Here is a 44,600-nt window from a genome sequence, read left to right on the forward strand (position 1 = left end):
TATGTTTATTAATATTTTTGAAGGTATGGATGACGAATATATGCGGGAACGAGGGGCGGATATTAGGGATGTAGGGCAGCGGCTCATGTCTAATCTTTTAGGAAAAGAGCAGGTTTCCTTAGACTCTCTTGTTGAAAATGTAATTTTGGTTGCCCATGATATTACGCCATCAGATACAGCCCAAATGAACCCCAATAGGGTTTTAGGTTTCTTGACTGATATTGGAGGAAGAACATCCCACAGTGCTATTATGGCTAGGACGATGGAGATTCCAGCTGTTGTTGGATTGGGAGATATTACAGACCAGGTTAAAACTGGAGATATGCTTGTTCTTGACGGAAGCCAAGGAAAGGTGTTTGTTAACCCAGATGAGGAAATCATTAAAGCCTATCTAGAAACTCAAAGAAAAGAGCAGGAAGAAAAAGAAGAATTAAGAGCATTAATAGACAGCGAAACCATTACTAAAGATGGTAAAAAAGTAGAATTAGGTTGTAATATAGGAAATCCTAAAGATGCTAAAAAAGCAAGTGAGAAGGGTGCAGAGGGAATCGGTTTATATAGAACAGAGTTTCTTTATATGGATAGAGACACCCTTCCTAATGAAGAAGAGCAATTTAATGCCTATAAGGAAGTTTTAGAGATTATGGGAACTTCGCCAGTAGTGATAAGAACCCTAGATATTGGGGGAGATAAAGAACTACCCTATCTAAAACTGCCTAAGGAAATGAATCCTTTCTTGGGTTATCGAGCCATTAGAATCTGTTTAGATAAAAAAGATATTTTTAAGACCCAGTTACGGGCCCTATTAAGAGCAAGTATCTATGGAAACTTAAAAATTATGTATCCTATGATTTCTTCAGTAGAGGAAGTAAGGGAGGCTAATGATATATTAGAAGAAGTAAAAGCTCAACTTTCTCGAGAAGGAATCGAAATTTCTCCAAGTATTGAGATCGGAATCATGATTGAAATACCATCTGCAGCTGTGATCTCAGACCTATTGGCGAAGGAAGTAGATTTTTTTAGTATAGGCACCAATGACTTAATTCAGTATACCACTGCAGTTGATCGAATGAATGAAAAAATCTCGTATTTATATAATCCCTTTAACCCTGCTGTATTGAGACTAATTAAGAGTGTCATAGATAATGGACACAGGGAAGGGATCTGGGTAGGTATGTGTGGTGAGGTTGCGGGAGACCCGAGGTTAATCCCAATATTAATAGGGATGGGGCTAGATGAATTTAGTATGAGTGCTGGGGCTTTATTAGCTGCACGAAAACAGATTAGAACATTATCCTACCAAGAAGGTCATGAATTAGCACAAGGGGTATTAAAATTAAGTACAGCTGTAGAAATTGAACAATATATAGAAAATTATTATCAATGATAATGGAGTAATGGCATCATTAGTATTAGAATGAAGAAAATACATCATTAACTTGAAGATTATATTTCCATAAAACCCAAATAAGTTATGGCTTATGTTATATGCATTTTTCTCAAATGATAAGGAAAAAAAAAGGACCTGTTATTTTAGTCTAAAATGAGCCTATGGCAAGGGCACTTTAGACTATAACAGGCCTTTTTTTATAACGAATAGGAAAGCTCTACTTTAATTATTATTAAAATAAGAGAACTTTACGTAATGAGTTTCAAGATAAGCAGATAACCAATTTAATGGATTAAATTGTGTAAGTCGCTTAGTTTTTTCACCTAAATTCATCCTATAAATCTTATGAAGGATGAATTTGTTATGAAATTTAGATATTGCAAGATTACACTAACTTTACTTGATGGAAGCCCTTTTTACCTTTTTTGATCATTAAAGAACCGTCTGTGAAGCTCTCAGGTGTAATAAGATGACCTATATCATTGATCTTTACATCATCAATGGTAATGCCCCCTTGCTGCACTAGACGACGCCCTTCACCTCTAGATGCAACTAATTCTGTCTTTACCAATAAACCTAAAATGTCCATGCCATCAAGGTCTGATACAGTCACTTCTGTAGTTGGAACAGATCCAGCTAATGGGCCTTTACTAAACAAAGATCTTGCTGCTTCTTGAGCTTTGGTTGCTTCCTCTTCTCCATGAACTAGCTTTGTTACTTCAAAAGCAAGTACTTCCTTTGCATGATTAATTTCAGCCCCTTCTAATGAACCTAATCTTCTTACTTCATCCATAGGAAGGAAAGTTAATAGAGCTAGGCACTTTTCAACATCCTTGTCGTCAACATTTCTCCAATATTGGTAGAACTCAAATGGAGAAGTCTTCTCTGGGTTTAACCATATTGCTCCAGACTCAGTTTTACCCATTTTTTTACCTTCACTTGTTGTAAGGAGGGTAAAGGTCATACCATAGGCAGCTTCACCCTCAACACGGCGAATTAAATCTGCTCCTGCAATGATATTAGACCATTGGTCGTCTCCACCTAATTGAAGACGGCAACCGTGTCTTCTGTATAATTCAAGGAAATCATACCCTTGCATAATCATATAGTTAAATTCTAAGAAGGATAACCCTTTTTCCATACGGCTTTTAAAGCATTCTGCAGTTAACATTCTGTTGACGGAAAAATGTCTTCCTACTTCCCTTATGAAGGGAATGTATTGTAGGTTTAATAACCAATCTGCATTATTCGCCATAATAGCGTTACCTTCTGAAAAATCAAGAAAACCCTTTGTTTGATCTAAAAAGCAGTTGGCGTTATGTTGGATAGTTTCTGGTGTAAGCATTTTTCTCATATCAGTTTTACCGCTTGGGTCTCCAATCATCGCTGTTCCGCCGCCAATTAAGAAAATTGGTCTATGTCCAGCCTTTTGTAAATGGGACATTGCAATAACTTGTAAAAAGTGTCCAACATGAAGGCTGTCGGCAGTAGGGTCAAAGCCAATATAGAAGGTAACTGATTCCTTACCAAATAACTCTCTAATTTCATCTTCGTGGGTTGCTTGTTGAATAAAACCCCTTTCCTTTAATACATCAAAAACATTAGACATATTAAATACCTCCTTTAGTTTAATAAAACATAATTTGATAAAAAAATTATAATAAAAAAATTATAATAAAAAAATAAAGGGCCTACTCGTCTTTGATAAAGGACGAGGAGACCCGTGGTACCACCTTAATTTACATTTTGAAAATGCCTTAGACCATGATAACGGATGGGGACCGTCGAAGCTTTTAACTTCGAAACTCCAAAGGGTAATTCATCTTACCTTGTGCTATAGGTTTTTCACCAGCCAACCTATTCTCTACTTTTGTAACCAAGGGGACTACTAATCTTCTTCATTGTTTTTCCATAAGTATTTTACATATCTTAACACAGAAATAAAATCCATTCAATAGTTTAAAGTAAATTTTTTTCGAAATATTGTTAAATTAATGACCTTAAAACAAGTGTCTCCTAGAATGAAAAAAATATAACAATAAATTAGAAAATTTTACTTATGTAAACTTACGGCTAGATTAGGTATAATGACTATATGACTAGTTCGGGAAGTAAAAACAGAGAGGGTTTGAGTTATGAAAAAATTTGAATTATTTGTACGTAAGAATAAATTCCTATCGATAGGTATTATATTGACGATAAGTCTTTTAGCTACATATTTTACTTTTATCCAGAGGACAGACATAAAGTTTTTTATAGGTGAAGTGAATGCATCTCCTCTAGATAAAAATCCTAGTGATTTTGAAGATGATTTGCTTTCAGAAGAAGATACTTTAGAGGATTCTGAATCAACAATTACTGAAGGCGCTGAAGAATCATTAATTGAAGATGAAGGAATTGTTGATGAAGAGGAAGGTTTAGAAGAAGAGGTAAAAAAAGAGATAATACAAGAAGAAAATAAGACAGAAACTGAACCTATTAAGCAGGAGGAAGGCAAAAAAGAACTTGAATATAGTTTGAGGGATCCACTAACGCCAAGTAACCCAGAGGATGATGGAGAATCGAATGAGCCAGAATCTGTTGGTGAAATCAACGAAGGTATATTAAAGCGAGATTTAAATTCTTATGTTTTAGATGTTATCAAGACCTATCCCGTAGGAAAATTACCATATCTTTTAAATAATGATTATGCTAACTACAATGGTGTTACTGTTAATCTAAACTATCAAGACCGTCTACTACTTAAGGCTCACCCTAGTGGTAATCGTGCCAGCCATTGTTCGGGAATCACCTTCGAAGTATTTTTTAAAGCAATGCAACAAAGGAATAGGGAAGCAGGTCTATCTATTGATGATTTCAACGGTATGAGCTATGAAGAACTTTTTGATTTTGTCTTAATTTGGTATGTGGCAAATAGTCACAAACCAACCAACAATATTGCCGTTGCTATGGAGAAATATGGAATAGGCACACGTGTTACAAACTTTGAAAATGCAAAGGCAGGAGATTTTCTTGACTTTAGTAGAGAAAACAATACAGGTCATACGGTTGTTTTCTTAAACTGGATTCGAGATAATGGGAAAATTGTAGGGTTAAGATATTGGTCTAGCCAAAGTTCTACTAATGGCATCAATTATCGGGAAGAATATTTTAATGTAAGGCGAAGTGATGGAACAAAATATGGAAATATTATTATTGATGAAGTATATATAGGTAGAGTAGGTTCTATTAATAACTATCGTTAATAAATAAGGAAAACATAACAACGAAGAAAACAAAACTTAACTAACCTAAACTTAACTAACCTAAACTAAACATTGAAGGAGATTAGCATTTTGAGCTAATCTCTTTTAGTTTAGTCTTGTAGGATCTCTTCTGCACCTGACTGTTCCATCATTTCTCTAACACGATTGGTATTATGTTTAGAAGTTTCAACAGCTACAATAACCCCTGTATCACCTTGAAGTCCTTTAATTCCACTGGAAAAGGACTGATATTCCCTTAAACTATCTCTTTCTGTTTTAATAAAAGCAATACTTTCAAAAGCTTCACCATAGTTTTTCCATCCTTCATCTGCAAGATTACTAACAATCATATCCTTTCGATCAAATCCAGTATTTCTTAAACTATCAATTAGAGCACTGGCATCTCTTTCATCAGAAAATCTAGCAACTAGCCTCAATTAAATCACCTCCAAACTTAGTATTACCCTACATTGGATTGTTTATTTATGAGATAGGAATCCAGTATTCATTTAAGTAATTACCTAATTCCATAACTTAGAATGGATACTTCTTTCATGTAAAGTCTAAAAAAAACAAAAGAAATAGAAAAATTGGATAAAAATACAAAAAAATAACATTTATTTGGTATAATAGTATTAATTATGTAGTATTGGGGTACTAATAGAATGTTATGTAAAAAATGTTATGGTAGCTTAAACCCCCTGTAAAGCATCTTAGTATGATATAATAAGAATTAGTTAGCCATAAATAGGTAAATTACAGCCATTATTTGAATAATTCAAATTACATGAAGGGGATTTAAAACCTTTGTGGAATATAAGTATGTTAAGGAAAAAAGTTTTTTGTAGAATTCATAGACATTCTGTACTTTTAATCGTATATATGACTAGTAGTATTTTAGGATGTTTGAAGGAGGAACCAAAATACTATGGGGGATGTAAGCTTTCATAAACTTGCCATCAATACAATAAATTGCAAAGCAAAGAATATTTTTGAAGATATTCTAGTGTTACCAAAGGATCGTCGAGGTTTTGCCTATAATAATCAGTTTATGGTTATGCCCACTTATTTTTATAGAATTATTGGATTGGAGGAAGAAGCAACCTACGAGGATCATTTGATTCAACTCCACGAAAAATTTAAAGAACTTGGTCCGCTTTATCTTAAAATTGATAAAAGTCTAGATCGTTTTATTCCAAATGATTTTATTCAAAGAGTCAACCAACTATGGAATCAGGTTGCTAAGATAAACCAACCTACTGCAGAAGCAATTATAGAGCTAACTTTAAAGCCAGGAATTTTGACTGCTATTGATCCAATTAAAAATAAGCTAATAAAAGACAAGCTTAAAATTCTTTTAAACATCTTTATGATGAACCAAAAGAACCTAAATATCGTTAAGAACTATTATATAAAGTTATTGTATTGGATTGAGAAATATGCAATACCCCTATTAAAGGGATACAAGTATGGGGAAATGAATCCAAAGATAATATTCTATGGAGAAATTCAACGGGATGAAATTTTCTTTTTAATCCTTCTATCTCTAATGAGTTTTGACGTGTTGTATTTCAATACCCAAGATGGGGAACGCTTTGGCGATGTCCCTAAAATAGAGGTATATTCAAACCTAATAGAATATTCTCAACGTAGCCCCCTTAAACCCTTTCCAGTTTCCACAGGGATTAAGCGGCAAGAGACAGTAGCCTATAGGGCTTCTGTGGAGATAGATCAGGTTCTTCACACAGAAGATAGTGGTGTTTATCGGCCATGGCAGTTCGAGAACTATGAGGTAATTGCAAATACCTTAAAGACCACCTACGACGAATTATTTATTCTTTGGAGAGAAGATGCAAGGTTTAGGGAAGGATTTAAGGCAGAGGGGAATAAAATCTATATCCCTAATATATTTGCCAAGGTAAGTGGGACATTAACAGACCTAAATCTCTATTGGAGCCACTTTAATTCTTTGCTAGAAAAAAGAGAATCAGCTATTTTTATAGATAAAATACCCTTTACTGCAACAAGAAACTACTTAACCAATAGAAGTGTTTTTAATACTGATGGAAGTCTGAATATAGAGAAGGTTAAGCAGTTACCTGAATATAAATTTCATTACTTAAAAACGCCAGTACAGAAGTTGATTCTAGATAAAATGAATCACTTAGTGACAAGTGAAAATTTATTTATGGAACATCTAAGTCCAGAGTTTAAAACAAAGATTTTGTATACAATCTTAGCCTTGGATAAGTCCTACTTAGATCTAATTCAGAAATTTGATTATCCCTATGGCATCCCTAAAGTCATCGTTTTTGACAGAGATGAAAATACTTTTACAAAGGAAGATGTTATAATTCTAACATTTTTACACTTTGTTGGGTTTGACATTGGAATTTTTACACCAACTGGCTACAACAATATAGAAAATGGCATCCATCAATCCTATTATGATGTGCATAAATTAGAAGCATTGAATTTTGATCTGCATCCACCCGGTGCTGAACAACAAGATAAAAAGGGATTCTTTCAAAAGGGCTTCAAATGGTTTTTTCAATAACAATGATTAATTTAAATAAGAATTACATCACTCATTTAAATTGACGAAATTTCATGGATAACTAAATTTATATCTAATCAATAGCAATATGCTTATTTACAATTGCCTCATATAACAGGGTTAAGACATGAAACTTCAATAAATATGATAATGAAGGCTTGTAATTCTCAAAATATAAGATGTATTTATTAAAGGAGGGGCTCAATATGAATGAAATGTTAGATGTACAGGAAGTAGATCTTGATAAAAAAGTAAACGAAGTAGCATTAAAAGCTAAATCGTCACCAGAATTACAAAAAATTGCTTCACAATTAGACATAAGAAATGCCCAATCTATCATGTCCTTTGGACAGGATACAGCTGTTGAAATTTCTAAATTTAGTGATAGGATTTTATCCTCCATTAGTAATTCTTCAGTAGAAGATAGTGGTAAGATGCTACAACAATTAACTTCCATCATGTCAAAGTTTGATTCTAAAGATTTTGTTGAAAAGAAACAAGGAGTTCTAGAAAGACTTTTTAATAAAGTTAAAGATGATATCAATAAGCTTTTAGCGAAATATCAAACGATGGATAAAGAAATTTCAAAAATTTATGTTGAAATAAAACAATATGAAAATGAGATTAAACAAACAAATGCAACGCTAGAAGAAATGTTTGAAAAAAATCTACAATACTATGAAAACCTAGAGAAATATATTCAAGCTGGTTACATGATAATTAATAATGTGCAAAACAACATGATTCCCCAGTTAGAGCAAAAAGCAGCTACATCAGGAGAACAAATAGATCAAATTAACCTTCAAAACGCTCAGCAGGCACTAGAAATGATAGACCAAAGGGTACAAGATCTAGAAATGGCTAAAATGGTTTCATTACAAACTGCTCCACAAATTAAGTTAATCCAAAGAGGTAACTATAACTTACTAAGAAAAATTGGAAGCGCCTTTGTCATCACCTTACCAGTATTTAAATCTGGACTAATTCAAGCCATTGCCATTAAACGACAAAAGATTCAGGCGGATGCCATGAAGGCTTTAGATGAAAAAACCAATGAAATGCTACTAAGAAATGCTCAAAGTATAGCAAACCAGTCGGTGGATATTGCAAGACTAACCTCTGGTTCTAGTATTAAAGTTGAAACGTTAGAGCAAACCTTTGAAACAATTATGAGGGGAATTGACGAAACGAAGCAAATTGAAGAAGAAAATAAACATAACCGTGAAGAAGGTAGAAAGCGTTTATTAGAGCTTCAAGGTCAAATGGAGAAAAAAAATTTTTAGATGAAGTCTCAACTCACCGTTAAAATAATGTTTTAATTACGAATCTAAATAAAGATAGAAGGGAAGCGGTCTGTATGGCAATTAGTTTAAGTAAAGGTCAAAAAGTAGATTTAACTAAGGGCAACCCGGGTTTAACTAAAATTATGGTAGGTCTAGGTTGGGATGTAAATAGATATGACGGAACAGCACAATTTGATTTAGACGCAGCAGCTTTTTTATTAGGAGAAACAGGTACTGTTGGTAGTGATGCAGATTTTATTTTTTATAATAATTTAAGTCATTCATCGGGTTCTGTTCTTCATATGGGGGACAACTTAACAGGTGAAGGTGATGGAGATGACGAGCAAATTAAGGTGGATTTAGGCTTAGTGCCTCAAAACATTAATCGTATCGCCTTTACAGTAACGATTCATGATGCAGTTCAAAGGCTACAAAATTTTGGACAAGTTTCAAATGCTTATATAAGAGTATTTAATGAAGTTACAGGAGAAGAATTAATTCGTTATGACTTAGGAGAAGATTTTAGTATTGAGACAGCCCTAGTGGTAGGAGAATTATATCGTCACGGAGCAGAATGGAAATTTAATGCTATTGGTAGTGGTTTCCAAGGTGGGTTAGGTTCCCTTTGCCAGAATTTCGGTGTAAACTTAGCTTAAGCGGTGAATTGGTCTCTTAAAAGGGGGATTTAAAATGGAATATAAAGTATTGTATGATCAAGCATTTCCTATTGTAGAAATTAAGCTACAAAAAGGAGAAAGTGTTAAGGCAGAATCTGATGCAATGGTGTCTATGGCAAGTACGATAGATTTAGACGGGAAATTAGAGGGGGGCCTTCTTAAGGGGCTTGGAAGGATGTTGGCAGGAGAGAAGTTTTTTTTCCAAACCCTTCAGGCTAATCGAGGTCCTGGTGAAGTTCTATTGGCTCCATCGATCCCAGGTACTGTTACTGATGTAACCCTTGATGGAAGTTATAGTCTTTGTGTACAGAAGGATGGTTTTCTAGCGGCGACTGAAGGCATTGAAGTGTCTACTCAAATGCAAAACTTAACCAAGGGGATGTTTTCTGGAGAAGGCTTCTTTATTCTTAAAATTAGTGGTAGAGGAACAACCTTTATCAGTTCCTATGGGGCAATCCATCCGATTAATTTAGAAGCTGGAGAAGAAGTGATAATTGATAATAGTCATTTAGTTGCTTGGCCAGATTATATGAACTACAAGATTGAAAAGGCTTCAAAGGGATGGATTTCAAGTTTTACTTCTGGTGAAGGGTTAGTTTGTCGTTTCAGGGGTCCTGGAACTGTATTAATTCAAACTAGAAACCCTAGAGGTTTTGGAGCATGGATTAGACAATTCATACCAAGTACCAACAAGTAACCATCGCTAAAAGTAGTAAATGATATACAAATATTAAAGGGGTGAAAAGCTATGGCAATTAATTTGCAAAAAGGACAAAAAATTGATTTAACAAAGGGTAATGCTGGGCTATCTGAGATTATGGTAGGTCTAGGTTGGGACCCTGTTACTCAGAGCAATACTGGTTTTTTCGGTAAGCTCTTTGGTGGAGGTGCTGCAGATATTGACTGCGATGCTTCGGTTCTGATGTTAAATGATAAAGACAAACTAGGAAATAAATCTAATTTAATATACTTTGGAAATTTAAAAAGCACATGTGGTAGCGTAAGACATACTGGTGATAACTTAACAGGAGATGGAGACGGAGATGATGAAGAAATCATCGTTAAGTTGAAGAGTGTACCGCCTTCAATTCAAAAATTAGTTTTCGTAGTTAATATTTACGACTGTATTAGCAGAAAACAAAACTTTGGGATGATTCAAAATGCTTACATTAGAATTGTAGATCAAGCAAATCGAAAAGAACTTGTTAGATTCAATTTAACAGAAGATTATTCTGGAAAAACTGCCCTTGTTGTAGGTGAAATCTATAGACAAGAAAACGAGTGGAAATTTGCAGCTATCGGACAAGGAACACAAGATGCATCCTTAAGTGAGATAATTAGAAAATATTAGTGTAGCTAGAACAAGAAAGGCTGTATCTGCAGCTAAATATATAAATAGGAAGGGGATTAATTAGGTATGACGATTAATTTATCAAAGGGACAAAAAATTGACTTAACAAAAGGAAGTCCTAACCTTAGCAAAATTATTGTAGGATTAGGATGGGATACAAATAAGTATTCAGGTGGATATGATTTCGACCTAGATGCATCTGCCTTCATTGTAAGAGAAAATGGTAAAGCATTAAATGAGGATGATTTTGTTTTCTACAACAACCTGCAAGGGGCAGGGGGTTCTGTAATCCACACCGGTGATAATTTAACTGGAGAAGGTGAAGGGGACGACGAAGAAGTCAAAATTGACTTCTCTAAAGTACCATCTTACGTAGATCGTATTGCAATTACTGTAACGATCCATGATGCGATACAAAGAGCCCAGAATTTTGGACAAGTTTCAAATGCTTATGTAAGGGTAGTTAACGAGGAAACTAATCAAGAAATATTAAGATATGATCTTGCTGAAGAATTTTCCATCGAAACTGCACTAGTAGTTTGTGAGATTTACCGTTATAATAATGAGTGGAGGTTTAGTGCAATAGGTAGTGGTTTCCAAGGTGGATTAGCTGCCCTTTGTAATAATTATGGACTTCAGGTAGGTTAGTTATTAGTCTATTTATAATCAATTAATGATTTAGCAATAAAGACAAAGGCGGATTGCATTATGCAAAACACCTTTGTCTTAGCTTATTCTTTCAGAATTGATTAAACTAAGGAGATGAATATATGAAATATGATATTAATGGCTTAGATACCATAGTCGTTAAAAAATCAAGAGAAGAACATGGTTCAAATCGTCTTACACCTCAAGAAATTGAGACTTTTTGGGATAAGTTTAAAGGAAACTTTGAAGACCCAATTATTAAAATTTTAATTGTTGCACTAATTGTTAATGTCATTTTTATGTTTTTCGGAAAAACAGAATGGTATGAGTCAGTAGGGATTGCTGTAGCTGTGGTATTGGCAACAATGATAGCAACATGGTCTGAATATAGTAATGAAGAATCTTTCCAGAAGCTACAAGATGACGCTTCAAAAATCGTATGTAAGGTTTTTAGAGATGGAAAAATTCAGGAGATTGCAATTGATGATATTGTTGTAGGTGACTTTATTTTACTACAAACAGGAGATAAAGTGCCAGCAGATGGTAAATTGCTTCATGGTGCATTGAATATTAATCAAGCCTCCTTAACTGGTGAGTCAAAAGAAATTAAAAAGCAAAGTATCCCAGAAAATTATCCAAGGGATAAAGAAAACACAGATTTAAGTAACCCTTATGATATTTATAGAGGAACATTAGTTGTATCAGGTGAAGCTGTTATGTTGGTTGAAACTGTTGGAGATAACACCTTCTACGGTAAATTAGCCCAAGAGATGCAGACCGATGACAGAGAGTCTCCATTAAAGGTAAAACTTAATGTTTTAGCTGAAGGGATTAGTAAGTTTGGTTATATTGGTGGTACACTTATTGCCCTATCCTTTATGTTTAAAAAAGTAGTGCTAGATCATGGGTTTAATTGGGACCAAATTTCAGTTTATTTATCAAACTGGCAAAATCCTGTAAATGATTTAGTTACAGCTGTAATCCTTGCAATTATTATTATCGTAGTGGCTGTACCGGAAGGATTACCAATGATGATTGCAATGGTGCTTTCCCTAAATATGAAAAAGCTTCTAAAGGATAACATTCTTGTAAGGAAGTTAATCGGGATCGAAACAGCAGGAAGCTTAAACATCCTTTTCTCAGATAAAACTGGGACAATAACAAAAGGGAAGTTAGAAGCAGTAACCTTTGTAAATGGTGATGACAATGCTTTCGCTAGTTGTGAAGAGATTCCTAAAGCATTAGGAGAGCTATTAAATTTATCTTTAAGAAAAAATACTAATGCCATTATTGAAGAAACGAGAGATGGTGACTACCAAGTAATCGGTGGAAACGCAACAGAGAGGGCATTACTTCAGTTTGTTTCTTGTACAAAGCTAGAAGATGTATCTTTAGAAACGGTTAAGACGATTCCCTTCTGTAGCGATAAAAAATATTCAGCTACCCAAGTTAAAGGGGATTATAATTTATCCTTAATTAAGGGAGCACCAGAAAAAATCATAGATCAATGTGATTTCTATTATAATGAAAAGGGTGAAGTTGTGCCCTATAAAAACAAGGGTAAACTAGAAGCTACAATTGAAGAATTGGCAGCAAAGTCAATTCGTGTTATTGCAATTGCCACTTCTCAAGAAGTTCTACAAGAAGATGAGAAGTTTACGAAATTAACTTTAGTTGGGATCATTGGAATACGTGATGACTTAAGAGCAGAATCTATAGAAGCTATTGCAGAGGCAAAGGCAGCAGGAATCCAAGTTGTAATGATAACAGGGGACCGTAAAGAAACAGCTGTAGCCATTGCTAAAGATGCAGGCTTATTAGAAAGTGAAAGAGACGTTGTTTTAACATCCCAAGAGATTCAGGAACTATCAGATGATGAACTTAAGGCATTACTGCCAAATATTCGAGTAATTGCAAGAGCACTACCAACAGACAAGTCTAGGTTAGTAAAAATTGCTCAAGAATTAGATCTAGTAATCGGGATGACAGGTGATGGTGTAAATGATGCACCCGCATTAAAACGAGCAGATGTTGGATTTGCAATGGGTAGTGGTACAGAGGTTGCAAAGGAAGCTGGGGATATTGTTGTATTAGATGATAACTTCCTATCTATAACCAAATCTGTATTATATGGTAGAACCATCTTTAATAGTATTCGTAAGTTTATTGTATATCAGTTGACAGTTAATATGGCGGCCATCTTAATTGCCTTTATAGGACCATTTATTGGGGTTGACCTACCCCTTTCAATGACTCAAATGTTGTGGGTAAACCTTGTAATGGATACTTTAGCAGCCCTTGCATTGGGTGGAGAAATGGCTCTACGTAAGTACATGCAAGAGCCTCCTAAAAGAAGAGCCGAATCAATTATTAATAAAGATATGCGGAGTTCTATATTACTAAATGGTTCTTTTATTGCGGCAATGAGTATTTTCTTCTTAAAATCCTCTTTTATCCGTGACGCCTTTAGAATTGGAGCAACAGGAAAAGAAGATATTTATATCTTAACAGGATTCTTTGCCTTCTTTATCTTTATTAATGGCTTTAATACCTTTAATGCCCGTACTGTAGATTTAAATTTATTTAATAAAATTACAGGTAATCGTGGTTTCTTAAAGGTAGTAACCTTAATCTTCTCTGTACAAATTGTTTTAACTTATGTAGGTGGAGAGGTATTAAGAACAAGTGGACTAAACTTAGTAGAATGGGGTTATGTAGTTCTGTTATCAGCCCTGATCATACCTTTAGACTTAGCAAGAAAGCTGATCAGAAATACCTTTTTCCCTACTAAAAACACAGTATCTCATCTTCAACAAGAAGATCTACAAATGGTAAGTGAAGATAAGGTAGCATAGTCGAAAGAATTATAACAGGTTAGTAGAATATTTCTTCTGCTAACCTGTTTTTTTATGGTAAAATATTTCTATATATTTGGATAAACTAACTATTTTAGGAAGGATCTATTTTTTATTAGTTGAGGAAATTGCAATTAATATAAATTTAATATATATTTTATATTAATGTTAATGGTAATAATATGTTACTTATTGTACAATTAACAACGAAATTATTTAGCATTAATAATTAATATTAATCTAGAATTAATGATGGATTTTTCTCAATCAATTTATTAAAAACAAATAACCTAGATTTAGGAGACGTGGGAATAATGAGATACTTTAATCATATGGACTTAGGAAAATTAGACCTGTTTTATAGATTACCTCAACCCTTTCAAAGAAGAGGCCCGAAAGAAATATTAGCCTATGGGTTGGGGGCCACCCTGTACATGCCAGCCACAAGAAAAAATATATTAGCTGATCTATTATCCGATAAGCTTAGGGGTTTGAAATCAGTGGTGATTTGTCTTGAGGATGCAGTAGGTGACCAAGAGATTAAAGAAGCTGAAAATAACTTAATATTACAGTTTAAGGAGATTATTAGGGCTAAAGAAGAAGGACAACTAGACTATGATGAAATACCTCTCATTTTTGTTCGAGTGAGAGGAGTTGATCAAATTTATATGATTGCAGATGTACTTAAAGGAGATCAACTATTAAATGGCTTTGTTTTTCCTAAGTTTAATTTAGATAATGGCAGTAGATATTTAAAGGCATTGAAGGAAGTAAATCGAGAATATCAGCAAAATCTTTATGGCATGCCAGTGCTAGAAGACAGAAATGTTCTTTATAAAGAAAACCGTATAGAGAATCTGCAGCAACTTAAAAGGCTACTTGATGAACACAAAGACTTAATATTAAATATTCGTATTGGCGCAACGGACTTTTCTAGTATTTTTGCCTTAAGGAGAAGTGTAGATACATTAATTTATGATATAGCAGTTGTCCGTGACTGTATTGGAGACATTATTAATATTTTTGGTAGAGAAGAAACAGATTATGTTTTATCGGGGGCTGTTTGGGAATATTACAGTAATGAAGAAGGTTATGACTTAACAAAGAAGGCCTTGTCTGGCTTAGTAAAGGAAGTATTGTTAGATAAAGAGAATGGTTTAGTCGGAAAAACCACGATCCATCCCAGTCAAATTTTACCCATCCAAAGCTTGTATGTTGTCACCCATGAAGAATATCTTGATGCTACTAAAATATTAGACTTAAAGGATCATGGTAATGGGGTTATAAAAAGCCAATATGGAAATAAAATGAATGAAGTAAAACCCCACTATAATTGGGCAAAGAAAATTCTAATTCGCTCAAAAATCTATGGGGTTTTAAAGGAGGGCATAAATTTTGAGCAACTACTTAAATAACAATCATCAACTTAGTTCTAATACTTATCATTTAATTAATGGCTTAACGATGGAACTATTTATAAAGAAAAACCCTTATAACCTTCCTTTAGAATCTTTGTTTTCTCTAGCAACTAGAAAAAACCCTAAAAGAAGCTTTCTGTTTGTAAGTAAGCTGTTGGGTAAGCATATTCCTGTTAACCCTGCCATCTACCAGCTAGGGGGTAGAGCATTGGCTTTAAGAATGGTTGAAGAAATGTATGCTAAGCTTAAAGCTGAAGAAGTTGAAGAAATCATTCATCTGCTGAAAAACCATGAAGGATGCAGTAATAATCACCTTAGCCTTTTAAGTCACCCATTACCTTTACAAGAAAAAGCAACCTTTATAGGATTTGCAGAAACAGCAACGGCTTTAGGACAAGGGATGTTTGATAGTTTTTTAGGAGATCATTGTTACATCCATACAACTAGAGAAGAAATTCCTCAGTATAAAGGTAAAATTGAATTTAAAGAAGAACATTCCCATGCAACCAGTCATTATTTGTACAATATGAATGATAGTACCTTTAGTAAGGATCGAATGATTGTGTTGGTGGATGACGAACTAACTACAGGGAAAACAGCCCTAAATATAATAGAAGCCCTACATAATAAATACCCAAGAGAGAAATATGTTGTGGCATCAATTTTAGATTGGCGTTCTGAAGCAGATCGGCATGCTTTTAAAGAAAAGGAGAGAAAGCTTAACATCACCATCGAAGTAATTTCTTTAATTGAAGGAGAATATCAGATATCTAATAGAGAACAAGATACTGAAATAATGATCTCTTTAATAGCTTCTGAGGTGACAAAGGAATTAAAAGATTCCCAAATCAATTATTATAGATTGGACGAAGTGCTTAAGAAAAAAGTCTCCTTTGGCGATATTCCTTATCTAGTAGAAACAGGTCGTTTTGGAATACATAGTGATTCAAAGTTAGGATTACATCAAAAATTAAGGGAGACAGGGGAGTCTTTAAAGGCAATTAGAAAAGGAAGTAATACCCTATGTCTAGGAACAGGTGAGTTTATCTATTTACCAATGGTAATATCAGCTTGGATGGGGACTGGTATTAAGTTTCATTCCACTACTAGAAGCCCCATTTATCCTTTTCATGAAGAAAGCTATGCTATTAACAGTGGCATTAATTTTAAAAGTCCTGAGGATGAAGAAGTAGTTAATTACCTTTATAATATCCCTTCAAATTATTATGATGAAGTATTTATATTTCTTGAAAGGGAGAGAACTGAAGAGCAATTAAAAAGCTTACTAGAAGGAGTAAAGTCTAGGGGTATTCCTTATATTAACATCATCACCTGCATAGGGAAGGATGAAAAACCAAAGCTTGGTAGTTATCCAAAGGAGGATGTAACCTTTCTTTTAAAGGAACTAGGGGAAAATCTTCAAGAGAAGGATACACAGGTTAGAGAAAAGGAAATCCAAGGGGGAACCCATTATTCAGAAATGCTCCCAGTAGAGTATAGGCCCTCTCAAGAATATATTGATTTATTTCATCAATCTCTAAAGGATTCTGGAGAAAAATTAGCAGTAGCAGTTGGGGTTGTAGCAGAAAAAATAGTAAAGACAAGAGGGAAGAATTTAGTATTAGTATCCTTAGCTCGGGCAGGAACCCCTATAGGCATCCTGATTAGACGCTATTTAAAATATCGTTATGGGATGGATTTAAACCACTATAGCATTTCAATTATTCGAGGAAAGGGTTTTGATCTAAATGCTTTGAGACATATCATTAAATTTCACCCCGGTAAAGAGATACAATTTATTGATGGGTGGACAGGCAAGGGAGCAATAGCCAGTGTTTTATCCCAGTCCTGTGACCATGTAAGGGAAGTAATGGGAATTAATCTTGACGACAGTTTAGCTGTATTAGCTGACCCAGGCCATTGTTCAAGGATTTTTGGCTCAAGGGAAGACTTTCTTATTCCTAGTGCATGTTTAAATGCAACGGTTTCTGGTTTAATTAGTAGAACTGTTCATCGTACAGACTTAATTGCTGAAGGAGATTTCCATGGGGTAAAATTCTATAAAAGTCTGATAGATGAAGACCTTTCTAATCATTTTGTTGATCATATATCCGCCTACTTTCCTAAAGTTATTAAAGCAGTAGAAGAGGAATTAGAAGTAGAATTAAAGAAAGGAAAAATCTCTTCTGAAGTTACCTGGAGAGGACTAAAGGATATCGAGACAATTCAGAAAGAATTTAATATAGAAGACATTAATTTAATCAAGCCAGGAATTGGCGAAACCACAAGAGTATTATTGCGGAGGGTGCCGTGGAAGGTGTTGGTTAAAGATGTTAACCATGAAAACCTTAAACACATTTTAGTACTGGCCCAAGAAAAGGGGGTAGAGGTGGAGGTTTATCAAAATATGACCTATCAATGCTGTGGACTAATAAAACCTTTAGGGAGGAAAAAATAATGTTATTTGCCTCGGATTTAGATGGCACATTAATTTTTAGTAGGCGTTATCTAGAAAGCATGGGGAAAAGTAAAATAAAGCGTATTAGGTCTATAGAAGAAATTGATGGAAAAGAAACCTCCTATATTTCCCAGACAGTTATAGAGAAGTTAAAATTTCTAAATAATAAAGCTTTCTTTGTTCCAGTAACCACTAGAAGTCTTCATCAATACAATAGGATTACCCTTTTTAAAAATGAAATTAAACCTCATTATGCAATCATTAGTAATGGCGGTATCATATTAGAAAAGGGTGTTCCTATGATGGAATGGCAATTGAAAATACAAGATAGACTTAGTAAACAATTGATTAATAGGGATGTCGTTTTAAGGAAATTTGAAGAGACGAAGGCTAGTAAATGGGTTACATCAATGAAGGAAGTCGATGGATTATTTGTCTATTTTTTATTAGATCGTGAAAAAATACAGAGAGAAGAGTTAAATCCTTTTCTAAAGTGGTTAAAAAAGAAAGCGTGGACGGGATCTCTACAGGGGAGAAAATTATACTTAATTCCTAATTGCATCAATAAAAGGGACCCAGTTCTATTTCTAATGAAAAAAATAGGTCAAAATCACTTCGCTTCGGCAGGAGATTCTTTTTTAGATTTACCGATGCTGATGGCTGCCGACTATAAAATAATACCTAGTCATGGGGAGCTAGTAGAATGTTTAGGGGAAAGTCTAAAGAAGGAAGGGATAAAATATACATGTAGAAGGGGAATTGATGCCAGCGAAGAAATTGTAGACTTTGGAATTAGTCTACTAGAGGATCATCATTCCTAAGGGATAAAGATAGTTTGTATTATCCTAAGAGAAAGTCTTAGCCTACCATATTCGTTATTCTAGAAAGGAGATTTCTGCCATGGAAGAAAAAAAACCTAAAGTTAGCAAGATTAACATTGTAAAGGGAATTACTGCTACTCCATACAGAGATATATTTCTACCAACTAAAGATCGTGACGGCTATTTTGAAGGGGAAGGAGAAATATCAATACCTGTATATTTTTATAGGATTATTGGAATTGACGAAACCCATAGCTACGAAGACGATCTCTTCAACTTACATCAGGGTTTATTGGAATTAGACCATTTATACCTAAAATTTGAAGATGGACTAGAGTCTTACGTACCTAACAGCTTTATAGAACAGAAACGGGATCAAATTGACTTCAACAGCTTAGAGGAAATTAAGGCAGAAAAGAATTTTAGTAAAGCAACAACCATTCAGCGATTAGCTATTTTGTGTCCTTATAAAAATAAAATGATTGAAGATAAAATCACTGAGATTTTAAACCTTTATATCAGTCAATATCCACAAGTAGAAGTGGTGAAAAACTTCTATATAAAACTCCTTTACTGGATAGAAAAGTACATTATTTCTCAAGTTAAAAATCTTCAATATGGTGAAGAGAGCCCTAAAGTCCTATTTTATGGAGATATTAGAAGAGACGAGGTTTTCTTCTTAATATTTCTATCATTATTAGGGTGGGATATACTGTATATTAACCCGCTAGAAGAAGGTGGATTTAGTAGTATTGCTAATATTGAAGATTACGCTAATCTACTAGAATATCCAAAACGAGGTATCATTAAGGAATTTGCCAGCATAGAGAAAAATAAGAGAAAAGAGACAATTGCTTATAAGGCTTCGGTAGAAATTAGTCAAATAATCCATTCGGAAGGAAGTGGAATCTATAAGCCTTGGCAGTTTGAAGATTATGAAGTAAAGGCCATTCCCCTTAAGACTACCTTTGAAGAATTATTTATTCTATGGAAGGAAGAAGCTCGTTTTAGGGAAGGATTTAAGGTAGAAAACAAAAGAATATCTATACCAACGATCTTTGCTAAAGTCAGCGGAGTATCTAGGGATATGGACCAATATTGGAATTACTTCAATGCCCTATTAGAAAAGAAAGAAAATATGATATTATTAGAACGAGTCCCCTTTATTTCAATACCAACTCCCCAAGTAGATTACAGTTTATTTAATCGTGATGGGAGCTTAAATTTAGAAAAGGTAAAGGGATTGAGGGAAAATCAATTTAAGTATCTAAAGTCATCTGTTCAGGATTTAATCTTTAATACAATTAATTATATGGTTACAACAAACCTATTTATTGAGCCCTTAACGGAAGCCTTTAAGATTAAAATTTTATATACCATATTATCAATTCATAAAAGTTATCTAGAGTTACTGCAAAAATTTGACTTTCCTTTTGATGTTCCTAAAATTGTTGTATTTGATAAGGATAAAGATCGTTTTTCTAAAGAATTTACAATTATTCTTTGTTTTCTACACTTAGTAGGTTTTGATATCGTCATCTATACCCCAACAGGCTATAACAATATAGAAAACGGTTTGAATAAATCCTATTATGATCTTCATAAATTAGAGGACTTAAACTTTAATTTAAATTATATGGGCAAAAAATTTCAACAACAGGAAAATGGAAGCTTATTAAAGAAAGGTTTCTTGTGGTTTTTTCAATAAATTAAATAGGTATCCATTATATTTACTACTCCCACTTTTTTCTTATAGATATACAACTTTAAGTAGTGTATCATAAATTATGTAAACCTATATAAGAAAATAGAGGGAGGTGTTTCTTTTTGATGAAAAAATTTCTTCGTTTCTCTGTTGCAAGTATGTTATCTTTACTAATTATGCTACCTTCCTTTGTTAATGGAGCACAAGTCCACAGAGTTTCTAGGGGAGAGACCTTATTTACCATTGCTACCAATTATGGAATTACCCTAAATGAGTTGATTAACCAAAATGGTTATCTCAGAAATCATAATAATATTTCTGCTGGGCAAGTTGTTATTATTCCACAAAAGAAAGAAGCTAATATTTATGTTGTAGGTGAGGGAGACTCTTTATTTAAGATTTCTCAAAATCTAGGGGTTTCCGTAACAGATTTAGCAAAGGAGAATAATATTACTGATGTAAATCGCCTTTCGGTCGGGGAAAAATTAAAGGTTCCCAATGGGGTTATTAGACCAACGAAGTCTGGAGCTTCGACAGGTGAGTATATTGTAAAAAATGGCGATAGTCTGTTTAACATTGCTCAACAATTTGGGGTTACAGTAGCCGCCCTTGGTGAAGCTAATAACTTGGGTGACTGGAATTTTCTCTATGTTGGCCAAATTCTTAAAATACCAACAGCCCCAACACAACGTACCCAACAACCTGAAGCATCCTTTAAAGAGACAACGGCTTCACTGGTTAGCATGTATCCAAATACTTTTTTTATAAAAGGAGCTTCTAATACTAATAAGATTGCACTAACCTTTGATGACGGTCCAAATCAAAAATATACAAATGAAGTTTTAGATGTTTTAAAACAATATAATGTACCAGCAACTTTTTTTGTAATGGGTGCTCGAGTTGATCATCACCCAGAAATTATTAATCGAATTGTAAGGGAAGGACATGTAATTGGGAATCATACATGGAATCACCCTGACTTAAGAAGGGTTTCACAAGAATCACTAGTTAATGAAATAAATCAAACTGAGGATAGTATTTATAAGATTACTGGTTTAAGAACTGCATTAATGCGACCACCCTATGGAGCCGTTACTAGAGAATCCATAGAAGGATTAATTAAAGAAGAGTATAAAATTATTAATTGGTCAGTGGATTCCATAGACTGGAGAGATCAGGATGTTGGCCAAATACTGATTAATACTTTACCTGACGTTCGACAAGGTAGGATTTTATTATTCCATGATGGTGGTGGCGAAGGACAAAGTCATGCCGCTACAGTAGCGTCTCTACCAGAAATTATTCAAACATTAAAGTATCAAGGCTATGAATTTGTAACTGTAGATGAATTACTAAATATACCTGCCTATAAATAAGTATTAAAGCAAGTCTGTATTCTAAAGAATGTGGACTTGCTTTTTTCATGCAGATTTTCCATAAGACTAGCAATAGAACCTTTCATCAATGCATGCTATGCTAATATAAATTTAGCGTTATTGATTTAGGCAATTTCTTTAATCAATGATGAAGGAAATGAGGGTGATAATAGAGAATAAAAGTAGAATGTTAAATTTTGGTTTAGAATGAAGTAATAGAGAAAGCAATTGATTACATCAGTTATTTTCATAATTTGAAGGGTGGTGGTTATTGCATGATTAGAAAGAAAAGATTTTTAGTTGTTAATAGTTTTTCTCTAGGAAACAAGGGTGGGAACCCTGCTGCGATCTTTTGTGATGGAGAGGGAATTTCGCAGGTAGTAATGCAAGAAATAGCGAAGCAACTTAATTTAGTTGAGACGGTATTTGTACTGCCTAGCAAAGAAAAGGATATAGACTTTCAAATTAAGTATTTTACCCCGTCGGAGGAAATTGCTTTAGCTGGACATCCAACAATAGCTGCCTTTGTTGCTCTATTAAAAGAGGGTAGAATAAAGTTAGAAGAAAAAAATGAATACAGTATACAAACCCTGAAGGGAAGGCAGTTTATTAGTGGGGATAATCATAATGGGGATATTGTTTTTACTATGAAATTTCCAGAACCTATGTTTATCCCACTTAAAATAGATAAAAAGAAGATTGCCCGAATTTTAGAATTATCTGAGGAAGATCTACTAGATACTTTACCAGTGGAAGCGGTGGATACAGGGCTGGGGCACTTAATTATTCCTGTAAAATCCCTTAATGCCCTCATGAAGATTAAGCGGAATACTAAGGTTTTAAAGGAGTTCTGTAGCGAAATTGGCGTAAGAGAAATACAAGCCTTTACCTTTGAAACAATTGACCAAGGAGTCGATATACATACCCGCAATATCTGCCCTAGAGAAGGTGTTGAAGACCCTGCCTGTGGCGTAGGAAACAGTGCTGTAGGAAGCTATCTTCTAAAGAATCATTATTTAGATCAATTAGAGGTAACTATTAAGGCTGAACAAGGACATATTGTAGAAATGCCAAGTTTAATAGAGATTAAGGTAAATAGAAATGGAAGGAAAATTGAGGTTTTTGTCGGAGGAAGTGGTAGGGTTGTTATTGAAGGGGATTATATCTTAGGATAATAATAGTTTTAAAGGTCATTTTAAGGAGGAGCTAAAATGGGAAAGTGGGCAAGGCATGAATATGGTAGAGAAAAGTTACCTAAAAGGTGTTACTTATTTGCAGGAACAACTCCAGAGGATGTTAAACAGAGCGTTATTAAACAATATGATGAAGTTATTTTCCATAAACATGATGTTTATGAAAGATATATTGTAAAAGCTGATACTAAGGAAGATTTATTAATCTTTCAAGCCTACGGGGCAGCAGTTGTAGCAGATGTATTAGCCATTTTAAAGGATGGAGAAGTAGAAGAGATCATTTTTATTGGTTCAGCCTTTGGTTTATCAAAGACCCTAAAAACAGGGGATATAATTCTGCCAAACAAAGTACAATGTTTAGATGGAATCACTAATTTAATTGATTCAGTAGAGTATGTTGTTCCTAATGAAATATTTAGGTCTGAGTTAATCACTAATTTAGTAGAAGGTAATGTTGAATTTAAAGAAGGTTTAACCGTTTCAGTACCAACCACTTTTTGGAGGTTAGCTGGGGAGAAGTTTGATTCAAATATTATTGCTTTAGAGATGGAATTATCAGCATTTATTCATTTTACATCAAAGTTAGAGGTGAAGTCAACAGGGGTGTTAATTATTAGCGACACAATTAACCATAGCTTATTAGATGATCAAACATTACGATTCAAAAACATCGCTAATTTATTTTCAGTTATAAAGGCTACAGAAGGACAGTAGGACCAAAAGGAGCCCTATTATGAGTAAAATTATAGGAAACTTGTTAATTGAATTGATGAGGGTCTATTAAAGGAATATGCCTTCTTCAGAGATGTTTATCAAGATTTATTAATGTTTTCTTTATTAAAGAGGTATTGGGTTAATTAGTAGAAAATAATATACAAAAAAACATCCCCTAGTACAAATCTCGATGCTTGAGATTTTGAAAGGGGATGTTTTTGTCTATCATAGGCTAATTAGAAATTATTCTATTGTTGTAATGTTGGAGCAGTATCAGCTGTTTTCATGTCAACCTTCATTTGTTCTTGTGGGTCATTAACATGATAATACCCCTTTTTCATCATAAATCTAAGAATTTCTTCATGGGTGTCAATAGATGTATCTAAATGTCTCCGTAGAACATCTCTAACCTCTGGAGTTGTTGTTTCTGATAATGTAATGGCATAGTTTCTCACGGCAGATTTTGAAGCAAGTAAGAAATCAGTTGCAATCACTTGCTCAGTCATATCTCCCATTTCAGCTAGACTTTGTAAAATGTTCATCCTACATATACCTCCTCGTAAATTACTAAATTAGTGTCTTGGAGCCGTTTCTGTACTAGTACATTCTTTAGAAATATCTGATGGAGCCAGTAAAGAAGTTTGAAGCAAATGTTGAAGCTCTTTGATCTGTTCTTCAGTCACTTGAAAATCTCTTTCAATAATTCCTTTTAATACTGGGTCTTTAACTAAAGTTGCCATGACAGATGATTTTGCTAAACAGACAGTCTTTAGGGCTAGTAAATCACGAAGCAGGAAGTTTTCATGGGGTTCTATTCTTTTATCATTATTCATATGTCCCATCCTTTCAAAGTTAAAGTGATAGAGTATATTTTCCCCTTGTACTTGTAAAACTTGCACATTCATTTGAGGAAATTGCATATTACCATAAATTTGAATTTATATTCGTTTTATGCAAAGGTGAAAGCTGAGTCGTGCATTGAACACTAAACAGCGAAGTTTTCATTTTGCATTAATATAAATTTAATAATAATTATGCAATTTCCTCAATTATTTGGAAAAGAGTTTTTAATCTTAATAAAATCTTAATAATTTCTTAAAAGCTTTCTTCAGTTTTTTTGTAAATTAATCTCTTATACTAGAGTTACGACTTACTAATACATGGCGCTAAAGCTATAGTAGATAAGATTAATTAAAAACTGAAGGAGGATGAAGATGAAAAGAAATATACATGTAATTTATGGTGGGAAATCTGTAGAACATGAGGTTTCCTTTAAAACAGCTACTTTTATTATCAATAGCCTAGATAGGGAAAAATATCGTATTTTTCCTGTCTATATTACGAAGGAAGGGAAATGGCTGCAACTTAAAGAAATTCTGAAGGAAGTTGAAGATATAAAAGAATATCATGAAAAGGAAAGCGTGGACTTAAGAAGCTCAGTAGCCCATACCATGGCAGATTTTCTGTTAATGCTTAAGGGAGATGAAAGCAATGTTGTTTTTCCAGCATTGCATGGTACTAACGGTGAAGATGGCACCCTTCAAGGGCTATTAGAATTAATTGAAATTCCCTATGTAGGTAATGGCGTTTTAGCTTCAGCAATAGGAATTGATAAAGTAGTAATGAAGGACTTATTTAGTAAAGCTAATATTACCCAAGTAAAATATAGATCTTATACAAAATATGAATGGGATCATAACCAAGAAAAGGCAAAGGTAGAGATAGAAGAAGAGCTGGGCTACCCTTGTTATGTTAAGCCTGCAAAGTTAGGTTCAAGTATTGGTATCAACCGATGTGGGAATCCCACAGAATTATTAGCAGCTGTTAAGGAAGCCTTTCTATACGATCATAAGTTAGTAATTGAAGAAGAGGTCGTGGGAAGAGAAATGCAAATTGCAGTAATAGGAAATGATAATCCCAAAGCATCTGTAGTGGGGGAATTTATCCAAGAGAGAAACTTTATGGATTTTAATGCAAAGTATATTGATGGAAAATTAGTTGCTGTAATACCTGCCCGTTTATCAGGAGACATAAGTGAAAAAATGCGTAGAACAGCAGAAGATGTTGCTAGACTATTAAACTGCTCTGGCTTAGTTAGGGTAGATTATTTTGTTACGGAGGATAACCGCTACTTTGTAAATGAAGTCAATACGATGCCAGGCTTTACAAAACTAAGTATGTTCCCTGCCTTGTGGGAAAAAACAGACGGTACAACCCCTACTCAATTAATGGATAAGTTCATTGAATTTGCTATAGAAGCTCATCATCAAAAGCAGGTTTTATTAGATGGGAGGCTAGAAGCATGATTCAACGAAAGTTAAGGGAAGTAGAAATTATGGTGGGTGGTACTGGTCTAGAGGAGATTTATAAAAGCATTTTAATAAAAGGGGTTTCAACCGATTCTAGAAAAATCCTTCCAGGTCAATTGTTCATACCAATAAAGGGAGAACGCTTTAATGGACATAAATTTATCCATAAGGCTATGGAAAATGGAGCAGTTGCATCCTTGTGGAATCGTAGTGAACCCCTTCCAGAGGTGGATTTCCCTTTAATTCTTGTGGAGGATACTGTAGATGCCCTACAAAAATTGGCTAGAGAATATCGTATGCAGTTAAAAACAAAGGTGGTGGGGATTACAGGAAGCAATGGTAAAACATCTACTAAAGATATTCTTGCAGGCATTCTGAATACAAAATATAAAACAGCAAAAACTTTTGGAAATTTAAACAACTATCTAGGTGTACCATTAACCCTATTAGAATTAGAGGAAGATACTGAAATGGCAGTAGTAGAAATGGGGATATCGGAGGTGGGCGAGATGAGATTATTAACCTCTATCGCAAAACCGGATATCGCTATTATTACAAATATAGGTGAAGCTCACTTAACAACCTTAAGAACAAAAGAAAATATTTATAAAACTAAATTAGAAATTGTAGAGGGGTTAAAGGAAGATGGGTTGTTGATTTATCTAGGGGATGATCAGGTGCTAAGGGATAAAATTCATCAATTAAACTTAAAGCAAACTTTAATATCCTTTGGAGAACTAGAAGGAAGTAGCTACCGCCCTATTCTAGAAAGTATGACAGATGAGGGTCTTAGATTTAGATTAGAAGGTATAACTACTGTAGAAAGCTACTTTTTACCTTTACTGGGTAAGCATCAAATGTTAAACGCAGCAGCTGCCATAGGAGTTGCCGATTATTTAAAGATTCCCACCTATTTAATTAGAGAAGGTCTGAAGAAGATGAATATCACTGGAATGAGGAATGAACTCATCCACACAAGTAAGCTTACCATATTAAACGATGCTTATAAATCAAATCCATCTAGTCTAAGGGCGGCAATAGAGACTTTATATGGATTAACTGGTTATAAACAAAAAATTGCGGTTTTGGGAGATATGGAAGGGATAGGAGATGATGAAATAAATTATCATAAGGAAATCGGTGGAGAAATAAAACCAGATCAAGTAGATTATCTTTTCACCATTGGACCCCTCTCCAGCCATATTGCAAAAGAGGCAAAAAATAATTTCTCTAAAAATAGGGTGATATCTAGCAAAAATAAGCAAGAGCTGATCTCACAAGTGAAGGAAGTCCTAAAAGATGAGGCCATTATATTAGTTAAGGCGTCCCGTGGTCTAGAATTAGAAGAAGTAGTGGATTCTTTGTTAAAAGAAGGATAAAATAATAAGTAACATTTTAACAAAAGGAAAGTGGAGACAATGGAAAAACAAAGGATCTTAATTGTAGAGGACGAAAAGGAAATAGCTGATTTAATGGGAATCTATTTGCAGAATGATGGATATTATGTCATTAAAGCATCTACAGGGATAGAGGGGTTAAAGATTTTAGAAGGGGAAGAAATTCATTTAGTAATACTTGATATCATGATGCCAGGAATAGATGGCTTAGAAGTATGCCGTAGGATTCGCCAAGAATTAAATATTCCTATCTTAATGGTGAGTGCAAAATCGGAGGATATCGATAAAATCATGGGACTTACAACTGGGGCAGACGATTATATGACGAAACCTTTTAATCCCCTAGAATTAATTGCCAGGGTAAAATCACAGCTAAGAAGATATATTCAATTAAATCCACAGAATAATAGTGCTAAAGAAGCTGATGAAATTACTTTAAACGGTTTAACCATTAATAAAAGGACCCATAAAGTAATTTTATTTCAAAAGGAAGTAAATCTTACGCCTATTGAGTTTGACATACTTCTTTTATTGGCCAGTAACCCAGGAAGGGTTTTCACAGTTGACGAAATCTTTGAAAATGTTTGGAAGGAAGACTATTTAGAGTCTGATAATACTGTAAGGGTGCATATTCGAAAGATAAGGGATAAAATTGAAATTGATTCAAAGAAACCTTTTTTCATCAAAACAGTTTGGGGGGTAGGTTATAAATTTGAGACTACAGAGGAGTATTAGGTGGAAAATTTTATTTTTAGTTATCACAAGTTTATTTGCTTCACTGATTAGTGTCTTTATACTAATCCTTGTTGCATTATACTTGTCTAGCCATATATCATTACTATATAGAATTTTGCAGCTGCTGGACTTAACGATTGGAGCTGTACCGATAAGTATTTTGTTTGGAATAATACTATTTCTGATCTATTTCTTTGCCTTTAGTCAAAGGAGTATTTCATATCTTGAGGAAATCTCTCATAATCTTGAAAAGATCTCTCAAGGAGAATTAGATATAAAAATACCAATAAGGGCTGAAGATGAGTTTGGCGTTCTAGCGGATAATATTAATCAAATGGCCAGTAAGTTAAGGGTGTCTATGGAAGAAGAACGGAATGCTGAGAGGACAAAAAGTGATCTTGTCACAAGTGTTTCCCATGACTTACGCACACCCCTTACTTCTATACTAGGTTATTTAGAACTAATCGTTAATGATCGATACAAAGATGAGGTAGAACTTCGATATTATGTAGATATAGCCCATAATAAAGCCTTAAGCCTTAAGTCTTTAATAGATGAATTGTTTGAATTTACTAGAGTAAGCTACGGTGGTATAAGGTTGAATTTACAGAAGGTTAATATGGTAGAATTAATGGAGCAATTGGTAGAAGAGTTTGTCCCGCTATTACAAGAGGCGGATATGGTCTGCAAAATAAACCCAGTGAAGAAAGAGATATATGCTAGAATTGATGGAAGCATGATGGTTAGAGTTTTTGAAAATCTTATTATGAATGCAATTCGTTATGGGAAGGATGGGAAATTCATAAATATTGAGATTAAAGAAGAAACCTATGTGAGTATACAGGTTAAAAATTATGGTGAGCCCATTCCTTCTAAAGATTTACCCCACCTGTTCGAGCGATTTTATCGTGTAGAAAAGTCACGGACAGCTGAAACAGGTGGCACAGGGCTTGGGTTAGCAATTGCTAAAAATATAGTAGAACTTCATAAAGGCAATATTTCTGCCTATAGTAGTCATGAAGAGACGGTTTTTGAAGTGATTCTTGAGAAAGAAGAATAGGATATCAACACTAAAACCCAAAGAAATAAAACCTATAGAAGTAAAATTCAAAGAAGTAAAACCTATAGAAATAAAAAATCGCAGAAGCAATAAACTACAGAAGTAAAAAACTACAGAACTAGGATAGTAAAAAATATAATATCAAAAATAATAATACCTCCCAAGCAGGTAGTCTATTGAAATTAAAAAGACTGTCTATTTTGGAGGTATTTCTAATTTGGAATGCCTTTATTTAATTAGAAAATGAGATAACGATTTAATCGTTATAATTAATTTGACAATTATATATTAAGATAATTTAGAATTAAAATAATTAGAATTAAGATAATCTAGAATTATAGTAATCGTCAATTAATCATATAAAATTACTTATACTGTTTTATGTCGGCATCCCTTACAGACAGTCAACTTACCACCATTTGCCTGCAATACTTCGTAAAGGATCTTAATTCTTTCTTTTTTACAGATAGGGCAGGTACCCCTACCACGTGAAGGTAGGTTAATTAAGCCCTTACCTCTGGATTTTTTAGCCATATTATTCGCCTTCCTTATCTTTGTTATTTTTACCCTTAGTTTGATTATAGATTATTTTTCGAATAGATTCGTTACTCAAGCAGAAAAGCTCAGCCAATTCATCCATAGTAGAACCCTCTTTATATTTATTCAAAATCTCATTATTTCTGAAGGTAATTTCTTCTCTAGTGCCACTTTTCTTACCCCAAGTAGTTCGTACATTCTCCAATTGGGGGATATAAATTCTCTCACCTTGAACATAATTTTGTATTTCTTTGAGGAGTTCAGGAGGGAGAATATCTTTTGCGTTTTTATAATTCAATAGAGAACCCCCTTTATAGATAATAGTCTAACTTACTTTTCTAGAATCATATCTGTCCAAAATTCGAAAGAAGTGAACCCATTTTTTTCGCATGCTTCAACAGCTTCATAACAATCTCGATTGAGGTAGATACAAATTGTCTCATTAGGTTGATCTTTAAGTATTTTTTTCAGGGCTTGATTTAGCAGATATTCTCCAACATTACTATTACTATAGGCTGGATGCACTGTAAAATTATCGATCCATATCTTATCATTTTCTCGGGTAGGTAGGATTCCAGCAACAATTTTCCCTTGGGCATCCAGGATAAATTTAGAGTAAGTAGTAGTAAATTCTTGCTTAAACATTTCGATAAATTCTTCAAAGGTGCAATTAGTGAAGTATTGATAATTTTTAGTTGATTCATTTCTGTAATAAAAATCTATTACATCTTCTAACATTTCTTCTGAAAAATTTACTACCCTTAGACTTGAATTTAGAAGATTTACAATTGGAGTAGGTTCTGTTTCTGTTTCACCATCTTCTAACTTCATATACATCCGATACTTAGGGTTAAAACCATTTTTAATAATTGTAGGAATTAAATAGTGAGAAAGGGTTGGGAAATACTCAATTTCACCATATTCAAGGGATTGAATGATAAATTTTTTCGAATCATCTTCACGTAAAAACCACTCTTTAAGATTAGGAATGGACTTTTCAATAATTTCAAATCGCTTATTCCAGTTTGATGGTAAGATTAGTGTAGCCCTTAATGTATCATCCCCTGGAGTTAAATGATATAAATGATAGAGACAATACTCATCATCTACATAGTCAATAAGATATATCCCCTTTTCACTAAAGGTCTTGTATTTATCAAAGTTATGATAGGGGATTCTAACAAAGGGTAACATAGGGATAAAGTGCTTTTTACCATATTCAATTTTTTCTGCAAAATCATGCATTGTTTCCGAAGTAATTTTTAACATAATTACACCTCCATTGATTATTTATAAATAAAATATATATAAATTGTAATAAAATGCTGTATCTTTATTTTCCCATAGAACAGCTAGAAAAAAAAGGTAAAAAACAAGTGTAATTGTTTTTTACCAATTTAAATTTAATTATAGATGATTGTATATTTTCATTAGATGTTGTTTTAAGATGGGGCCTTCTTAAGAAGAATATCAATTGCCTTAAACATTAAGCGTATGCCTTTTCTATGATAACGGAAGTTATTTAAGCTTCCAATAAAATAGGAGTCTGTTAAAGGGTGATAAAACATAAAAGAACCTATTGAACCGGCATTACCCCAGACATTATATTTTGAGGGCATGACTAAAGGGATTGTTTTGAAGTTCATTAATCCATAACCATAATCGATACCAATAAAGAACAAGTTGAAGAAGCCTGCCCAATCTTTCATCTTTTCAAAAGTTTCTTCCTTAATAAGTTTGTGATGGACTAATGCCTTCATAAATTTTAGTAAATCTTCTGCAGGGGCTACAATACCTCCACCTGCATAGTCATCCTTTAGAATGCTAAAATCCTTTGCATTGACCCCCTTCATATAGACATCTGCTACTGAAATAGCACTTTTTTTCTTTGGTTCTGAATGACTTGCTAGATAGGAATGGTGCATTTCCAGAGGGCTAAAGATATAATAGTCCATAGCTTCTGCTAAAGGCATCTTCGTAATTTTTTCTAGGATTAAACCCAGTAGATGATATCCTGTATCAGAGTAGTGAAAGCCTCTTCCGGGAGGGAAATGAGTTTTTAAATTTGATTTTGACCAGAGAATAATCTCCCGTGGCTTCCAACTTCGATATGGATCATCTTCAATCATTTGAAGCATTGATTTCCCATTTTTCGGTGTATCCTCAAAATAATCATTTAATCCAGAGGTATGGTTCATTAAATGCTTTATTTTTATTTGATCAGTATAATCTATGCCTTTATATATATGCAGACCTTTTAGTAGTTCTTCATCTAGATAGAGGGAAATAGAATCATCGAAGAAAATTTCATTTTTTTCAACTAGAATGCTAGTAAGAACAGATGTAAAAAGCTTTCCGATACTGGCAATGTGAAAAGGTTGGTTCGGTACAGAGGCTACCCCTTCTGTGGTACCTTCTGCCATGTTTAGGTGAAGGTTATATTTATCAGAATGAATAAGCATAAAGGCATTTTTTATATTTTTATCTTTTTGAATTGCTTTTTTAAAGAAGTCCTTAAGTTGGTTTTCAAGATGAGTTTTATCCATTAAAATCCCTCCAATTTAAACTAAAATTTAAATGAATACCCATTCATTTTATTTTTGAAGCTGTAGAGTAGACAATATCTCTTGCGGTATCATCTAAAAGTCTTTTAATGTAGTTTTCGGTTATGTTTTGTGGCAAAAGATTATTTGCTACCATTACTGAAAGTCCAGTTTGAAAGATTCGCATCTTAAGAAGAATAGTCTGTAGCTCCATATCGGAAAAATCTGCAAGTTCAGGGTCTTTTCTCATCTCTTCAATCAGAAATTCTCCCATGTCTTCATCATAATTTTTCATGTATTGATTGCTATTCATCATCATGTCTTTAAACAGGAGACTATATTCCTTTGCAAACCTCAAGCTGGCTACACCGATATCACGGAAGGGGCTACCTGTATTTTCTTCTAAATATATTTGATGACTGATTTGATATACTTTTTTTATAACTTCTTCTATTAATTCATCGATATTATTAAAATTGACGTAAATGGGGGCGATAGAACTTCCAAGTTTTTCAGCCACTTTTCTAATAGTAATACTATTAATCCCTTCTATTTTAGCAATTTCAAAGCCTGTATTAATTATTGCTTCTTTAGAAAATTTCTTTTTCGGTGCCATACACATCCTCCTAAAGCAAGTATAATGTTTGATATATAACGTTTGATACGTATTAATTATAGAGCATATGGAAAATAAAAGCAATAGCATACAATAAAAAAACAGGGATCTGATTCTTCAAATTAGAAATTGAGACCACTGTCTATATTCAACAAAATAGGAGATAATACAAAAATAGAAAACCAACTAAGTAAATTATAAGTAGGTGAAACTATGTTTGGGTCATCAATTTCTCAATTGACAGTAGAACTAACGATAGGTTTTTTTGCTTTATTTGTTGTTACTAAGATTACAAGAAAATCACAAATAAATCAGATTACCCCCTTTGATTTCATATCAGCTATTGTTCTTGGAGAACTGCTGGGTAACGCAATTTATGATGAAAAGGTTAGAATATGGACTATTATGTATGCCTTAGCTCTTTGGGGAATTTTAATGGTTTTTATTGAAAAAATAACACAAAAATTAAGAAGAACAAGGAAATTATTAGAAGGAGAACCAGCGATTATTATTAGAAATGGACAAATTGATTATAACGTTATAAAAAAAGAAAAATTAGATATTAATGAATTGTTAAGTCTATTAAGGCAAAAGGATGCCTTTTCGATTCGAGAAATAGAGTTTGCAATTTTGGAACAGAGTGGGAATATTAGTGTATTAAAAAAATCTAAATATGAAAGTGCTACTATTGAAGATTTAAATCTACAAGAACATCCTGTATATCTGCCAATTACCTTAATCCTCGATGGAGAGATCATAAAAAATAATTTATATGCCATAGGGCATGACGAAAATTGGTTATTCAATCAAATTCGTAAAGCAGGAGAGAAAAATATAGAAAACATTTTCTATGCAGATTGGAAACAAGATGAAGGTATCCATGTTGTACCTCGAAATAATTCTCAAAAATAATCTTAATCTAAACTAAATTTGATATGACCAATTTAAAAATATAGCTCCCTTTACGTTACTTCATTATTCATAAAGGGAGCAGCTTTATTATGCTTTTATATATTCGATTACTTGACCACGTTCCTTTAAAACGATGGTAGGAACTGAAATATTAGAAACTTTGTTAGCAAATTCTTCAGTAATTTTAAAATTACTTGCAAAGTGCATGGGAATCAATAGCTTTGGTTTTATGGTATGGGCAAAATATTCGCCACCTAAATAGTAATATTCCTCTAAACGTGGGTCGACGGGGACAAAGGCTATATCGATAGACTCAGTAATTTGATTAACCTCTTTTTTGAAATCTTCTTCTTCTTTAAGCTGAGCTTCTGGGGTAAAACTTTTCCAATGCCACCAATTAAGATCGCCCCCATGATAAATACTTAAATGATCAACTTCCACTAGAAAGGATACACCTCTGTCGGTGGTACCATAGGTTTTAACCTTAACTAAGTTATGTAACTGTAATTCTAATGATTGATTGGTCCGCATCACATAAATATTACGAATGTTAGAAGGAACAATACAGTCATCTCCTAATATATAAGTAATATCTGGATTTACTTCTTGCCAGTTAAAAATTACAGGATTAAAGTGATCACCATGATTATGGGAAACAAAAACGATAACATTTTTCTTATGTTTTAGCAAATCTGGATTAATAACACCCTTTTCAAGACTTCTAACTTGATTATTATCCTCAACTTCATCCATGTAATAATCAAAAATTAGAAAGTAATTCTCAGTTTCTACAGCAAAGCCACTATGATAAAGATGGTGGATTTTTCCTTTAACCATATCCATTAGATTACCTCCTACAATTAGTTATAGTATAATGATACCAGAAATTCAGTAAAAATAAACAAAAGGTTACAGATTGATTCTGTAACCTTTAAATTAAACCTTGGGTATATTTCTTCCGTAGAAGATTTCTGCCATTTCTTTCTTTAATCTTTGCTTAATTTTTTTCTTTTCACCAGGAAGAAGGTCTTTCTTATTAATACCGAAAAGATAGTTGTCTAAGTCAAACTCTTTAAGAATCATTTTCGTATGGAAAATATTTTCTTGATATACATTTACATCTATCATTTGGTACCTATTTCTAGTTTCACTAGCAATATAGTTCTGAATAGAATTAATTTTATGATCAATAAAGAACTTTTTACCAGTTACGTCTCTAGTAAAGCCTCTTACTCTGTAATCAACATACATAATATCAGAGTCAAAGCTGTGAATTAGATAGTTTAAAGCCTTCAACGGTGAAATGTGACCACATGTAGACACATCGATATCTGCTCTAAAAGTACTAATTCCTTCATCCGGATGACTTTCTGGATAGGTATGAACAGTAATGTGACTTTTATCAAGATGAGCAACCACACCATCTGGTAATGGACCAGGAGCTTCACTTTCGTGATCAGGCGTATGCTCAGATGTTACCAGACCTTCAGAAACTAGCATTGTTACACTGGCACCCTGTGGGTCATAATCTTGTTTAGCAATATTTAATACGTTAGCACCAATAATGTTAGCTACATTAGTAAGAATATTAGTTAATCTTTCTGCATTATATTGTTCATCAATATATTCAATATAATTTTTACGGTCTTCCACAGTTTTAGCATAACAGATATCATACATATTAAAACTTAAGGTTTTTGTTAAGTTATTAAATCCATATAGTTTTAGTTTTTTCAACGGTTTAACATCCATCTTTTATTTAGCAACCTCCTTTGTGTTTATCTATTTTAACAAATAATAATATTATTTATTATTCCTTGCGAATTCAATTATAAACCTCTTAGAGAAATATATCAAGTAGTTAGAATAACATAATGAAAATTATATTAATAATTAATGTTTATTAGATAAAATTATCAAGTAAAATTGGGAGGATAATACCTATTACTGCCAATTCCTCTGATATACAGCCTTTTTATCAACTTCAAATTCAGTTACAGAACTTAAGTGAAAAGGAAAAATTGAATGAAAATTGTCACTCTTTACGGAAAAATAGCAAAAAAAGTCATAGATAAATCTAAATTTATGATATAATCACAATAGGATAAATCATGGAGGTATAATGAAGATGAAAGAACAACTAGTCAAACCATTCTTAAAAGCGTTACAAGACATATTAAATCAAATAACCGGAATGTCTATGGAGATTATAGATACAAATAATAATGCAGATAAGTGCTTTACAAAGGATGTAGCAATAATGATCGGTATTACTGGACAGTTAGAAGGGCAGACCATCATTAATTTAGATGAAACACTTGCAAAGGTCATTGCTTCAAACATGATGGGAGGTATGACTGTAACAGAACTAGACGAAATATCTAAAAGTGCTGTTGCTGAACTAGGTAATATGGTATTAGGGAATGCAGCCATTCAATTGTCTAATGAAGGATGTATCATTGACATAACACCTCCAACGTTAGTAACGAAAGAAGTTAATTATCAAGTTATAGAAAACCAACCAATTGTTTCAACAGTTCTACAAAACAATTTTGGAGAAATTGAAATGAATTTAGCTTTAAAGGTAAAATAAAAATAATTTATTATGGGCATAAATATCTGAGGAAATTGCATCATACTATCAATATGAATTTATATAGGCTTTATACAAATATGAAATATAATATATTCTTCATTGAATAATAAATACTAAGGTTTTCATTTTGAATTAATATAAATTAATATAAATTTAAAATCAATTATGCAATCTCTTGTTCTAAATAGAATTCTATAATAAGGAAACTCTTATAATAAAATGAGATTTTCAGTAACTTTGTTAGATAAGCGTAAATAGTAGCTGGAGGTAGAAGAATATGCCATTGAATATTATATTGTTTGAACCAGAAATCCCACAAAACACAGGAAATATAGCGAGAACTTGTGTAATTACAGACACCGTATTACATATTATAGGACCGATGGGCTTCTCTCTAGATGAAAAACATGTAAAAAGAGCAGGACTAGATTACTGGGAGTTGTTGGACCTTAGGTATTATGACAACTACGAAGCCTTCTTAGAAGCTAATCCAGAGGCTTTGATCTATTATTGTGAAACGAGAACCCAGAATATTTATACAGATGTTTCTTATCCAGAAAATTGCTATATTATGTTTGGAAAAGAAACGACGGGTATCCCGAAAAAAATTCTAGAGGACAATCTAGAGACTTGCATTAGAATTCCAATGCTACAAAATGAAAAAGCCAGATCATTAAACTTATCAAATACTGTAGCCATTGTAGTTTATGAAGTATTACGTCAATGGAGATATCCAAATATGATTTAAGAATTGAGGAAATTGCACAATTAATAAAAGACAGATATTAATAGAAAATAAAAAATCTTTTCCCACTGGGGGGACAGGGGTTTTAATATTGTATAGAAGCAAAATAAATTTATTAAGAATTAATAAGGTATCATGCAATTTCCTTAATAAAATGAAAAATATAATTTAGATCAGTATAAAGAATAAGTTACCTCTAAATATTTAGACATTGGGTAACTTTTTTTATGCACTCAATTATTTTTTAAACTGTATTTGATTTTTTATAGTACATAGGAAACTATGGTCTTTTAATGATTATAATCGTCATAATTTTCTGTAATGTATTTCAACACAAGCCTACCACTAAATTTTGCGTAGGAAGGCTTTGTTCTTGAGTTCAATTATTATTATTTTTATTATTATGAATTTCAATAGTAGCCTACAGGTCTATAGATAAGCTTTTATAAAGATCCTAAGGAATTGTCCATAAAAAAATAAATAAATAACTCACAAAAATTAGGTATATCAATAAAAAGCATAAATAAATAAATGCAGAATTATGATAAAAAAATAACAAAAAATACTTGCTAATATTATTCCCCTGTAATATAATGAAATTAACTAATAAATGGAATAAAAAATGTTTTATAATAATAGTTATTTATTAATAAAACTTAATAAATTAACTGAATGATAGATGCGGGAGAGACTCATAATCCTTGTTGGATTGAGCGCCGAAGGAAGAAGCTAAAAAAAGCCACTTTTTAGTGAACATCTCAGGCAAAAGGACCGTGTTTGGACAGTACTCTGGAAAGCGGGAGCACCGAAGGAGCAACTTCTATAGATACTCTGGTATATTGAGGATCTGTAGAAAGAATCTCTCAGGTTAAATAAACAGAGATAACTATGCAATAGGCGTTGTCATAGTTATCTTTTTTGTATTTTTGTTAGATTTAAATAGTTTGAGATAGATCACAAATGGATATATTTATAAACGGGGTGTAAAATATGATTTGTAAAAAAGTGACGATTATTACTAACAATAGCAATGTTTGTGGAAAATATGACAAAAAATATCAAATTAACTATACAGATGGTACTTTATTAGATGTTTTAAAAATAACAAGAGATAAGATTCATGATGGTTATAAATTATTAAGTCACCCCCTATCAGGTAGTGTTAAACCAAATGAAACTGTTTATAAAAGTGTAATAGTTTCTAATGAAAAGGGGAATCTAGATATTGAATCACTAATGTTCATAGAATCTGCCATAGAAACAGCTGAAAAGTTTATTAATATGAAGCAACCACCTAGTTGGAATAATGAAATTTTGTCAGATTTTAGAGAAATTGATTGCACCCTAATTGATAGTGCTATTGAAAGTATGGAAACTTATAGTAAAATATAATAGTACCTAAACAATACAAAAGCAAGGAGTGAATGATTTCATGGAAAAAATTTATGACGTAGTAATTATTGGGGCAGGCCCTGCTGGTTTATCAGCTGGATTATATGCAGCTAGAGCAAAAATGTCAGCCTTAATTTTAGAAAAATCTAAAACTGGAGGTCAAATTGCATCAACAGAAGAGGTAGCAAATTACCCTGGTTCAATTGAAAATGCTTCAGGACCTTCTCTAGTAGCAAGAATGGTAGAGCAATGTAAGGAATTTGGCGCGGAAATGGAAAAAGATACTATTGTTTCTGTTAAATTCGATGAAAAAATCAAGGTACTAGTTGGAGAAAAAAATACATACTATGCTAGGTCAGTGATAGCAGCACCAGGTGCTAGCCCTAGATTATTAGATGTTCCAGGTGAGAAAGAGTTTACTGGTAAAGGTGTATCCTATTGTGCAACTTGCGATGCCGACTTCTTTACAGATTTTGAAGTCTTCGTAGTTGGAGGTGGAGATTCAGCAGTTGAAGAAGCAATTTTTATGACTAGATTTGCTCGTAAAGTTACAATCGTTCATCGAAGAGATGAATTATCAGCTGCAAAGTCTATTCAAGAAAAGGCTTTTAAGAACCCTAAAATTGATTTTATGTGGGATACAGTAATTACAGAAATAAAAGGAGATGGGGTTGTTGAGGCCATTACCCTTAAAAATGTTAAGACAGGTGAAACAACAGAACATCAAGCCCATGAAGATGATGGTACTTTTGGAATCTTTGTATTTGTTGGTTATCTCCCACAAACAGGAATCTTTAAAGATCTGTTAGATATGGATAAAGCAGGATACTTTATCACAGATGATAACATGAAGACAAATATTCCTGGCGTCTTTGCAGCAGGAGACTGTAGAGTAAAGTCTCTAAGACAGGTGGTAACTGCAGTATCAGATGGTGCTATTGCAGCAGTTCAAGCAGAAAAGTATGTTGAAAATAATTTTCATGACGAAGCGTAATCAATTTTATAATATATGAATTTGCTTTATATTTAAGGAGGTGAAGAGGATGTTAGCAGTTGACAAAGATACTTTTGAAGCAGAAGTTTTGCAGGCAGAAGGATATGTGTTAGTAGACTTTTGGAGTGATGGATGCGAACCTTGTAAAGCATTAATGCCAGATATTGAGGCATTAGAAGAGCAATATGGAAGTCAAATTAAGTTTGTAAAGCTTAACACAACTCAAGCAAGAAGACTTGCTATTAAAGAGAAGGTGTTAGGTCTTCCGACAATCTCCATGTACAAAGATGGAAGTAAGATTGAAGAAGTTACTAAAGAAGATGCAAACAAAGGAAACATTGAGGCAATGATTAAAAAATACTTATAATTTAATATTGGGCCTTTTGTAATAAAAAGGCCCTTTGATAAATAAAGGGAGGTGAAGCTTGTGCGATTAGAATTAGGTAAAATCTTTATAAATGATGTACAATTCGCTGACACTACGAAAGTAGAGAATGGCGTGCTATACATTAATAAAGAAGAAATGATTCAAGTAATTGGTGGAGATGAGCACATTAAAAGTATTGACATTGAATTAGCTCATCCAGGTGAAGAAGTTAGAATAACACCTGTAAAGGATGTTATCGAGCCAAGGGTAAAGGTTGAAGGACCAGGAGGGATTTTCCCAGGAGTATTAAGTAAAGTTGATACTGTTGGTAGTGGTCGCACACATGCATTAAAAAATGTTGCGGTTGTTACAGCTGGTAAAATTGTTGGTTTCCAAGAGGGAATCATCGATATGACTGGCCCAGGAGCAGAATATACACCCTTCTCACAATTACACAATGTAGTGGTAATTGCAGAACCTATTGATGGTTTAAAACAATATGACCATGAAGCAGCTGTAAGAATGATTGGCTTTAAAGCAGCTGAATACCTTGGAAAAGTTGCTAAAGATCTTCAACCAGATGAAGTAAAGGTTTATGAAACTGAACCAATCTTCGAATCTGCTCAGAAGTATCCTAATCTTCCAAAGATTGGATACGTTTATATGCTTCAAACACAAGGACTTCTTCATGACACCTATGTATATGGGGTAGATGCAAAGAAAATTGTACCAACTTTATTATACCCAACAGAAATTATGGATGGGGCAATTATTAGTGGTAACTGTGTTTCTGCTTGCGATAAGAACCCAACCTATGTTCACTTAAATAATGGGATTATAGAAGAACTTTATGAACAACATGGTAAAGAAATTAACTTTGTTGGTGTAATCATCACAAATGAAAACGTTTATCTTGCTGACAAAGAAAGATCTTCTAACTGGACAGCTAAACTTTGCAGATATTTAGGGCTAGATGGAGTTATTGTATCCCAAGAAGGATTTGGTAATCCAGACACAGACTTAATCATGAACTGCAAAAAGATTGAAAGAGAAGGCATTAAAACTGTTATCGTTACAGATGAATATGCTGGAAGAGACGGTGCTTCTCAATCATTAGCTGATGCAGATGCAAGCGCAAATGCCGTTGTTACAAATGGTAATGCAAATGAAACCATCATCTTACCTCCAATGAAAAAGGTTATTGGGACTACAAAGTTTGTAGATGTAATTGCTGGTGGATTCGATGGCAGTTTAAGACCTGATGGTAGCATTGAAGTAGAAATTCAAGCCATCACAGGAGCTACCAATGAGACAGGCTTTGTAAAATTAACAGCAAAAGGATACTAATAATTAGATAATTGGTAAAAATGATAAATAGAAAAATATGAAAGGATGGTCAAGATGTCTATATTTGATGGAAAGAAAATTATCATCATTGGCGATAGAGATGGAATTCCAGGTCCAGCTATCGAAGAATGTCTAAAGACAACTGGGGCAGAAGTATTATTCTCTGCAACAGAATGTTTTGTCTGAACCGCTGCAGGCGCGATGGACCTAGAAAACCAAAAGAGAGTTAAGGATTATACTGAGAAGTTCGGTGCAGAAAATGTTATCGTAATCCTTGGTGCAGCTGAAGCTGAATCTGCTGGATTAGCGGCAGAAACTGTTACAGCAGGAGATCCTACTTTTGCAGGTCCTTTAGCGGGAGTCCAGTTAGGACTTAAAGTATTACATGCAGTAGAAGGTGAATTTAAAGAAAATGTAGATGCTACTGTATTTGATGATCAAATCGGTATGATGGAAATGGTACTTGATGTAGATGCTATTTCTGAAGAAATGACGAATATTAGAAATGAATTTAGTAAATACTAATTAGTTAGGCTTTACTTTATTAATAAATTAACGACAATTTCCGCGTATAAATTTGGAGAGGGGGGAAATTATGAGCAAAAAAAGAATCGTTCATTATATCAACCAATTCTTTGCTGGAATCGGTGGAGAAGAAAAGGCTGATATTAAACCTGAAGTAAGAGAAGGCGTTGTTGGACCAGGTATGGCGATTAATACTGCCATGAAGGATGATGCTGAAATCGTAGCAACCATCATTTGTGGAGACTCTTATTTCAATGAAAATGTAGAAGAAGCTAAGGCTACAATCATTGATATGGTGAAAGAATATAATCCTGACTTGTTTATAGCAGGTCCAGCTTTTAATGCTGGTCGTTACGGAGTAGCCTGCGGTACAATTGCTAAAACTGTAGCAGACGAATTACAAATTCCCGTATTATCTGGTATGTATATAGAAAATCCAGGGGCGGATATGTTTAAAAAGAGTATCTACATTACCCAAACAGGAGATTCAGCAGCTGCTATGAGAAAAGCTGTCCCAGATATGACGGCTCTTGCTCTTAAATTAATTAGAGGTGAAGAAGTAGGTTCACCAGCAGAGGACAAATATATTCCAAGAGGAATTAGAAAAAATTACTTTGCTCAAGAAAGAGGTTCAAAAAGAGCTGTTAATATGTTATTAAAGAAGCTTAAGGGTGAAGAATTTGTTACAGAATATCCTATGCCAGATTTTGATAGAGTAGAACCAATGCCAGCTGTTAAAGATTTAGCTAAGGCAAAAATTGCTCTTGTTACCTCTGGTGGTATTGTACCAAAGAATAACCCAGACAGAATCGAATCTTCTAGTGCTTCTAAATATGGAGAATACGATATTTCTAGTTTCGATAACTTAACAGAAGCTGATCATGAAACTGCCCATGGTGGATATGATCCAGTTTATGCTAATATCGACCCAGATAGAGTACTACCCGTTGATGTTTTAAGAGATCTTGAAAAGGAAGGCGTAATTGGAGAATTGTATAAGTACTTCTACACGACAGTAGGAAACGGTACATCTGTTGCCAATTCTAAAGCCTTCGCAGCAGAATTTGCTAAAAAATTAGTAGCAGATGGTGTTCAAGCAGTTATCCTTACCTCCACCTGAGGTACCTGTACACGTTGCGGTGCAACGATGGTAAAGGAAGTTGAAAGAGCAGGTATTCCTGTAGTACACATTTGTACAGTAGTACCAATTTCTTTAACAGTAGGAGCTAACAGAATTGTTCCTGCAATAGCAATTCCACATCCATTAGGAAATCCTGCATTGGATGCTAATGAAGAAAAGAATTTAAGAAGAAAAATTGTTATGAAGTCTTTAGAGGCTTTAACAACTGAAGTAGACGGTCAAACTGTATTTGAATAGAATATGGGTGCCGGTTGTTAGGAGCAACCGGCATTTATTCTATCTCCGATAGGAAAATTATGTAGAATAATTGAATCAGTCATAATTTCCTAGTCCTTTGATTTTAGCTATTTTAAATAGTAAAAGAGGTAAACAGTCAAACATTAAGTATAAGGATGTTTAAATTATTTGGAGGTGAATCTTATGGCATATTCAGTAGTAAAGGGTGGAGGATACGTTTTAATCCATACACCAGATATGATTACCCATAACGGAACAACACAGACAACCGAAAGATTAGTTAATCCAGATTCAGAATATCTTAAAAAGTTACCTAATTACTATCGTTCATTTGAAGAAGTAATTAGCTATCCGCCAAACCAAGCGTATATTGGAACTATAAAGCCTGAAGATTTAAGAAACTATGAAATGCCTTGGTATAAGCAAAAGGTAGAAGGGGCAACTAGAACTGGTAAGCATGGTGAAATTATGCCACAGGATGAATTTATTGCCCTAATTAAAATGGTGGATGTTTTTGACTTAGTTAAACTAGATAAAGAATTTACTGGGATGGTTAAGCCTAAAATGGAAGCCCATCCATTAATGACTGCAGAATTAGTGGCTAAGTTAAAAGATGGAGATGATTTAGCAGATATCGAAAAATTTATTAATGAAGAACATGCAGAGGCCCTATACCACAATGATAAAATAGTTGGTTGTGTGAAGAGAGCCCATGATATAGATCCAAACTTAAATGCCCATGTTATTTTTGAGAACTTAGTGGTTAAGGCATCAGGAGTCCTTGCCTTCCAACATTTATTAGATAAAAACAACGTTGATGTTACAACAATTGATTATGTTATAGAGTGTTCAGAAGAAGCCTGCGGAGATATGAACCAAAGAGGTGGTGGAAACTTCGCAAAGGCAATTGCAGAAACAGTAGGTGCTGTTAATGCAACAGGTTCTGATACAAGAGGTTTCTGTGCAGCACCAACCCACGCTTTAATTGAAGCAGCAGCATTAGTACAATCGGGCGTATTTGAAAATGTAGTAATCGTAGCCGGTGGAGCGACAGCAAAACTTGGTATGAATGGAAAAGATCATATTAAGAAAGAGATACCAGTACTAGAAGATGTACTAGGTGGATTTGCTGTACTAATTAGTAAAAATGATGGCGTACACCCAGTTTTAAGAACAGATCTGGTAGGAAGACATAAGGTTGGAACAGGATCAGCACCACAAAACGTAATTACAGCATTAATTACAGAGCCACTAGATAAAGGTGGTTTAAAGATTACTGATGTAGATAAGTACTCAGTAGAAATGCAAAACCCAGACATCACTAAGCCAGCAGGAGCAGGAGATGTACCAGAGGCTAACTATAAAATGATTGCAGCCCTAGGGGTTAAGAGGGGTGAATTAGAAAGAACAGCAGTAAATTCTTTCGTTGAAAAGCATGGTATGCCAGGTTGGGCAC

Annotated in this window: 41 protein-coding genes, 1 riboswitch and 1 other annotated feature (1 of these 43 cut by a window edge); of the genes, 30 read left to right on the forward strand and 11 right to left on the reverse strand. The window is 33.7% G+C overall.

The features are described 5' to 3' along the window. On the forward strand, positions 1-1,387 hold the 3' portion of the coding sequence (gene ptsP, locus T335_RS0111950; protein ID WP_026477767.1) for a phosphoenolpyruvate--protein phosphotransferase. 308 nt of this gene lie to the left of the window's left edge; only the last 1,387 of its 1,695 coding nucleotides appear in the window; its start codon lies beyond the left edge, outside the window; it ends in the stop codon at positions 1,385-1,387. Positions 1,388-1,775: 388 nt separating this feature from the next. Here ptsP and tyrS read toward each other — a convergent pair whose 3' ends face one another. Then, on the reverse strand, positions 1,776-2,999 hold the full coding sequence (tyrS, locus tag T335_RS0111955; RefSeq protein WP_026477768.1) for a tyrosine--tRNA ligase: 1,224 nt from the start codon (positions 2,997-2,999) through the stop codon (positions 1,776-1,778). A gap of 95 nt (positions 3,000-3,094) precedes the next feature. Continuing rightward, positions 3,095-3,301: a binding site (T-box leader), on the reverse strand. Positions 3,302-3,525: 224 nt separating this feature from the next. Here tyrS and T335_RS0111960 point away from each other — a divergent pair. Then, the gene (locus T335_RS0111960) at positions 3,526-4,635 is read left to right on the forward strand and encodes a hypothetical protein (protein WP_026477769.1); all 1,110 of its coding nucleotides are present in this window, start codon (positions 3,526-3,528) and stop codon (positions 4,633-4,635) included. A gap of 110 nt (positions 4,636-4,745) precedes the next feature. Here the strand turns inward: T335_RS0111960 and T335_RS0111965 are convergent, their stop codons facing one another. Then, on the reverse strand, positions 4,746-5,072 hold the full coding sequence (locus T335_RS0111965) for a hypothetical protein (RefSeq protein WP_026477770.1): 327 nt from the start codon (positions 5,070-5,072) through the stop codon (positions 4,746-4,748). A 491-nt stretch (positions 5,073-5,563) separates the two neighbouring features. On the opposite strand from T335_RS0111965, the gene T335_RS20570 reads away from it, so the two are divergent. The 14 genes from T335_RS20570 to T335_RS0112035 all read left to right on the forward strand — a co-directional run bounded on the left by T335_RS20570 (position 5,564) and on the right by T335_RS0112035 (position 23,691). Further along, positions 5,564-7,192 carry a YceG family protein gene (locus tag T335_RS20570; RefSeq protein WP_051569284.1) on the forward strand — a complete coding sequence of 543 codons (1,629 nt, stop codon included), beginning with the start codon at positions 5,564-5,566 and terminating at the stop codon, positions 7,190-7,192. Between the two features lie 206 nt (positions 7,193-7,398). Then, complete coding sequence (locus T335_RS0111975) at positions 7,399-8,475, forward strand: toxic anion resistance protein (protein ID WP_026477771.1); 1,077 nt, start codon at positions 7,399-7,401, stop codon at positions 8,473-8,475. A gap of 74 nt (positions 8,476-8,549) precedes the next feature. Next, positions 8,550-9,131: a TerD family protein gene (locus tag T335_RS0111980; RefSeq protein ID WP_026477772.1), complete on the forward strand. Its 582-nt coding sequence runs from the start codon at positions 8,550-8,552 to the stop codon at positions 9,129-9,131. Between the two features lie 34 nt (positions 9,132-9,165). Next, entirely contained in the window at positions 9,166-9,849 is a 684-nt protein-coding gene (locus T335_RS0111985) for a TIGR00266 family protein (RefSeq protein ID WP_026477773.1), read from the forward strand. 51 nt (positions 9,850-9,900) lie between these two features. After that, entirely contained in the window at positions 9,901-10,503 is a 603-nt protein-coding gene (locus T335_RS0111990) for a TerD family protein (protein WP_026477774.1), read from the forward strand. Positions 10,504-10,569: 66 nt separating this feature from the next. Then, on the forward strand, positions 10,570-11,151 hold the full coding sequence (locus T335_RS0111995) for a TerD family protein (RefSeq protein WP_026477775.1): 582 nt from the start codon (positions 10,570-10,572) through the stop codon (positions 11,149-11,151). 122 nt (positions 11,152-11,273) lie between these two features. Next, entirely contained in the window at positions 11,274-14,006 is a 2,733-nt protein-coding gene (locus T335_RS20575; protein ID WP_084281265.1) for a calcium-translocating P-type ATPase, PMCA-type, read from the forward strand. 314 nt (positions 14,007-14,320) lie between these two features. Beyond that, entirely contained in the window at positions 14,321-15,421 is a 1,101-nt protein-coding gene (locus T335_RS0112005) for an HpcH/HpaI aldolase/citrate lyase family protein (protein ID WP_026477776.1), read from the forward strand. Then, positions 15,402-17,882: a phosphoribosyltransferase gene (locus T335_RS22920; protein WP_051569285.1), complete on the forward strand. Its 2,481-nt coding sequence runs from the start codon at positions 15,402-15,404 to the stop codon at positions 17,880-17,882. Before T335_RS0112005 ends, T335_RS22920 begins: the two co-directional genes overlap by 20 nt. After that, positions 17,882-18,703 carry an HAD family hydrolase gene (locus T335_RS0112015; RefSeq protein WP_026477777.1) on the forward strand — a complete coding sequence of 274 codons (822 nt, stop codon included), beginning with the start codon at positions 17,882-17,884 and terminating at the stop codon, positions 18,701-18,703. The genes T335_RS22920 and T335_RS0112015 overlap by 1 nt, the downstream gene beginning before the upstream one ends. A gap of 79 nt (positions 18,704-18,782) precedes the next feature. After that, entirely contained in the window at positions 18,783-20,411 is a 1,629-nt protein-coding gene (locus T335_RS20585) for a YceG family protein (RefSeq protein WP_051569286.1), read from the forward strand. Positions 20,412-20,533: 122 nt separating this feature from the next. Beyond that, positions 20,534-21,784: a LysM peptidoglycan-binding domain-containing protein gene (locus tag T335_RS21680; RefSeq protein ID WP_051569287.1), complete on the forward strand. Its 1,251-nt coding sequence runs from the start codon at positions 20,534-20,536 to the stop codon at positions 21,782-21,784. A gap of 275 nt (positions 21,785-22,059) precedes the next feature. Then, on the forward strand, positions 22,060-22,959 hold the full coding sequence (locus T335_RS0112030) for a PhzF family phenazine biosynthesis protein (protein ID WP_026477778.1): 900 nt from the start codon (positions 22,060-22,062) through the stop codon (positions 22,957-22,959). 36 nt (positions 22,960-22,995) lie between these two features. Continuing rightward, positions 22,996-23,691 (forward strand): phosphorylase family protein, encoded by a 696-nt coding sequence (locus T335_RS0112035; RefSeq protein ID WP_026477779.1) that lies wholly within the window; start codon positions 22,996-22,998, stop codon positions 23,689-23,691. A gap of 248 nt (positions 23,692-23,939) precedes the next feature. Here T335_RS0112035 and T335_RS0112040 read toward each other — a convergent pair whose 3' ends face one another. Together T335_RS0112040 and T335_RS20595 are read right to left on the reverse strand one after the other, a co-directional pair. Continuing rightward, on the reverse strand, positions 23,940-24,233 hold the full coding sequence (locus T335_RS0112040) for a spore coat protein (RefSeq protein WP_026477780.1): 294 nt from the start codon (positions 24,231-24,233) through the stop codon (positions 23,940-23,942). A 30-nt stretch (positions 24,234-24,263) separates the two neighbouring features. Continuing rightward, positions 24,264-24,524: a hypothetical protein gene (locus tag T335_RS20595; RefSeq protein WP_051569288.1), complete on the reverse strand. Its 261-nt coding sequence runs from the start codon at positions 24,522-24,524 to the stop codon at positions 24,264-24,266. Positions 24,525-24,905: 381 nt separating this feature from the next. Between T335_RS20595 and T335_RS0112050 the strand changes: the two genes are divergently transcribed. Genes T335_RS0112050 through T335_RS0112065 form a run of 4 tightly spaced genes read left to right on the forward strand, consistent with a single transcriptional unit; the run spans position 24,906 to position 29,192 of the window. Beyond that, a complete protein-coding gene (locus T335_RS0112050) occupies positions 24,906-25,997 on the forward strand; it encodes a D-alanine--D-alanine ligase (protein WP_026477781.1) in 1,092 nt (363 codons plus the stop codon). After that, positions 25,994-27,379, forward strand: a complete 1,386-nt coding sequence (locus T335_RS0112055; RefSeq protein WP_026477782.1) for a UDP-N-acetylmuramoyl-tripeptide--D-alanyl-D-alanine ligase — start codon at positions 25,994-25,996, stop codon at positions 27,377-27,379. Before T335_RS0112050 ends, T335_RS0112055 begins: the two co-directional genes overlap by 4 nt. Positions 27,380-27,418: 39 nt before the next feature. Then, positions 27,419-28,132: a response regulator transcription factor gene (locus T335_RS0112060; RefSeq protein ID WP_026477783.1), complete on the forward strand. Its 714-nt coding sequence runs from the start codon at positions 27,419-27,421 to the stop codon at positions 28,130-28,132. Next, on the forward strand, positions 28,110-29,192 hold the full coding sequence (locus T335_RS0112065; RefSeq protein WP_026477784.1) for a sensor histidine kinase: 1,083 nt from the start codon (positions 28,110-28,112) through the stop codon (positions 29,190-29,192). Before T335_RS0112060 ends, T335_RS0112065 begins: the two co-directional genes overlap by 23 nt. Positions 29,193-29,561: 369 nt before the next feature. Here T335_RS0112065 and T335_RS22500 read toward each other — a convergent pair whose 3' ends face one another. The 5 genes from T335_RS22500 to T335_RS0112090 form a co-directional block, all read right to left on the reverse strand. Continuing rightward, on the reverse strand, positions 29,562-29,726 hold the full coding sequence (locus T335_RS22500; protein WP_169735935.1) for a hypothetical protein: 165 nt from the start codon (positions 29,724-29,726) through the stop codon (positions 29,562-29,564). 1 nt (position 29,727) lies between these two features. After that, complete coding sequence (locus T335_RS0112075; RefSeq protein ID WP_026477785.1) at positions 29,728-30,027, reverse strand: CD3324 family protein; 300 nt, start codon at positions 30,025-30,027, stop codon at positions 29,728-29,730. A 32-nt stretch (positions 30,028-30,059) separates the two neighbouring features. Beyond that, entirely contained in the window at positions 30,060-30,998 is a 939-nt protein-coding gene (locus T335_RS0112080; RefSeq protein ID WP_026477786.1) for a GNAT family N-acetyltransferase, read from the reverse strand. Positions 30,999-31,171: 173 nt separating this feature from the next. Then, complete coding sequence (locus T335_RS0112085; protein WP_026477787.1) at positions 31,172-32,275, reverse strand: serine hydrolase domain-containing protein; 1,104 nt, start codon at positions 32,273-32,275, stop codon at positions 31,172-31,174. A 43-nt stretch (positions 32,276-32,318) separates the two neighbouring features. After that, on the reverse strand, positions 32,319-32,888 hold the full coding sequence (locus T335_RS0112090; protein ID WP_026477788.1) for a TetR/AcrR family transcriptional regulator: 570 nt from the start codon (positions 32,886-32,888) through the stop codon (positions 32,319-32,321). A 213-nt stretch (positions 32,889-33,101) separates the two neighbouring features. Between T335_RS0112090 and T335_RS20600 the strand changes: the two genes are divergently transcribed. Then, on the forward strand, positions 33,102-33,800 hold the full coding sequence (locus T335_RS20600; RefSeq protein WP_051569289.1) for a DUF421 domain-containing protein: 699 nt from the start codon (positions 33,102-33,104) through the stop codon (positions 33,798-33,800). 87 nt (positions 33,801-33,887) lie between these two features. Here T335_RS20600 and T335_RS0112100 read toward each other — a convergent pair whose 3' ends face one another. Both T335_RS0112100 and speD read right to left on the reverse strand, forming a co-directional pair. Beyond that, complete coding sequence (locus tag T335_RS0112100; RefSeq protein WP_034328390.1) at positions 33,888-34,643, reverse strand: MBL fold metallo-hydrolase; 756 nt, start codon at positions 34,641-34,643, stop codon at positions 33,888-33,890. A 93-nt stretch (positions 34,644-34,736) separates the two neighbouring features. Continuing rightward, a complete protein-coding gene (gene speD, locus T335_RS0112105) occupies positions 34,737-35,552 on the reverse strand; it encodes an adenosylmethionine decarboxylase (RefSeq protein WP_026477790.1) in 816 nt (271 codons plus the stop codon). A gap of 376 nt (positions 35,553-35,928) precedes the next feature. On the opposite strand from speD, the gene T335_RS20605 reads away from it, so the two are divergent. From T335_RS20605 to grdC, 9 genes are all read left to right on the forward strand, one after another. After that, a complete protein-coding gene (locus T335_RS20605; protein ID WP_051569290.1) occupies positions 35,929-36,393 on the forward strand; it encodes a chemotaxis protein CheX in 465 nt (154 codons plus the stop codon). Positions 36,394-36,673: 280 nt separating this feature from the next. Next, entirely contained in the window at positions 36,674-37,144 is a 471-nt protein-coding gene (locus tag T335_RS0112115; RefSeq protein WP_026477791.1) for a tRNA (cytidine(34)-2'-O)-methyltransferase, read from the forward strand. A 669-nt stretch (positions 37,145-37,813) separates the two neighbouring features. Continuing rightward, a riboswitch (glycine riboswitch) is annotated at positions 37,814-37,925 on the forward strand. Between the two features lie 206 nt (positions 37,926-38,131). Continuing rightward, on the forward strand, positions 38,132-38,533 hold the full coding sequence (locus T335_RS0112120; RefSeq protein ID WP_034328393.1) for a GrdX family protein: 402 nt from the start codon (positions 38,132-38,134) through the stop codon (positions 38,531-38,533). A 40-nt stretch (positions 38,534-38,573) separates the two neighbouring features. Further along, a complete protein-coding gene (trxB, locus tag T335_RS0112125) occupies positions 38,574-39,527 on the forward strand; it encodes a thioredoxin-disulfide reductase (RefSeq protein WP_026477793.1) in 954 nt (317 codons plus the stop codon). 49 nt (positions 39,528-39,576) lie between these two features. Continuing rightward, the gene (gene trxA / locus T335_RS0112130; RefSeq protein ID WP_026477794.1) at positions 39,577-39,894 is read left to right on the forward strand and encodes a thioredoxin TrxA; all 318 of its coding nucleotides are present in this window, start codon (positions 39,577-39,579) and stop codon (positions 39,892-39,894) included. A gap of 60 nt (positions 39,895-39,954) precedes the next feature. Continuing rightward, positions 39,955-41,241, forward strand: coding sequence for a glycine/sarcosine/betaine reductase component B subunit (locus T335_RS0112135; RefSeq protein ID WP_026477795.1), 1,287 nt, complete (start codon positions 39,955-39,957; stop codon positions 41,239-41,241). Between the two features lie 54 nt (positions 41,242-41,295). After that, positions 41,296-41,766 (forward strand): glycine/sarcosine/betaine reductase complex selenoprotein A, encoded by a 471-nt coding sequence (grdA, locus tag T335_RS0112145; protein ID WP_084281270.1) that lies wholly within the window; start codon positions 41,296-41,298, stop codon positions 41,764-41,766. 70 nt (positions 41,767-41,836) lie between these two features. Beyond that, the gene (gene grdB, locus T335_RS0112150; protein WP_084281272.1) at positions 41,837-43,144 is read left to right on the forward strand and encodes a glycine reductase complex selenoprotein B; all 1,308 of its coding nucleotides are present in this window, start codon (positions 41,837-41,839) and stop codon (positions 43,142-43,144) included. A 183-nt stretch (positions 43,145-43,327) separates the two neighbouring features. After that, on the forward strand, positions 43,328-44,600 hold a 1,273-nt coding region (grdC, locus tag T335_RS0112160), incomplete at its 3' end, for a glycine/sarcosine/betaine reductase complex component C subunit beta (RefSeq protein ID WP_026477799.1).

The organism is Alkaliphilus transvaalensis ATCC 700919 (assembly GCF_000621485.1).
Taxonomy (GTDB): Bacteria; Bacillota; Clostridia; order Peptostreptococcales; family Natronincolaceae; genus Alkaliphilus; species Alkaliphilus transvaalensis.

What these genes read in the sequence shown, in the direction of transcription:
- tyrS (WP_026477768.1), bottom strand. Translation starts at nt 2,999, where the DNA reads ATGTCTAATGTTTTTGATGTATTAAAGGAAAGGGGTTTTATTCAACAA.
- T335_RS0111960 (WP_026477769.1), top strand. Translation starts at nt 3,526, where the DNA reads ATGAAAAAATTTGAATTATTTGTACGTAAGAATAAATTCCTATCGATA.
- T335_RS20570 (WP_051569284.1), top strand. Translation starts at nt 5,564, where the DNA reads ATGGGGGATGTAAGCTTTCATAAACTTGCCATCAATACAATAAATTGC.
- T335_RS0111975 (WP_026477771.1), top strand. Translation starts at nt 7,399, where the DNA reads ATGAATGAAATGTTAGATGTACAGGAAGTAGATCTTGATAAAAAAGTA.
- T335_RS0111980 (WP_026477772.1), top strand. Translation starts at nt 8,550, where the DNA reads ATGGCAATTAGTTTAAGTAAAGGTCAAAAAGTAGATTTAACTAAGGGC.
- T335_RS0111985 (WP_026477773.1), top strand. Translation starts at nt 9,166, where the DNA reads ATGGAATATAAAGTATTGTATGATCAAGCATTTCCTATTGTAGAAATT.
- T335_RS0111990 (WP_026477774.1), top strand. Translation starts at nt 9,901, where the DNA reads ATGGCAATTAATTTGCAAAAAGGACAAAAAATTGATTTAACAAAGGGT.
- T335_RS0111995 (WP_026477775.1), top strand. Translation starts at nt 10,570, where the DNA reads ATGACGATTAATTTATCAAAGGGACAAAAAATTGACTTAACAAAAGGA.
- T335_RS20575 (WP_084281265.1), top strand. Translation starts at nt 11,274, where the DNA reads ATGAAATATGATATTAATGGCTTAGATACCATAGTCGTTAAAAAATCA.
- T335_RS0112005 (WP_026477776.1), top strand. Translation starts at nt 14,321, where the DNA reads ATGAGATACTTTAATCATATGGACTTAGGAAAATTAGACCTGTTTTAT.
- T335_RS0112015 (WP_026477777.1), top strand. Translation starts at nt 17,882, where the DNA reads ATGTTATTTGCCTCGGATTTAGATGGCACATTAATTTTTAGTAGGCGT.
- T335_RS20585 (WP_051569286.1), top strand. Translation starts at nt 18,783, where the DNA reads ATGGAAGAAAAAAAACCTAAAGTTAGCAAGATTAACATTGTAAAGGGA.
- T335_RS21680 (WP_051569287.1), top strand. Translation starts at nt 20,534, where the DNA reads ATGAAAAAATTTCTTCGTTTCTCTGTTGCAAGTATGTTATCTTTACTA.
- T335_RS0112030 (WP_026477778.1), top strand. Translation starts at nt 22,060, where the DNA reads ATGATTAGAAAGAAAAGATTTTTAGTTGTTAATAGTTTTTCTCTAGGA.
- T335_RS0112035 (WP_026477779.1), top strand. Translation starts at nt 22,996, where the DNA reads ATGGGAAAGTGGGCAAGGCATGAATATGGTAGAGAAAAGTTACCTAAA.
- T335_RS0112040 (WP_026477780.1), bottom strand. Translation starts at nt 24,233, where the DNA reads ATGAACATTTTACAAAGTCTAGCTGAAATGGGAGATATGACTGAGCAA.
- T335_RS20595 (WP_051569288.1), bottom strand. Translation starts at nt 24,524, where the DNA reads ATGAATAATGATAAAAGAATAGAACCCCATGAAAACTTCCTGCTTCGT.
- T335_RS0112050 (WP_026477781.1), top strand. Translation starts at nt 24,906, where the DNA reads ATGAAAAGAAATATACATGTAATTTATGGTGGGAAATCTGTAGAACAT.
- T335_RS0112055 (WP_026477782.1), top strand. Translation starts at nt 25,994, where the DNA reads ATGATTCAACGAAAGTTAAGGGAAGTAGAAATTATGGTGGGTGGTACT.
- T335_RS0112060 (WP_026477783.1), top strand. Translation starts at nt 27,419, where the DNA reads ATGGAAAAACAAAGGATCTTAATTGTAGAGGACGAAAAGGAAATAGCT.
- T335_RS22500 (WP_169735935.1), bottom strand. Translation starts at nt 29,726, where the DNA reads ATGGCTAAAAAATCCAGAGGTAAGGGCTTAATTAACCTACCTTCACGT.
- T335_RS0112080 (WP_026477786.1), bottom strand. Translation starts at nt 30,998, where the DNA reads ATGTTAAAAATTACTTCGGAAACAATGCATGATTTTGCAGAAAAAATT.
- T335_RS0112085 (WP_026477787.1), bottom strand. Translation starts at nt 32,275, where the DNA reads ATGGATAAAACTCATCTTGAAAACCAACTTAAGGACTTCTTTAAAAAA.
- T335_RS0112090 (WP_026477788.1), bottom strand. Translation starts at nt 32,888, where the DNA reads ATGGCACCGAAAAAGAAATTTTCTAAAGAAGCAATAATTAATACAGGC.
- T335_RS20600 (WP_051569289.1), top strand. Translation starts at nt 33,102, where the DNA reads ATGTTTGGGTCATCAATTTCTCAATTGACAGTAGAACTAACGATAGGT.
- T335_RS0112100 (WP_034328390.1), bottom strand. Translation starts at nt 34,643, where the DNA reads ATGGATATGGTTAAAGGAAAAATCCACCATCTTTATCATAGTGGCTTT.
- speD (WP_026477790.1), bottom strand. Translation starts at nt 35,552, where the DNA reads ATGGATGTTAAACCGTTGAAAAAACTAAAACTATATGGATTTAATAAC.
- T335_RS20605 (WP_051569290.1), top strand. Translation starts at nt 35,929, where the DNA reads ATGAAAGAACAACTAGTCAAACCATTCTTAAAAGCGTTACAAGACATA.
- T335_RS0112115 (WP_026477791.1), top strand. Translation starts at nt 36,674, where the DNA reads ATGCCATTGAATATTATATTGTTTGAACCAGAAATCCCACAAAACACA.
- T335_RS0112120 (WP_034328393.1), top strand. Translation starts at nt 38,132, where the DNA reads ATGATTTGTAAAAAAGTGACGATTATTACTAACAATAGCAATGTTTGT.
- trxB (WP_026477793.1), top strand. Translation starts at nt 38,574, where the DNA reads ATGGAAAAAATTTATGACGTAGTAATTATTGGGGCAGGCCCTGCTGGT.
- trxA (WP_026477794.1), top strand. Translation starts at nt 39,577, where the DNA reads ATGTTAGCAGTTGACAAAGATACTTTTGAAGCAGAAGTTTTGCAGGCA.